Raw genomic sequence first — 57671 nt, forward strand, 5'->3', positions numbered from 1 at the left:
AAATACGCCGAAATCATCAAAAATTCCAAACTGGTCGTTTGGAACGGACCGATGGGCGTATTCGAAATCGATATTTTCGCAAACGGTACGAAAGAAGTAGCTCAAGCTTGCGCTACAACCGAAGGCTACACCATCATCGGCGGCGGGGATTCCGCGGCGGCAGCCGAGAAATTCAAACTGGCCGACAAGATGGATCACATCTCCACGGGCGGCGGCGCTTCCCTGGAATTCATGGAAGGCAAAGCGCTCCCTGGCGTTGTGGCTTTGAACGATAAATAATTTATAATAAAAGCTCAAAAGGTCAGGCTTTTAGCACCGAGAAGGTTGGATGAAGGCTCGGCTGAATTCAAGATTCGATGTCGATGATGCTGTCTGTTATCGCTTCGTGATCAAAAGATGACTTTTTGAGTTACCTCTTGAAGGGAGTGTGCTCTGATGAGAACACCTATTATTGCAGGAAACTGGAAAATGTTCAAAACGGTTTCCGAAGCAAAAGCTTTCTTCGAAGCGGTAAAAGGGAAAGCGGAGGTTGAAGGCGTAGAGAGCGTGATCTGCGCTCCGTTTACCAATCTTCCGGCTTTGGTGGAAGCCGCCAAAGGTACGTCGATCAAAATCGGCGCCCAAAACCTGCATTTCGAAGACGAAGGCGCATTTACCGGCGAAATCAGCGGGGGAATGCTGAAAGAGCTGGGCGTGGATTATGTCATTATCGGGCATTCCGAGCGCCGCGCTTATTTTGGCGAAACCGATGAAATCGTGAATAAAAAGGTTCATGCCGCATTTAAACACGGATTGACTCCGATTCCTTGCGTGGGTGAAAAGCTGGAAGAACGCGAAGCGGGACAAACGAAGGATGTCGTGAAGGTGCAAACCGAAGCGGCGCTGAAAGGATTGTCCGCGGAGCAAGCCGCACAGGTCGTCATCGCATATGAACCGATCTGGGCCATCGGCACCGGCAAATCCTCCACTTCGCAGGATGCCAACGAAGTCATCGCTTACATCCGCAGCCTGGTGAAAGACCTGTACAGCGCGGACGTGGCCGACAAGATCCGTATTCAATACGGCGGCAGCGTAAAACCTGAAAACGTGAAGGAATATATGGGCCAAAGCGACATCGACGGCGCTCTCGTGGGCGGCGCAAGTCTGCAACCGGCTTCCTATATCCAATTGGTCGAGGGGGCAAAGTAAGATGGCCACTCCAAAACCAGTAGCATTGATCATCATGGACGGCTTCGGACTTCGCAATACGGTGGAAGGGAACGCGGTCGCTCAGGCAAACAAGCCTAACTACGACCGCTACCTGAAGGAATATCCGAACACGACCCTGACCGCTTGCGGCGAAGCCGTAGGCTTGCCGGAAGGGCAAATGGGCAACTCCGAAGTGGGCCATTTGAACATCGGCGCCGGACGGATCGTGTATCAGGATTTGACCCGTATTTCCAAATCGATTCGCGAAGGCGAGTTTTTCAAAAACGAAACGCTGGTTGACGCGGTTCGCAGCGCGAAATCGAAGGGCAAGAAGCTGCACCTGTACGGACTTTTGTCCGACGGCGGCGTACACAGCCACATCGACCACTTGTTCGCGATGCTCGACCTGGCGAAGCAAGAGGATATGCAAGATGTGTATATCCATGCTTTCCTGGACGGACGCGACGTGGCTCCCGACAGCGCGAAGGGCTTTATTGAGCGCCTGATCGCCAAGATCGAGGAAGTGGGTGTGGGCAAAATCGCTACGGTACAAGGACGTTACTACGCAATGGACCGCGACAAACGCTGGGAACGCGTAGAGAAATCCTATCGTGCGATGGTGTACGGCGAAGGCCCGAGATATACCGATCCGATCACGGCCGTAACCGAGTCGTACGAGAAATCGGTATTCGACGAATTCGTCATGCCGACCGTTATCGTGGACGGACATGACCAGCCGATCGCGCTGGTGGAATCCGGCGACTCCGTCGTGTTCCTGAACTTCCGTCCGGACCGTGCGATCCAATTGTCCAACGTATTCACGAACAAGGATTTCCATGGCTTTGACCGCGGACCGAAGTTTCCGAAGGACCTGCATTTCGTCTGCTTGACTCTGTTTGCCGAAACGGTGGAAGGATATGTGGCATACAAGCCAAAAGATCTCGACAATACGTTCGGCGAAGTGCTTGTGCAGCATGGCAAAAAGCAGCTCCGCATCGCGGAGACCGAGAAATACCCGCACGTTACGTTCTTCTTCAGCGGCGGACGCGACGTTGAGCTTCCGGGCGAAACGCGCATCCTGATCAATTCGCCGAAGGTCGCGACGTATGACTTGAAGCCGGAAATGAGCGCTTATGAAGTGGCCGATGCCTGCGTGAAGGAAATCGAAGCCGACAAGCATGACGCGATCATTTTGAACTTTGCGAACCCGGACATGGTCGGACACTCCGGCATGCTGGAACCGACGAAAAAGGCGGTTGAAGTGACCGACGAATGTGTCGGCAAAGTGGTAGACGCGGTTAAGGCGAAAGGCGGCGTCGTTGTCATTATCGCCGACCACGGTAACGCGGATATGGTATTCGACGAGAATGGCCGTCCGTTCACTGCGCACACGACCAACCCGGTTCCGTTCATCGTGACCGACGAGAACGTGATTCTGCGCGAGCATGGCATTTTGGCCGATGTAGCGCCGACGCTGCTCGACCTGATGGGCTTGCCGCAGCCGCCGGAAATGACTGGGCAATCGATGATTGCCAGCCGGAAGGCGTAGGAAAGAGGCGAGCGGTTCGCCGCAGTCTTTTGCAAAACCAGCTAAGATGCTGATTCTGACGCTGGTGCCTATAGCTGATGCAGATTCTGATGCTGATGCTGATGCTGATGCAGATGCAGATACTGGTGCTAATGCCTATTGCTGATGCAGATTCTGGCACTGACGCCTACTGCTGATGCTAACGCTGATGCAGACGCTGATGCGCTAACGGTTGCCATGGGCGTTATTCAGGCGAAAATGCTGCCTATCGTTGTCTAACGGTTCCTGCAGCGCTTATTTTCCGGTTGAAGCCGGCTTTGCCGCCAAATCAGGCAAATAAGCGAATATATAACCGTTAGAATTCCGAAAAGTTGATTTTAGCTCAAATAACCGCTCTGACGGTCGTTACGATGAAGATGATTCGAACAATACAACCCAAAAAGGAGAGTTATATACAATGACTATTATTTCTGACGTATATGCTCGCGAAGTCCTTGACTCCCGCGGCAACCCAACAGTAGAAGTTGAAGTATATCTGGAGTCCGGTGCTATCGGACGCGCGATCGTACCTTCCGGTGCTTCCACAGGCGCGCACGAAGCGGTTGAGCTTCGCGACGACGACAAATCCCGTTACCTCGGCAAAGGTGTTCTGAAAGCCGTTGAGAACGTAAACGAAATCATCGCTCCGGAAATCATCGGTATGGACGCCCTGGACCAACTGGGCATCGACAAATTGATGATCGCTTTGGACGGCACGCCTAACAAAGGCAAGCTCGGCGCTAACGCCATTCTGGCCGTTTCCATGGCAGTAGCTCGCGCAGCTGCTGACGCTCTGGACCTGCCACTGTATGTTTACCTTGGCGGATTCAACGCAAAACAATTGCCAGTTCCGATGATGAACATCGTGAACGGCGGCGCTCATGCCGACAACAACGTAGACGTTCAAGAATTCATGGTTCTGCCTGTTGGCGCTCCTACATTCAAAGAAGCTCTTCGCGTTGGCGCGGAAATTTTCCACAACCTGAAATCCGTTCTGAAATCGAAAGGCCTGAACACGGCTGTTGGCGACGAAGGCGGTTTTGCTCCTAACTTCACTTCCAACGAAGACGCTTTGTCCTCGATCATGGAAGCGATCGAAAAAGCCGGTTACAAACCAGGCGTTGACGTATTCTTGGGTATGGACGTAGCTTCCACCGAGTTCTTCAAAGACGGTAAATACCATCTTGAAGGCGAAGGCAAATCCTACACGCCAGCTGAGTTCGTTGACCTGCTTGCTTCTTGGGTTGATAAATACCCGATCATCACGATCGAAGACGGCTGCTCCGAAGACGACTGGGAAGGTTGGAAATTGCTCACCGAGAAATTGGGCGGCAAAATCCAACTCGTTGGCGACGATCTGTTCGTAACCAACACCGAGCGTCTTGAAAAAGGTATCAAAGACGGCATCGGTAACTCGATCCTGATCAAAGTTAACCAAATCGGTACGCTCACCGAAACTTTCGACGCGATCGAAATGGCAAAACGCGCTGGTTACACAGCGGTTGTCTCCCACCGTTCCGGTGAGTCCGAAGACAGCACGATCGCTGACATCGCGGTTGCTACAAACGCCGGCCAAATCAAAACAGGTGCGCCTTCCCGTACGGACCGTATCGCGAAGTACAACCAATTGCTTCGCATCGAAGACCAATTGGGCGAACTGGCTCAATACAACGGCCTGAAGTCGTTCTATAACCTGAAGCGTTAAGCCGGTTGATAGTGCCTCAAGATTGAACATAAAATGGACCCGTCTGACGTTATACGGTAGGCGGGTCCTCTTTTTTACATAACAACAACGACTCAACCTAAGGATGCAGGATCTCGGGGTAGGGTCGTTTTTTGCTTACATAAACAAGTATGAGGGGAGAAGGAAAGATGAAAGTTTGGTTGTTCGATTATCATCCGGCAAATGATTCGGTGGAATTTGTGCATGACGACGATTTTACCAGAGTAAATGAACTATTGAGATGCGGAGAACCCTTGGCGGAGCAATGGAGCGGGTATGAGGTACGTGTAGAAGAAAAAAGGCCGTGCCACCGATTTATATGGCAGATATGCCGGAGCGTTAGTTATCAATCAGAAAGCGAAGTTACTTTTTGAGCAAGATCCCGACTTGAACGTTGAATTTTGCCGCTGAGGTCTGAATCAGGTGAAGTGTATTATCTCCTTCGGCCGCTTTCGGTTTTGAACTGCATCGATCAAGATCGTTCCAAAAAAACTTCTTTCGGAGTGGATGAATACACGCTGGCTCTATATGAGGTGATTGTAGGAGAACATCGCATTTTTAATATGATTCTACCTGATAATCACAGGATGTTATCGTACCCATATGTTACAGATGAGCTTAAGAATAAGATTGAGGAGCACCTTACAGGGTACCAATTGATCGAAATTTGGGATTCGGAAATGTCTTGGGAAGAAAAAGAATTGAAATTAGAGCAAATGGGCCGGGAGATTGATGAGTCGTTAGTAGAGGAGTTTGATTTTGAAAAGGCTCGTAAATATGTGAAAAGAAATAAAGGTCAATTGGCCTATTCTGGGAAATGGGCGTTGAAAGTGAACAAAGATAACAAAATAGACGGCACGTATCACTGGATGGTACCGATATACTATCCGCCGATAATTTTAGGACTACGTTGGGGAGTCATGGAAAAGAGGGAAAGCTTGTTGAACAAATGGAAGAAGAGGCTGAAGCGTTGACACAGCTGTAAAACTCAAATATATTGATAGTAAACGTTTACGTATAAAGGTGAATTCATTTGAAGAAGGTTTGGCATAATGAGCTCAACGATTAAAGATGTAGCGAAAATGGCCGGCGTATCGGTGGCCACCGTGTCCAGGGTGCTCAATAATTTGCCCGGGTATTCGGAGGACACGAGGCTTAAGGTCATGCAAGCGGTAAAGGAGCTGGAATACCAGCCCAATGCCATTGCCCGCGGGCTGGTTAATAAACGGACGGAGACGATCGGGGTGCTGTTTCCGAGCGTGTCGAGTTCGTTCTCCTCGGAGATCCTGCACGGGATCGAAGAGGTGGCGCATGAGCACAATTACAGCGTCATCGTCTGCAATACGGCGGAAGACGGCAAGCGGACGATGAAGTATTTGCAGGTGCTCAGGGAGAAGCGGGTAGACGGCATTATTTTTTCCAGCGGCGTGCTGAAGCCGGAATATTATGAAGCCGTCCAGGCGATGCGGGTGCCGCTCGTGCTCGTAGCGACACAGTCGGAGTTTGACGAGGTCCCGTACGTCAAAGTGGACGACCGGCAGGCGGCGTACGATGCCGCCGAATTTTTGATCCGCCGGGGACATCGGCGGATCGGGATGATCGGCGGCGGCGAGGCCGATCGCATTGCGGGGAAGCCGCGGTACGACGGCTTCCGCCAGGCTTTGCGGGACCATGGCATTCCGCTTGCGGATGCCATGGTCCAGGACGGCGGCTTCACGTTCGAAGGCGGCCTGCGGGCGGCGGAACGCTTGCTCGAGACTGCGCCGGAGACGACAGCGGTGTTCGCCGCGGCCGACGAGATGGCGATCGCCGTCATTTCGGCAGCGGCGAGGCGCGGCATCGCCGTACCGGAGGCGTTGTCGGTCATCGGCTACGACAACTTGAAGCTGGCGGAGATGAGCAATCCTCCGCTAACGACCGTGGCCCAGCCTCTGCAGGAGATGGGCCGGCTCGCGGCCCGGAAGCTGATTGCCCAGCTGGATTCGGGCATCCCGGCCGCGAGTGAAATCGCGCTTCACACGGTGATTGAGCGCGGGACGGTGAAGACGCTGGAGCAGCAGTAGCGTCGTGTCGGCTCGGCCCGGAAATAGCGGTAAAAAAGGTCCTTATTTGGCCGATTCGCCGGGATGACGGAAAAATAGAGGACATTTATGTCCTTATTTTCCGTCAAACGTGCTCTTGAAGGGCATTTGGGCCGAGTTTTTACGGAATAGCGGTATAAATGGGCCTTATTTTCGTGGAAAGTTGCAAAATCAGCTCAATAAGGCCGTTTTTAGTCGCTATTTTCCGAAGGCCCCCATTTTCTTTGTGAGTAAACGTTTACGTGAGGAAGGTCTGATTACGGTGGGCAGGGAGCATGCTTGCTGGATTGGACATGATTGATGGAAGGGGCAAGTTGGATCGTGTTTGATAAGATGTGAGCGGTAGAAGGGGCAAGTTGGATCGTGTTTGATAAGATGTGAGCGGTAGAAGGGGCAAGTTGGATCGTGTTTGATAAGATGTGAGCGGTAGAAGGGGCAAGTTGGATCGTGTTTGATAAGATGTGAGCGGTAGAAGGGGCAAGTTGGATCGTGTTTGATAAGATGTGAGCGGTAGAAGGGGCACGTTGGATCGTGTTTGTTAAGATGTGAGCGGTAGAAGGGGCACGTTGGATCGTGTTTGATAAGATGTGAGCGGTAGAGCGGCACGTTGGATCGTACTTGCTAGAGCGTAATCGAAGGGACAGGCCCGCCGGGTCTTGCTTGCTAAAGCGTGATCGAAGGGACAGGCCCGCCGGGTCTTGCTTGCTAGAGCGTGATCGAAGAGACAGGCCCGCCGGGTCTTACTTGCTAGAGCGTGATCGAAGAGACAGGCCCGCCGGGTCTTGCTTGATAGAGCGTGATCGAACGGACCGCCGGATCCTGCTTACTAGAACGTAATCGACAGAACGGGCTCGTCGGAACATGCTTGCCAGGACGTCAATTCGGGGACTCTGAACAATAGCAGACGATTTCCCAAATGATGCCGAATGGCGATACGAAAGCCATCCGAGCGGCAAGGCCGTGGAAAAAGGGTATTCAAGGAGATAATAAGACAAAGCACGACAAAATCGAGGAGGCAATGACAAATGGAGAAAAAATGGTGGAAAGAGAGCGTCGTTTATCAAATTTATCCGCGGAGTTTTATGGACAGCAATGGGGATGGGATCGGGGATTTGCGCGGGATCATTTCCAAGCTGGATTATTTGAAAACGCTGGGCGTCGACGTGGTATGGCTGTGTCCGGTGTATGAGTCTCCGAATGACGATAACGGGTACGATATCAGCAATTACCGGGGGATTATGCACGAGTTCGGCACGATGGCGGACTGGGAGGAGCTGCTCGCCGGGCTGCACGACCGGGGGATGAAGCTGATTATGGACCTGGTGGTCAATCACAGCTCGGACGAACATGCCTGGTTTGTGGAGTCCCGCAAGTCCAAGGACAATCCGTACCGGGATTACTACATCTGGCGGCCGGGCAAGGACGGCAAGGAGCCGAACGATTGGGGTTCTTTCTTCAGCGGCCCGGCCTGGAAGTACGATGAGCAAACGGACGAGTATTTCCTGCATATTTTCTCGGAAAAACAACCGGATCTGAACTGGGAAAACCCGAAGGTTCGCCAAGAGGTGTACGACTTGATGACCTGGTGGCTGGACAAAGGCATCGACGGCTTCCGGATGGACGTGATCAATTTGATCTCCAAAGCGCCGGGTCTGCCGGATACGACGACGAAGCTGGATGGCGACTACGGTCACTTCATCAACGGGCCGCGCGTCCATGAGTTTTTGCAGGAAATGAACCGGGAAGTGCTGTCGAAATACGACATTATGACGGTTGGCGAAACTTGCGACGTGACGCCGGAGGATGCGGAGCTGTTTACCGGAAATGACCGGAACGAGCTGAATATGGTGTTCCAGTTCGAATGGATGGGCATTGATTCGGGTCCGACGGGCAAATGGGAAGTGACGCCGTGGAAGCTGACGCAATTCAAGGAAATGGTCAGCAAATGGCAGACGAAGCTGCACGGCAAAGCGTGGAACAGCATTTATTTGAACAATCACGATCAGCCGCGCCTGTTGTCCCGATTCGGGAATGACGGCAAATATCATAATGAATCGGCCAAAATGCTCGCCACGCTGCTGCATACGCTTCAAGGGACGCCATATATATATCAAGGCGAAGAAATCGGCATGACCAATGTCCGCTTTGAGACGATCGAAGAGTACAAGGATATCGAATCGCTCAATATGTACAAGGATTATGTAAGCAAGGGCCACAAGCATGAAGAGATTATGGAATCGATCTATGCTAAAGGGCGCGATAACGCCAGAACGCCGATGCAATGGAACGCGGGGCCGCAGGCCGGATTTACGACCGGGACGCCGTGGATTGCCGTGAACCCGAATTACCGGGAAATTAACGCCGAACAGGCGCTGAACGATCCGAACTCGGTATTCCATTATTACAGAGCCCTGATTGAGCTGCGCAAAAAACACGATATTATCGTTTACGGCGACTACAAGCTGCTTCACGAAAAAGACGAACAGGTCTATGCTTATATGCGGGCTTTGGGCGATGAACGGTTGCTGGTCATTTTGAATTTTTATGAGGAGCCTGCGGAGTTCCGCCTGGAGGAGCAGATCGGCTGGGATTCGCACGAACTGCTGATCAGTAATTACGAAGTACCGGCGGCTTCAGGCAAGGCGGAGGATTTCCGTCAAATCGCTTTGCGGCCTTACGAAGCCCGGGTTTACAAACTGACAGGCGTGAAGTAAGGTACACCGGAAGCGCGGCATGCGGATAGCCGGTTGTTATTCTTGGCCCGCTATGGTAAAATGATATTGCTGTTTTTGTAACCATTTATGATTTGATAGCGAACATAGATTTTAAAGTGTTCACACTTAGGAGGTGGATTGGATGAATATCTTTTTGGAAGTGCTTCTCGTTATTTTCTCTATCGGCTTGATTGCAGTCGTATTGCTGCAGGAAGGGAAGAGCGCTGGCCTTGCCGGTTCCATCTCCGGGGGTGCTGAACATCTTTTCGGCAAGTCGAAAGCACGCGGTATGGAGCTCGTTCTTCAACGGGTTACGGTCGGATTGGCCGCAGGATTCTTTATTCTGGCCATTGTCGTCGCTGTTTTCCAAAGCTAAAGCGATCTACGGAAGCCTTCGTCTCCTTCGGGAGTCGGAGGCTTTTTTTGTTGCTAAATTACTAAATTAGGACTATTGTCTCCATCTCCAGGAAATATTACAATTTTAATGTGGGAAATATTTCCTCCCAGTAAAATGGTACATTTTGCTCAATAGAGAGAAAAGGAGACTAGAAATATGTACAAGCTGGTGAAGACGATCGAAGAAGAGATGATCTTTGACGGGATTTGGAAGGAGGCGTGGTTGGAGAAAGGATTCGAACTGGAGTGGGCCGAGGAAGTGCTGGACAGATGCCTCGTTTTTGACGAAGCGGATACGCCGGTAGCCACGGTGGAGATGAAGCCGTACTCCAGGGAATACAGCTTTTTGAACGAGATTGCTCCTTTTCACGAACATCCGGTGCTTTTGGCGGACTCGGGTCTTGTTGCAGAGGTGGACAAAGTGGCTGTACATAAAGACCATCGCGGCAAAAATCTGGACCGTCTGCTGGCAACGATCGTCATGTATGCGGAAACGAACCACATTCGGCATTACGTGACGCTGCTGGAACCCCTGCTGTTCCGGGCACTCCGAATTTCCTTCCACGTTCCGATGTCCCGGGTGGGAGAGCGGGTGTTTTATAAAGGCGGAGACGTGATTCCTACGATTATTCATGCGGCGGATTTTTATGAAAATAAGGAACGATATGATTGGTTTAAAGCTATAGTGGAAAAAGAACATTCGCCGATGGTTGCGATTCATACATAATGATAGTAAAAAGGGTGCCCTCAGGGGCACCCTTATTTTTTACGATTTCGTATCGCCTTCGCGGGTTTCCGCGGCCAATTTCGAGAGATTCAAAATCAGATTATCCAGTTCCTCATAGTGATGGACGATTTCGCGGATTTTGCCGTCCTGGGCTTCAATGCCCGCCAAAATCTCTTCCGTGGCGCTCATATTATGCTCGGTGCCTTCGGCGACGGACAGGATGTCGGCCATGATCCGCTTGTAGTTTTCCTGGAGCTGTCTCACGGACGTGTCGACCTGGCCGGATTGTTCGCTTACATCGCGGGCGCTTTCCCCGACTTTGGTGACGTATGCTTTCGCCGCTTCGGCTTCTTCCTTGCCGATATCGATCGCATCACGGCCTGCGGTGATCTGCTCGGCGACATCGTTGATCTTGCCGACCACGTCGGCCAAAATGTTATTGATCAATTCCGCCTGTTGGCGCGAGGTTTCGGCCAGTTTGCGGATTTCCGTGGAGACGACGGCAAAACCTTTGCCGTGCTCGCCGGCATGCGCCGCTTCGATCGCCGCGTTCATGGCCAGCAGGTTCGTCTGGGACGAGATGCCCTGGATCGTATCGACGATCTCGCGGATCCGCTCGTTCTGGTCGCTGAGCTGCTGCATTTGCTTCACGGTTCCCGTAATGACTTTTTGCAGATTGCCGATTAGCTCGGACAGAGAGGACATGCGCGTGCCTGCGGCATCCGTGTTTTGAAGCATTTCTTGGGAAAGCAGCTGCAGGGTGGAGGAACTGCCCGCGGTTTCGCCGACGATTTCTTCGACGGAATGCACGGATTTGGTCGTCTCCTGCAGGCCGAGCGTTTGCTGTTCCATCGTGGTGGAGACGCTGCCGAAGGTGGTCGTGATTTCTCTGGAGATCGTCCCGGTCACATTGACGTTTTCCCGCAGGTCGGTGCTGAGGCGGTTCAGAACCTCCAAAGAAGACTGCAGGCGGGAGAGAATTTCGTCGCCCCGTTGTTTGGCGGTTTCGGTATCTTTTTGTTTTTCGAGTACGGTTTTTTGGAGCTTCTCGCTGAACCGGGCGGCAAAGGCCATCGCGACCGTGGTGAAAATCAGGAACAGCAGCAGATAGCTCAGTGGTTCGCGGGCAAACATTTTGTCATGATAAAAAGGCGTGTAATAAAAGTATGTAGTAATGACCAGACCGAGTATGCCCGCAAAGACGATCGGTTTGTAGTTGGAATAGAGCGTCATAAGACCGATATTCACGTAAACGAGAAGATAGGTACCGATGATGGGCTCGGGATCCTGGTAGATCAGCAGAAAGGTGAGCACGGCGGTGATGGTTGGGATGACGAACATGACGTAGCGCGTGCCTTTGTCGGCATACGTCATATAGGTGGCGATGGAGCAGCAGACGCCGCCGACGACGATCAGGGTCACCAGCATGCCGGTTTCGACGCCGATCATCAGATCGGTCAGGACGCCCAAGGCGACCATGATCCAGATGATTTTGACGAAAAGTTTGTTCCGTCGCTGTAGGATGGTTAAGTTGTCCATATGTACTCCTTTTCTGATAGGTATGTATTCCTATCTATTTTTCGGAAAATTCGGGTGGAAAATTTAGGGGTTCACCGGGTTGCCACAATAAAAACATAAATAAAAACATAAATTGCCTTACGTGGAGGAAACGGATGCGTTCGGTTGATTTCGTGTATACTAGGGTATATACAAGTGGGTAATTCATGGAAAAAAGCATGATTGCCGCACAAATAATTTATGCCGGCGGGAGTGCCGGCCGAGGTGAGACATGATAACAGAAGCACAGCTGCTCGCTTTTATGCGGGAGACGGCGTATAAACCGATGACTTATCAGGAGCTCGAGGAGCATTTCGAAATTCGGGATGCCTCCGAGTTTAAGGAATTTTTGAAGCTGCTCAACCAGTTGGAACAGTCGGGGCAGATTATTTTGACGCGATCAAACCGGTACGGGGTGCCGGAGCGCATGGATTTGGTGCGCGGGCGTTTGCAGGCGCATGCCAAAGGGTTTGCGTTCCTGATTCCCGATGACCGGGATCATCCGGATGTGTATATTCACGCCAACGATCTGAAAAGCGCGATGAACGGGGATATCGTGCTGGTCCGGGTCAATTCCAAAAGCATCGCGGGAGGCAAGCTTGAAGGCGAAGTCGTGCGGATCGTCACCCGTGCGGTAACCCAGGTGGTCGGGGTGTTCGAGCACCACGAGACTTACGGGTTCGTCATTCCGGACGATAAGCGGATTAACCGGGATATTTTTGTGCCGTTGGAGGGATTCGGCGGGGCGGTCAGCGGGGAAAAGGTTGTGGCCCGGATCGTCAGTTATCCCGAAGGGCGATCGGCCGCGCAGGGCGAGGTCATCGAAATTCTCGGACATAAGGATGACCCGGGGGTCGATATTTTGTCGATCATCCGCAAGCATCAGCTGCCCGAAGGGTTCCCGGACGATGTCATGGCCGAGGCCCAAGCCGCACCGGACACGATCGCGGAGGAAGAAATCGCGCAGCAAGGGCGGCGGGATTTGCGGGATAAGGTGATCGTCACGATCGACGGGGAAGACGCGAAGGATCTGGATGACGCGGTCAACGTGGAGCGCCTGCCGAACGGAAATATCCGGCTCGGGGTGCATATTGCGGACGTCGGATATTATGTGCGCGAGGGCTCGAGGCTCGACCAGGAAGCGTATAACCGCGGATGCAGCGTATATCTCGTGGATCGGGTGATTCCGATGCTGCCGCACCGGTTGTCCAACGGCATTTGCTCGCTGAATCCGAAGGTGGACCGGTTTACGCTGTCCTGCGAAATGGAATTCGACGACCAGATGAAGGTCGTGAAGCATGATATTTTTACGAGCGTGATTCGGACGACGGAGCGGATGACGTATACGAATGTGCGGAAAATCCTCCAGGAGGAGGATCCGGAAGTGACGGAGCGTTACAGCGGGCTCGTGGAGACGTTCCGGCTGATGAAGGAGCTGGCGCTTGCGCTTCGCGCGAAACGGATGCGGCGCGGGGCGGTCGACTTCGATTTCGAAGAATCGAAGGTGATCGTGGACGAGAACGGCAAGCCGACCGATATCGTCAAACGGGAGCGCTCGATCGCGGAACAGATCATCGAGGAATTCATGCTGGCGGCCAACGAGACGGTCGCGGAGCATTTCCACTGGCTCAAGGTGCCGTTCATCTACCGGATTCATGAGGACCCGGATCAGGAGAAGCTGATGAACTTCATGGCTTTTGTGGCCAATTTCGGGTATGCCGTCAAGGGCGGCAAAGGCAACAAGGTGCATCCGCGCGCGCTGCAGACGCTGCTGGAGGATATTCAGGGCACGAAGGAGCAGACGGTGATCAGCACGATGATGCTGCGCTCGATGAGACAGGCGAAGTACGACGCCGAGAGCACGGGGCATTTCGGGCTGGCGGCGGAGTTCTACACGCACTTCACGTCGCCGATCCGCCGTTATCCGGACCTGGTGATCCACCGGGTGATCCGCGAGGTGATCGAGAATGGCGGGACGCTGACGGAGGCACGGCAGGAGTACCTGGCTAGCCGCATGCAGGAGATTGCGCAGCAATCGTCCGAGCGGGAGCGGGTCGCCGTGGATGCGGAGCGCGATACGGAGCAGCTGAAGAAGGCCGAGTTCATGCTGGACAAGGTCGGGGAAGAATTCCCCGGCATCATCAGCAGCGTGACGAGCTTCGGCATGTTCATCGAGCTGGAGAATACGGTGGAAGGCCTGATCCGTCTCAGCGGGATGACGGACGATTATTACCACTTCCATGAGCAGCATATGGCCTTGATCGGCGAGCGCACGTCGCGGATCTTCCGGATCGGCGACGAGGTGAAGATCCGCGTCGCCCGCGTGAACATGGACGACCATACGATCGATTTCGAGTTGGTCGACATGAAGCCGCGCCGCCGGGACGGGTGGAACGGCAGCGGAGGCGGTGGCGCCGCGTTCGAGCGCGGCGGCAAAGCGGGCCGGGGCGGCGCCGGGAAGCGCGGCGGTGGCGGCACCGGCGGCGGTAAAGGTGCCGCCGGCGGTCCGCGCCGAAGCGAGTCGGGCGGCGGCCGCGGCGCGGGCGGGCGCGGAAGCGGAGGCGCTGCTGCGGCGCCGAGCTTCGGCTTTGGCTCCGGCAAGGGCGGCTATAGCTCCGCCGGCCCGGCCGGGTACAGCCGCGACTCCGGGGGCTACGACCCCGGGAGCGGCAAGGGCTCGCGGCGGAAGAAGACGTCCGCGAGCGGGATTTTCATCGGCGGCGGGGCGAGTCCCGCCGATGGGGGCGCCGCGCCGGCCCCGCGCAAGAAGCGCGGCGGCGGCAAGGGCAAAGGCAGCGGCACGGCTGCGTTCGTGCGCAAGAAGAAGAAGTAAGCATAAGGCCAACCGGGGGGTGACCCGGTTGGCCTTTTTTGAATGTGTACGATAAATCATACAGAAATTTGTTATTCCGTAGCAAATGAGGGATTCTGTATGAATTATCATACACAAAACGCCCTTTGATCGGTTTATAGGCCGATTCTGTATGAATTTTCGTACAGAATCGGCGTTTTCGCGCCATTTTGGGCTTTTAAGGTCGAAATTTCATACACACCTCTCAATTAGCTCCTATGGAACACACTTTTTATTCGCTCATAGTGACTTTTACAGGAAAACTCCTGTTAACCCCAGCGAATTGGCTCCTTCTCCACAGTTATCATTCACTTCAAAGGAACTTTATATAGGAGAATTCATGCTAATCCCAGCAAAATCGACTCCTTCACCACACTTATCATTCACTCCGAAGTAACTTTCACAGGAAAAGCCCCTGTATATCTCGCGAATGGACTCTTTTTCAACACTTATCACTCGCCTCAATAACTTTAACAGGAAAAACTCCAGCTAATCCGACGAATTGGCTTGATGGGAGTCATTTAGCGGGAAAAAGTCCCTCTATTTCGGCGAAAATGGTGGGTTAGTGGCTCAAACGGTTAAATTAACGGGAGGATTCCCCGCTAAATGGGGCGGATGCGATCTGTGGCTGAAATTAGTGGGAGGATTTCCTGCTATTTTGGCGCGGCGTTCTGTTGGAGAGCTGACCGCATAAAAAGCAACTGAAATTGGCTGCATAAGCGGGGGAAATAGAAGTATTTTTTTCGAAATAGAGATCCGCGGAACCACAAACTTGGGGCTCAGCTTCACGATTCTCGGGGTGATCGGGCTGGTGTCGTTCGGGCTGGCGGTCGTCTTTTTCCGGAAACGGGATTTGCCCTTGTAATGGGGGCTTTCCTTGATTTTGGCCCGGAGAGTTGATACAATTAAGCTCTGGTAAAAGCTTGGGATGAGGAGGATGAACATGGCGAAGAAAGCCGACGGCAAGGTGCTTGCCCAGAATAAAAAAGCTTCCCATGATTATTTCATCGAGGATACCTACGAGGCCGGCATGGTGCTCACCGGGACCGAGATCAAATCGCTTCGGAATGGACGGGCGAACATCGGGGACGCTTTTGCGACGATCCGGAATGGGGAAATCCACATCCATAACATGCACATCAGCCCGTTCGAGCAGGGGAACCGGTTCAATCCGATCGATCCGACTCGCACGCGCAAGCTGCTGCTGCACAAAGCCCAGATCAGTAAACTGCTCGGCTTGTCCAAGCAGGAGGGCTACTCTATCGTTCCGTTGAAAATTTACATCAAGAACGGCTATGCGAAGCTTCTTCTCGGCCTCGGCAAAGGGAAAAAGCAGTACGACAAACGCGCCGACGCCGCCAAACGCGATGCCCAGCGGGATATCCAACGCGTGCTTCGGGAGAAGCAGAAGGTGGCCAGATAACAATAAAGCAAAAACCGGGATGGCCGATTCGGCTCCCGGTTTTTTTGATGCGTCATGCGATTGATTTGTGAATTACATCGAAGTCGGCGGTTTTTTATTCGGATCATTCTCCGCCTCGAATTTGGTTTGGAAACGATTGTCCACATGGTCATCCGAAGCCGGGTGGTGATCCACATTCATCGGCTGAGCGTTTTGCGCTTCAGGGCCGTTGCCGACGTTCGCATCCGCCTGTTGAGGGGCATTTTTGTTCTTTCTCTTGAACAATTTGCCGATCCAGATAAACGGCAGCAAAATCACGAACCAAGCCTTTTTCAAGACGAGTAAGAGGATGGCGAGCAACCCCGTTCTTTTGGCCGCAACCAGGCCGGCTCCTCCCAAAATGAGGCCCGTCAGGCCCAGAGTGGATTTTTTATCGGTGGAAGCATCGAATTCCGCGTATGTATTGCCCGAAGTTACCGTAACATAAGGGAGCAGCTCTTGCTCGAACTGGGTGCGGTCTGCCTCCAAATGTGCCGGATCGGAAACGAGAATGGCCGATATGTATCCGACGCGCGTCAGAATGCGTGTGTTGTAATTAATAATTTGCTCTCCGTTGTTATCATGCAGAAGCAATGCCCAAGTCAGGCTGCGAATGGACTCATCATAGGCAGGCTCTTTGAACCAGCCGTCCACATACAACTGATTTTGTTCGGGAAGCTCTTTGTTCGCTTCTTCCTGTCCTCTTTGGTAGCTCTTGAGCAGTTCTTTCGCATCGATATCCGACTTTTCGTTATCTTCGATGTGGCCGGATTCATCGTACTCGAAGTAAACGCTCCAATAGGCGTTCTCATCCCCAGGCTCGACATATCCGATTTCACGGTAGGATGGGATGTCCTGGATGCTTTCGAGCATCGTAATCGTATCGTCCTTATCGAGGAAATAATAATTTTGCGGCAGCGTCAATTCGGCAATGTCCGAAAGCTGCACTTGCTGTCCGGAACCCTCGACCCAATTCAGTTGGGGCTGCGGCGTGACGGCTTCCGCGGCTGCTTGGAAAGGCAGGGCGAGGACGCTTGTCAGAAGCAGACCGGATAGCAGAACCTTTTTCATTTTTGACTTGTTGTACCTGTTTTTCATGCTTACCTCCATAATTGCAGTTTTATACCAAATGTAAAATTGGAATGGTATGATCTTATCACGAAAATTCTGTAATATGAAGGAAGGAAATGACAAAACCCGATATTTTTCTTGTTTTTCTGCAAACTTGCATTTCCATTCTTACCTTGTTACAATTATTTCTACCGCTGGCACGACTGCCAGGGATTCACCAAGCAAATCGTTCGCGACTTGTGGTATACTTGTGAATGTAAACGAAAGATCAAGCATTCATGCTCGAGCCGTTTAACCGGAAACACCTTTTTAATAAGGGGGCGTTTTTGGATTCGACGGGGGTAGATCGAGCATGGGTAGCGGGTAGTGGGGACGCGTCCGCTTCATCAACGCTAAAGCCAATTAAACGGCAAACAAAACAACAACTTAGCTTTCGCAGCTTAATAACCTGTGAGCTAGCTCTACCTCTGCATCGCCCATGTGCCGAGACTAGGGCCCAACTTTAGTGGGATACGCCGATCGGTCTCCGCCTGGGGTCGACGGAAGAAGACAATCAGGCTGACCCGAAGGGAATCCGGTGACGGGGAGTCTCTAGGGTGACATCAAAACTGTCACTACACCCGTAGAAGCCTATGTGGCGTTGCCTTCGGACAGGGGTTCGACTCCCCTCGCCTCCATACTTAAAATCCACAACCGATTGAGGTTGTGGATTTTGCATTTCAGGGAGATGTGGCTTTACGATAAGCCTGATGCGTTCTTTGTGCATAATTACTTTTTCTACGTAAAACCAACACGGCAGATTGTGGTTTTGAAAAGCTACTGTTCTCCTTCCCGCCATTACCATCCTCATATGGATGTTTTTTTGTTATTTAAATAACGGCAAAGAGGCGCCTTTCTTGCTAGCGGATAGATGAATTAACAGAACTAGACTTCCTTTCCAAGTTTCAGTTGTCAATTTTCCTGATATGGTAAAACGTAAATATTTTACATTGAAAACCTAATAGTAACTACGGGAGTGACTGAATTTTCCGTAAAGAGAGCAGGACAAGTAATTTTGGGCGAGGAAGAGTATAAAAAGTTTATAAGCTTCAAGAAATAGTCGGAGGAATGCTCCGCCCCAAACTCAAAAAAACTTTGGAAGCTGGTCATATGATTTAGGTTATAACGTACTGACTGTTGTTCATCGTTCTTCGTGGGAGAATTTGATGCATTTGGGAGAAAAGAAAGCAAGAACTCGTTGCAGATATAAAAGGATCAGTGTTTGATTAATGTCGCAAACAAGAATAACTTTAAACTGACTGAAAACCGTGCGTACGATTTGATTGATTGAATTGCAGAATGCATCAGGTATTTATAATATGAAATCCTTTATCGTGAAGCCCGGGTCGCGTTTAATGGTTGCACATATAAAAATGCACGCAGCAGTTTGAGGTTCCCGTAGGTGACTACCTATTTGATGCACAACCGAAAGGTCTTAAGGCATCACGAGGAATTGGCAACTTTGCAATACGAAGGGGGAATAAATCTCGCAAAGAATTCTAATGCTGAATCCTATTTTAGGTCGCTTTAGAAATGGCTTCAATCTTTTCGGAATCGGTAGCGTATTTCCATTGAGGATCAAGATATAAGTGAATTTAACCATTATAATTAGCATTATATTCAAACATTTAGAAAGTAAATTTCTTTAAGCAATTTCTAAACGATACTTTGATTGTTGTAAGGATAAGGATATAGTTATCAACGAAATATAAAGACCTATTGTTGAAAGGGATTAGAAATAGAGAGGTCTTTTTAAATAGAACTATTTGAATACAAAATGTGGTATACTCTTTCTGGAAGATAGTCTCCAGCAGAAAGGGTTTTGGGTATGGGATATGGTCAGCACCAAAGTTTTTATTTGAGGATTAATTGGCTGAGGAAAGCTATCAAAAATATCGAAAATGATAATAGATTTCTTTACAGAGAGGAAGCAGCAGAGAAGATTGGACTTGGTAAAAATATGGTTCAGTCATTGCGGCATTGGGTGGTCGCAACCGGGATTGCCGAGGTCAATAACAAGGCTGAACAGGAAATATCAGAATTTGGGAAATTAATGAACAACTATGATCCTTATGTCGAATTAATTGATACAGCTAGCATTATACATTTTCACTTGGTTGATGCCGTGGAACCATGTACGGCATGGTATTGGTATTTTAATCATTATGCTAAGAAGTTGTCGACGAAAGAAGAAATTATCGATGATTTCTTGTTTTGGTTAGATAAAAATGAGCCAAAAAAACCATCAGTAAACTCAATTAAACGGGATATTGACTGTTTGGTTCGACTTTATTGTGACAAGGGGAAGAATGAAGATCCTGAAGAAGTGATCCAAAGCCCTTTAAGTGGCATAGGTCTGTTAATAGAAGAAAAGTCGGTTATTACGAAAAAAAATCTAAAGTATTCCGATATAGGACTTGGCGCACTTATGTACACATTATTAGATTACCAAATTAAAACCGGTATAAATCAGATATCGGTTGAGGATATTCAGAAACAAGACTTTCTTTGGGGCAAAGTATTTCATCTCCCTAGAAATGAAATCATTAAAGCCCTCGACTTGTTAACTCACCATCCATACAGCCCTATCAGATTTGATCGTACAAACAGACTAGATACTATATTATTACCAAAAATTAATCCACTTGAATTTTTGGAAGAAGAATATAAGCGTTATGTGAGGGAACGGATATGATTAAGGAGAAGGTATTCTTTCAGCCAAGTATAAACATTCGGTTCGATTATGGTCGACAGATTTTGTATGAGAGATATTTGCCAACTCCTTCACATGCGGATGCTTTGAAGGGGCTCCTTAAAGGATTTTTAGGAGAAGGAACTCGGGCACATATCATTGTAGGTCCATATGGATCGGGTAAGTCGTTGGTAGGAACTATTTTGGCCGGTATTGTTTCTAGGAATGTCAGTGACGAGTTGTTTCATCAAATTTTGAAAAAATTTCAGTCTGTAGATGATCAAATACATAGTCTGTTACTTGATGTTAAGCAGACAAACAAAACGTTTATTCCCGTTTTTTTAAATGGTAACGAAGGTAACTTCAGAAGGAGTCTTTTATCAGCTTTATATAATACATTGCGGGAGCAAGATCTAAATTTTTCAGAACCAATTATAGTTGCGGATATCTTAAAGATCGTTGACACTTGGAAAGATAAGTATGAATCAACCTACAATCAATTTATCGTTTTATTGGAGGAAATGAAGTGGACTGTTGACACATGGCGCAAAGACATAGAGAAAGTAAATTTTAGTGCCATTGAATGGTTCAAAAAAATCTACCCGGTACTTACGTCGGGGTCTCATTTAAGCATCAACTTTGATAAAGATATTATTAGCCAATTAAAATATATTCTTAGTGAATTACGGGCGAGAAACCTTGGTTTGTTTATTATTTATGATGAGTTTGGCCGATTCTTACAAACATTACCGCCTACTGAAGTGCATGAAACAATGCAGGAATTACAGGATATAGCCGAATTTTCAAACTCAGATCAAGGCAACAATTTAAACATGTTGCTTATTACTCATCGTAATTTAGGACAGTATGCTTTACGTTATAATGAAGAATTACAAAAAGAATTTCAAAGAATTGAAAAACGTTATAATAATTATTATACAAAAGCAGATCCCTCGACATTTATTCGTTTATCAAGCTTGTTAACACAAGACTATAGAAGCGATATAACTGAAGTTGATTACTTTGTCCAAGAACTTCGGTACTTCAATTTGTTTCCTGATTTAAATGTATTTGAGATTGATTCGCTCGTAATAAAGGAATCATATCCTTTACACCCCGTTTCGTTATTTGTACTTCCGCAATTAGCGAATCTTGTTGCTCAAAATGAGAGAACGTTATTTACCTTTCTAGAAAGTGATGAACGTGGAGGCTTAAAGTCTTATTACGAACGAAAAAAAGACTGGTATAGAATTGATAGTGTTTTTGACTATTTTGAACCATCATTTGGTGAATTCGAGTTGGATTCCCTAATCGGTCAGGCCTATTCATTGTACCAGCGATTGCAAAAGAGATTGCCTGAATCACCAACTTATTCTGATCAGATAAAGCTTCTTAAATTACTTGCAATTTGGAATATTTCGGGCTTATATTATCAGCAAGAACCAAATGAGGAGTTTATTTCATTTGCTTTTTCATGGGAGACTTCGTGGACAAGGCTCATACTAGAACAGTTGCATTCCAAAAAAGTAATTCGTTTTAACAGTGCATATGATTATTGGGAATTATTTGAGGGTAGTAGTGTTGATATCGAAGCTGCAATCGACGAAAGATTTCAGTCATACCCTTTAAATAAACGAGATAGAATGGGTCTGCTGCGATCGGTACTTAACCATAAATATGTCCTTCCAAAACAGTATAACGATGAAAAAAGTATCACTAGATTTGCGCCTATAGTTCCGATTTATCAATCGGAACTAAGTGATGAAGGCTCTTTCCAATCAATATTTGCTGACTACGATAACGTTGATGCAGCGATAATTTACGTATTCAATGACACGAATACAGATAACGAATCTTTAAGAAAATTCATTAAAGAGTGGAGTGTAAAAAAGGAAAAAACACTATTTGTCACTGCGAATGAGAGTATCTCAATTGATAGAGATATAGAAAGGCTAGCGATGTTGTATTTGTTGCGTGATGATAAATATTTCATTAGCCAAGACAAATATCTTTTGGACGAAATTGAAACAATCATTAGCCAAACTGTTTTTAAATTAAACCAGGCACTTGAACCTATTACAAAATTTCAACATTGTTCTTGGATTTATAAGGGACAGCACCATACCGTAAAAAGTGGTATGGCATTGAGTCAATTCTTATCAGACGTTATGGATAAAATTTATTCTGACACGCCCGAAATTCGTAACGAAGCCTTTAACAGGAATTCAATAACAAAGGTACAAAGAAAGGCTGCAATTCAAGTATTGAATAAAATCTTACAACTTCATAAAACAAAAAAATTAGAGATTCAAGGGTATGGACCGGATTATTTAATTTTTGCTACTGTAATTAAAAACAATCGTATCAATTTTGATCATCCGGAAATTACCGAAAACAAAAGTTTGAAGAAGCTAAGAAATGAGTTGCTGGACATTATTGAGCAAGGTAGTGGGAAGGTTTCTGATTTAATTAAAATCTTTTTGAATCCACCATATGGCGTCAGGAAACCAGTAGTCCCCATACTGTTAGCGGCACTGTTACATCACGAATGGAATTATTTAATGATTTATCACAACGGCATGTTCAATGCTAAAGTCGATGGTGATTTACTTTACTATATAGTAGACAACCCGGAGCAATATACATTTAAGTATCTGCCATTCGATTCAAAATACAATGATTTATTACAAGTAACTAAGGGTTTGTTTGAAGATTTTATTCGAATTGAAGATGGTTACCTGCACCCTGCTGTATTTGTTAATCAGGTGTTATTAAGATGGCTGCGGTCACTACCGCGAATTACGCAAAACACAGACCAATTATCAGAACTTACGAACCAAATAAAAGAATGTATTCGCCAAGGCGAGGTTCAACCGGAGACTTCTATAGAGCAGATTTATCAATTATGCAAAAGTCTTAATAAGATGGAGATTTTAAGGAGAGTACGCTCCGAGTGCGAGGGTTATAATGAATCACATAAAAACCATATCGGAAAGTGCATTCTTCAAGCAGCAAATGTATTATCGTTTGATGAGTTAAAGGGATGGGCTAAAAAACAAAAAGCAATAGTGAAGGCTAGTAATCCTTTCGTACAGTCGATTCTAACAGCTGAAGTATCGAACTGGGTCGATCACTTGTGCGAAAAGGTAGTAGGAGTAAAAAGAGAAAACTGGTCCGATACAACTGACCAACTTTTTATTTCTCAAGTAAATACCTATCTAGAAAATCTAAAGAGTGAAATAAACGTAGAATCGTATATTGAAATAAAAGTTGGTAATAGTGCGATTGCAATCCCTAAAGTTACTTTGTCGGAGAAATCACAAGCTATATTTAATTCAACTAGGGCAAATATGGTACAAATGAAGAGGAAGGTCCCTAAAGCTGAGATACAGATTTTACTATTGGAATTATTGAGAGAGATCTCAAATGATTAATTAATAGGAGTTGCTAACATGAAAAGGAAAATAAAGCATGTCGCAATGTTTAGCGGGGGGGCCGCAAGTGCATATGTTGCATACTTAATGGTGCAAAAGCATGGAAAAGAGAACAGCTTGCTGTTTTTTACTGACACTCTGTGGGAACACCCTGATAATTATCGGTTTATGTATGATGTGGCTGATTATATTGGCATAGATTTCAAACACGTACAAGATGAGGATTTAAGGACGCCGGAAGATGTCTTTATTGAAACAAGGTTTTTAGGTAATTCTCGGCTTGCTAAATGTTCCTCGGAATTAAAAGTAAAGCAGACAGTTATTTTTATTGAAAAGCTACGTGATGAGGGGTACGAACCCATCCTATATTTTGGTATCGGACCACACGAAAAACAACGGCAACAAAACTTAACTGAACTATATGCTCATCACGCCCTTGAGCCAGTAGAAACAAGATTTCCACTCATTGATGCCAACATTAAAGATATTAACTTAAAAGAGGTTATCGAGAAAGAGTGGAAAATCAGACTGCCGGAAATGTATTATTTAGGTTTTTCACATGCGAACTGTGGTGGACGCTGTGTTCGCGGTGGTTTAAATCATTACGAACATTTGTTTAAAACATGGCCCGAGGTTTATAAAAAGCAGGAGGGGATGGAAGAAAGGCTTCGGGAAATGCTAGGCAATGTTACTATACTGAAACGGAATAGCCAACCATTGACTTTAAAAGAGTTCAGAGAAGAAATTGAGTCTGGTCAACGATTAAGAAGTAGTGATATAACAGAAGAAGATGATGTCCCTTGTGTTTGTGTGTTTAGCTAATGAAGCTGAAAGCCCTGAATTAGGGCTTTTTTTATTTTGGATTTCCTGAAAATAAAAGGATAAGCGCAGTTTAAGTAGAAATCTATAATAGTAGGATTTAACTTTTTCCGAAAACGGATACACGGTGAGGTGAAGTTTAAATGACCACGGCAACTCCAAATTCATCATGGGTTAATTTTTTGCGGCAATATGGTCCTATTCCTCGAAACGACAATATGTATGATGAGACTATTCAACGTATTGTTAAGAGAAAGAGAATTGAACCAATTCTTATAGATACTCCATATTTAGCTGAGTTAATTGAGAACTTTAAATCAGAGAACCCCAAATCGATTATACTTACGGGAACAGCGGGCGATGGGAAAACGTATCATAGTCGGGAAACATGGTATGAACTTGGCGGTACATTTGAACAATGGGAAGAACCGGGTAATATAAAAAAGTTAACAATTCACTACGGAAAAACATTATACGTTATAAAAGATTTAAGTGAGCTAGCACCTGAAGAACGAGATATCCTTATATTATTTGGACAATGTATTAAGGGCAAGAGAGCAGATGTGTTGTTCCTGATCGCCGCGAATGATGGCCAACTTTTGGAAGCTTTAAAACAAGTAGATGAAGATGATGATGCTAAGGGAATTCTTAATATCATCGAAGATATGTTGGTTACGGACCTTCCGGAGCACCCCCGGTTTGATTTGCGCCTGTATAATTTAAGCCGTATTAGTGCTGCTTGGGCATTACCACGGGTGATTGAAGCAGTGACGGCACATGATGGATGGAGAGAATGTGACCATTGCGTTTTTCGTGATCACCATGATTTAGAACTTCGTTGCCCGATTTGGGAAAATAAGAAAAGGCTTGAAGGGGATCAGGCTAATAGCGTTCTCCGAACAAGATTGATTGATTTATTGGAGTTATGCGAAATCAACGGAGTTCATCTACCAATTCGTCAATTATTATTGCTTGTTTCCAATATGATCTTAGGTCATCCCGAAGCCAGAGATAAATTACTTAGGTGCCAGGAGATTCCTAATATCATCGAAAAAAGAACAACTGCAAAAGCAAGCATCTACCGAAATATATTCGGTGAAAATCTGCCGGAGCGTCGACGCGAATCAACTGCAGTGTTTGAAACGTTAGGTCGATTTGGAATCGGCAACGAAACGAGTAATAAAATCGATAATATTTTGATTTTTGGCGAAGACGATCCGGAATTGAAAAATAACTACCAGGACATAATGCTTTCAGATACGTATTATGGAGCCGATCATACATATAAAATTCATCAGAAAGAGTACTTAGAGGGCATATCAGAAGATGAGGGGGCGAATTTCCTTCAGCTAGTCCGTTCTCAACGACAACGGCTGTTTTTTAGCATACCAGAAGGAAGGGTGGATGAATTTAAACTCTGGGAACTCACAACATTCCATTATGCTGGAGAGTTTTTAACGAAAGTATATCGAACAATTCAGCAAGGGGGAAGAGCCTCTTCACAAGTTATTTCCCGTTTAGTAAAAGGGCTTAATCGGATATCGACTGGTTTGCTTACAAAAACACAGGATAAATTGATTTTAGCTACTTCGGGAAGTCACTCACAAGCAAGGTTAAGCAAAATATTCGAAAGCTCAATATCAGTCATGAGAGATCGTGGCGAAAGCGTTCAGATAAAAGCCGATAGCAATGGTAGGATCAATATAGAAGTTAGTCTATCGTCGAGTCCTTCCATCCCAGCTGTGAAGTTGTATTTACATCTTATACGTTATGAGTTTTTGTCTCGTGTTGCTGAAGGAGCTCTCCCAGGTAGCTTTTCACGAGAATGCTATGAAGACATTTTGGCGTTTAAGAGCCGGTTGTTAAAGCAACTTGAGCGAAGAAAATTGGAAGATGGAGAAAACGAATATTTTGACGATAGTATGTCGTTAAACATTTTGAAGCTCAACGCAGAAGGTAATATAGATAAAAAGACAGTGGAGGTGCTTTACTAATGCGTGCTGTCTTGGAACGTCCAGCAAAAATTGATTCAGATATGTGGGTAGACGAAGCTATATGGGGACATCGACTTTACGATGAGCAAACCCCCTGGCTTTGTTTCATGGAGTTTTTAAATGTGCTAAATGCAGAAATGCATGCCGCTAGAGCGTTAAAGGAAACATCTCCAAATACTTTATCATATTCTCCTCAGCAGAGACTATATCTTCGAAATATACTTTTCAATAATCCTCGTATGAGGGTTATTGAACGAGAATTTAGAAATGACAATCATGCCCAGTGGGAAAAGTGGATAGAGACAATGGCGGCCGACAGCGCAGGTATCCAAACCCCTAATTTTTCTTATCTACAATCCAGATTTTCCTCATTCGAAGATTTTATTGATGTCGTGGAATTTTTGTCTTCATCCACGATTGAAGGTGAAAATAATAAGCGATGGAGTTCTTTATTCATATTTCCATTTGGACCCGACTGTCTTTATGAAGATTTGAATGTGAAAGGAACTAATATTTCGCAGGATAGGAGATTTTTTGCGAGAACTGGTGAGTTATTATATTTAATGTTGGCCCGAAGTGGGAAAGGTGAGGAACTTCTCAAACATTTTGAAGATCGAATTCTGAACAATGATTCCAAGTTTAACCGCTTAGTGTCAGCTATACAACCTGACGAAGAGTTGTCACATTCCTCATCGATAAAAAGGGAAGGGGCCTATCTTCCTTATTTAGATTTGCCTGAATATAAAGCTATAGCGGAAGATTGGATAAGATTATTTAAATGTAACATTCCTACTTATGACGTGATTCCACATTTAATTAATGTTATGGGAATTCATATGCTCATATATAGTTTAAACCGTGCAAAAGAAGTATTAGGGCAGTCCGATAAAGCGACATTTCTATTAGAAATTGTATCGCCTAAGAAAACGATAGTTCGCGAACTTTCTGCAGATTCGTTTTATGAAAATAATCTTTTGTCTCGTTCCGCTGTTGAACGATATATACGCCAGGTAAGTGAAACTAATGAATGGCAATCTGCAATAAATTCTAATGAGCTATTGGAATGTCGGGATATTTTAAAGAAGAAATTTGAATGGCCGAAGAAAAGTAAAGAAGATGATTACGATTTTGATTCTCCGCAGGAACTATTAAACGCATTGCTTGAAAATGCAATCAATCGACATAATCAACACTTAAATAAATTCCATAATGTTTGGAGCAGGGAAATTGGCCTTTCATCTCGTAGAGGTAGCCGACGTTATAGGTATGCACCGCAGGATCTATTAATCAAGTCATTAGTTTTATGCGTAGTGCCATCCAGAATGGAGTTTCAAGACTTTTTGGAGGAGTTATTCTTGAAGTACGGATTTATTATTGGGGATAAGCAGGCCTCGTCTTATATAAATTCAGGTCGAGCTGATCAGGAGGCATTCTCCGAAAATGCATCGAGACTTGAGCAACGGTTGGCAAGCATGGGGCTTCTAAAAAGACTTTCAGATGGCTGCGCCTATGTGGAAAATCCTTTTGCATCTCGGGAGGAATTAAACAATGAATGATGAAATTCAACTCATAGGCCAGGTGGCGAAAGAGTTTTTTAGAAGGCAACTCCAAAATGAGTCATCGGACAACCCTGATGGAGTGGCAAGGTTCCTTCTTGATCGATTAACCGGCGAAGTTGTTTCGGCTATTTGTATGAACATTCTTCAGGACACGCGGTTGAACCCTAGAGTAGAAATCAAAGTTCCCAAATCTCTAGTTGAGGGAATGGGGTTACCAGATGACGTAGTGACAAATCTCAGAACAACTCAATGGAGACATGCTGCGTGTAACAAGGATGCGCTTATTCTTGCTAATACAAACGACGATCAAGGTACTTCTTTGCGGGACATTTGGACGATAGGTGCAGGGGATCTAAAAGCTGTTCCGGATATTTGGGTTGAAACTGCAGGTAGAGAATTATTAATTTCTGAAGAGCAAAAGGAACATTGGAAGCAAGCACTGAAGGGATTACAAGAGGCATATGAGTGTAGCTTAGAGCAATTTAGTAACTACGTGGTATTGACACGTGATGTTATGGCCAGAGAAGATATACCGCTTATTAATGCTCTTGGCTGGGCTTTACCTGCACTTCGGATCCCAAGAGACTCCGTTTATTTCGAAGCGATCCCTGACAAGGCTCTTAATCATGTTTCAAAATGGAAGAAGTTATTTCAGGATGCTATTAATAAGAGGGCCTGCTATTTAGTTAAGCAAAACCCATCGCGTCAAACATACGAAAATGAGCATCTAAATGCATTCTATTTAGAAAAAAGAGATCAAATCCCATCAGAACATCATCCAATGATTGAGGCATTTATCGAGGCTGCACCAGGGTGGACTGAGGCTTCTGAGGCATTAGCCAACATCGAATGGGAACGGGACAAGATTCATTTGTTGTTTCTAGATATTAAAGTTTTAAAGCCACATCTTGCAATAAGAACGCTTCAATTTTTCGATGACGAATATCCTGATGTGCTGACTGACGAAGAGAAAAGCTACCTAACGGCATTGGAAAAACGTAAAGACAAAACAGCGAACGAAGAAGATAAGGATTTTTATGAACGACACCGTCAAGAGTTAGAAACAGAACGTCCACTAAAATCAGATTGGGATAAATTTGTATTTGGGAAGCCCATTGAATGCGATGACTTTTATGTGGGTTTATTAGAGGCTGTAGAACGTTTGTTTTCCCAATGCGAAAATATGCATGGGGCAAAAACTCTAAAGATTAGAACTATCCGGGGAAATGGCAAAAAAAGATGGTTAGAGTTAAATGAAGACATAGGTATGTATTTCTGCATGACTTACCGTGGAATTGAAAAGTTAACGAATCGCCTTGTTGAGTGGGAAACCCAAAAATTATTTGAATATGATGAGTTAATTGAAAATAAAACAGATCCTAAAAAGAACACATCGACATCTAAAGCGGCAACACAAATTATATTCGACATTGAGTTGACATATTCAGATTTTACAGGGAGTAGAAAAAAGAATTCAATTCGGCTTGTCTGGCAAGGGAAGCCTCTTGCAATTGGAATGGAGCTTTCTGATGATTTAAAACGCCTCTCGGAACGTCCATTTTCATATTCTACAGTCAGCAAAAATCCTATTAGTAAAAAGGGAAAACTACAAAGTCTATCCTTGAATGACGTAGGGACGTTCCAAGCAGTTTACGGGCAAGATCGTGGCTCATTAATTGGTCCGTCTTCAAGATCGGAAGACCTAAGCAAAATTTATGTGAAAAACTTGAAAAAAGCATTGTCTGAAGAACGAATTTCTTCAGATGGATTTCAAGTTATCTTATCGAGATGGGAAGTTTTTTCGGCACGTTATACCAAAGCAATAGAAGATTGGAGGTCGAAAGGTGTTTCAGCCGATTCTTTACTGGATCAGTGTGATGCCTACAATGAGTTATTGAAAAGCCTTCAGCTTTATGCTCAAGGTGACCTTAATCGGATTGAACTCTGGCATCCAATAATGAAAATCGGAAATGTACAAGTGGAAGGAAGGACTCCCGCCGCTATTATTGCGCCATGGCATCCAATGAGGATGGCAGCGAAAGCAATTAAAGCAAGGCAAGTAACCGGAATTATTAATTATATTTTAGAATCCAATCAAGTAGATTTTGGTGATCCAGGGCTATTTTTTTCTGATCATCGAGAAGAAATCAGACACCCTTATTATCCAGAAGTAGCTGTCGGTTATAAGGGTAAGCAAACTCAATTGTTAACAACTTCCGATTCTGTCAATGATTACAGTTTAATGGAATCACCCGTGAAAGAAGAAGAGAATCAGGATACGAATGAAGACCCGCGTGATGCAAGTGCAAAGGTACTTTCGGTAATTAAAAAGTATTTAAATTTGCAACCGCATGAACGGACCAATTTCAGTGTAGTGTTGTTTAACTGCGATTCAAAACGATTGCCCGAGACTATTGTAGGGGCTTTAACTTCTCTTCATGAAAATGAAGAAGAGGTAAGGTGCCAAGTCATTTTAAGACATCGGGATTCGGAAAAGCTAAACGATTTATATATGAAAATGGTTGAGGGCGACGACAATGATCCCGATACGTTTGTTGCAAGCGAAATCTCGCGGGATTTTATGGCAAGGCTTCGCGTTGAAGTTATGGCAGACGCGGCACCTATATCGGCAACAAAGGACGATAAACCGGCTGATATTGTTTTTTTACAAGATGTCATCTCACGTCAAGCAAGATTGGTTTGGGTACAGGAACCTGTTGTGAACACTCCTAACATCTTAATACACTACCCGCCTAGGTGGGCTAGAAGACGTTCTACAGCTAGGGATGATCTGAAATCAACCGTTTATCTAACCTGCCCTAGCCAACCTGATATTGGCGTGACTTACTTAAGTTCGTTATATTCGATGATAAATGCAGTAGAATCTAATGATGCAACACTTTATCTACCAGCAAGACAAATAACATTCCAAAATGAAGATGTCCGAGGAATCTTTGATGAGGCTCATACCCTTGGTGAATGGGTTGTTAACTATGACGATCTCCTAGATAGGAGGCAATTGAAAAATCAGGGTGTTAATGTAATTAAATATCAACATGGCCGAACCCAAGGACCTAATCTTATTGTTTCATCAAAATCTAAGTTAAATTTACTGCAAGTTCTTGTCAAGAGAAGGCTGGAATCACTAAATTTGGGTTTGGATGATCAGGAGTTATTTAATTTAACCCAAAAGTTCATTGAAGAAGCGAATGGGATTTCTGGTGATATTGTCTTACGTGCCGCTAAGCGTGGGGTTTTTGCAGGTGAATTAATCGGGGTAGTTTTAAGTAAACTTCTTATTCTTTCAGAATTAAAATCTTCTTTAGTAGGTTGGTACTTCCTAGATGATTATGCTTCATGGTTAGGGCAAAAAGAAGAGCAGATCGCCGATATTTTAGCACTCTGTCCAAAAGAAAAAGATGGACAACCTTACTTGCAAGTATTGATTACAGAAGCGAAATATGTGGATGTTAAAGGTGCGGCCGAAGCTAAGAAAAATTCACAGAAACAATTGCGAGACACTATCTCTCGAATGAATAACGCCATCTTTGGAAGTCCTGGTAGACTGGATAGAGATCTATGGTTATCTCGCTTGGGAGATATGTTTAATGACGGATTAGAATTTACCCAAAACTCTTCATTATCAATTGAACAGTGGCGTGAGGGGATTCGAAACGGATCGGTCCCAATAGAATTAAAGGGTTATTCTCATGTGTTCTTATCTACAACTGTAGACATGCAAATGGAGAGTGAGCAAATACCGATTACTAATACTGAGCATTGTTACCAAGAAATATATCCAAGGGAGATGGTAAAAGAGCTTGTTTTAGCCTTTCATCGTGGTGAATCGGTCATAAATATTCGGGAACAAATCGGGGATTTACGTCCATGGGAAGCTTATCATGCTCATCTACCAGCAAAAAGAGTGAACTTATTTGGCCTTGATGATGAAACCGAATCTGACCTTCCACATGATACTCATGAAGCTGAAATGGACTCCAATGAACAGGGACAATCAACAGATGAAGTCGGTTCTGGAAGTGAGCACGAAGATGATGTAATGGAGCAAACCGTCGAGGTAAACGAGCGTTTAGATATCCCTTGGGCAAATCCATTATTGAGTGCGTGGATTTATAATCATTTGTCTGCGGAGGATGATAATACAGCAGCGGATGAATGGGTTAATCATACCGTTACTGTATTAAAGGGAGCATTAATTAGCTACAATTTACAAGCAAAGGTTCTGGATTATCGATTAACTCCGAACGCAGTAGTCATTAAGTTGAAAGGCTCTGATCAGCTACGTGTTGAGGATATTGAGAAGAAAAAATCGCAATTGTTGACTACACATGCCCTCGATATTATTAACATCATTGCACAACCGGGTGAAATCGTGGTTTCGATAGCGCGGCCACAACGACAAACTATTTCACTCGGGGATGTTTGGAGGACACGCAATATTCAATCCAATCGTTCCGGAATGAATATGAGTTTTGTTATTGGAGTAAAAGAGGTTGATGGAGAGATTTTATATTTAAATCTTGGCGGGCCTTTTGAAGGATTAGAACAACACTCGCCACACTCATTGATCGCTGGAGCGACAGGGAGCGGAAAGTCAGTGCTTTTGCAAAATTTAATTTTAGATATTTGTGTTACTAATTCACCAAAATTAGCAACAATTTATTTGATTGATCCTAAGTTTGGGGTTGATTATCAGCAGCTCGAAGACCTGCCCCATTTAACGGAAGGTATTATTATTGATCAACAACGAGCAGTAAATATACTAGAGTTCTTGGCTGAGGAAATGGATAGAAGGTATCTGGCATTTCGGGAACAACGGGTAAACAACTTGAAGGATTATAATGAGAAGGTTTCAGAAGAAGAAAAACTTCCGTTATTGTTTCTCGTACATGACGAATTTGCAGAATGGATGTTAATCGATACTTATAGAAACTCGGTTTCGTCTATCGTTCAACGTCTTGGAGTAAAGGCAAGGGCTGCGGGTATTCATTTAATTTTCGCCGCACAGCGTCCTGACGCTAACGTGTTACCCGTCCAACTACGTGATAACCTTGGTAACCGGTTGATCCTACGCGTAGAAAGTGTGGGGACATCTGAGATCGCCCTTGGTGAAAAGGGTGCTGAGAGATTGCTGGGAAAAGGACATCTGGCAGCACGCCTGCAAGGAGAATCGGGTTTAATTTTTGGTCAAGTGCCTTTTATCTCAAATGATGAAATTGCAGAGATAACCGAGATAATTAAAAGAATATGGCAATAAGTAAAAAAGTAGCGGGTTACTTTTGTAATTTCGCTACTTTTAGATTGTAAAGAGCTTGAGCGTCATCTCTAGGATGAAAATTCTGAATAGGGGGTTAATGAGCACCGACTGTTATCGAGCAAGTATAACATTACTACTGTCATTACAACAGTAGAAGTCAATGTGGCGTTGCCTTCGGACAGGGAGGGCACCCCCTTGCCAACATAACAATTTTCAAAAGAACACCTGAATGGTGTTCTCCTTCTTTTTTAAAGGAGGAAAAGCTTCCACCTTTGACAACATTGTGGTGAAATTTGATATATACCATGCTTATTTAGTAACTTTGTCTAGCTTTTTTACAGGATAATAAATACACTATTTTGAAAACTATAATAACACAATTCACTTGAAACGAGGGTCAACATGATTACTCAAGTTAGAAGTTGGACACATGACGATTCAATCCCAAATTTGATTGGTAGAAAAAAAGTAGACTGGTCTATTTTTGAATATGGATCAACGATACCTAAAGATTTTATTAGTTTCTTTGAACAAGCTAATCAAGGAGAAGTTATTGAAATTGGCAACCCGAAAAGGGTCACGATACTTTGGAAAGATAGTCAGTATCAAGCCGTGTTGAGAATCGCTGATCAAAGTAGCGTAGGGAGAGAAACGCTGCAAGTTAATTACCGTGCAAATGAGTTAAAAGAATTAATGCAGACGGTATTTAAGTCTACCTATGAGTACCTATCTAAACATAAAGTTAAGGATTCCAGAAGTAGGAAACAAACACCCATTCCAGACGAATTATGCGAATATATCGAATTTTACTCAACAGGTGAACCATTCGTTTATGAAATGAAGCTAATACCCCTAACGATTCCTAAAACCCCAAACATATGGTGGGTCAACCAGGGCTCGACTCTCAATGCAGAAAAAGAAGAGGGGATCCTGTGGGCTCCTTTGTCCGGAAAAGGTGGACGCTCGCAATACCATTGGGACACAATGGATGAAGTGAGAAAAGGGGATATTATTTTACATTATGCCAATGGATCATTGCGTTTTGTAAGTAGGGTAATTGAAGACCCTGTTAATGCTCCGAAGCCAAGCTCGATGGCAAGTTCGAGTTGGGGGGAGCAGGGCCGGCTTATTCGTGCGGAGTACTTCGCAATTGAGCCCAATATCCTCTTGAGTAGCTTTTCTCAGGAAATCTTAAAGTTAAATATTCAACAAGGACCTATTCATTCAGGTGGTGGGGTGAAGCAAGGTTATTTATTCCGGTTCTCCATCCAGGGGTTAAAAGCTATTCAAAATCAATCCCCTCAAGTAGAGTGGCCAGAGTTTACGCAGTTTAAGGGAGAAGACGATATGAATGAGATAGAAGATATGCCAACCTTCATCGAGGATGCAGAGATAACAGAAGTTCTAGGCAGGATCAAAGCTTATATAAATAAGAAGGGTTTTAATTATTCACCCCATCTCATCAAAAACTTCTACCTCTCCCTCAAAACCAAACCCTTTGTCATCCTAGCAGGCGTATCGGGAACCGGAAAAACCAAGCTGATTAAGCTTTTTGCCGAGGCGATGGGAGCTACTGCGCAGAACGGCCAATTCACATTAATTCCCGTTCGACCCGATTGGAGTGATCCCTCGGATCTGATTGGTTATAGTGATTTGTCGGGCAAATTCCGTCCAGGTCGCGTTACCGAGGTTCTATTAGAGGCATCTCAAAACCCGAGAAAACCTTATTTCATTTGTCTCGATGAGATGAACTTAGCTAGAGTGGAGCACTATTTCAGCGATATGCTCAGCATTCTGGAAACCCAGGAATGGCGGGATGGAGGCATTGTCACTGATCCCATTATTCACGGCAGTTCGCTTGTACAGGATGAGGATCAAGAGGTGTATGGCAACCTGTCGATTCCTGAGAACGTGTACTTGATCGGAACGGTCAATATGGACGAGACGACGCATCCTTTTAGTAAAAAGGTGCTTGACCGGGCGAATACGATCGAGTTCAATGATATCTTTTTAGCTCAGTTCCCTGATGAGGAATCAGGGGCGGAGCAACGTCCGGAAGCCACACCAAATCAGTTCCTAAGAAGTGACTATCTGCAGCTAGTGGATGCCTATAATGCGGAGTCAAAATCACTTATCACGAAGACAACCGGTACTCTGGTGCAGATCAACAGCATTTTAGAGGAGATCCATGCGCATGTAGGGTTCCGAATTCGTGATGCGGTGTGCTTCTATATGCTCTATAATCAACGGTTCGGGTTGTTTGCCGAGGATGAGGCTTTTGATCATCAATTGCTCCAAAAAATATTGCCACGCATTCAAGGCAGCTGCGCATCTGTCCGAAGGGTTCTTTTGAAATTAATGCGGGAGTGTGTGGGTTCCTCTTTTGTCATCAATGACTATTTGGAGGATGCAGGTCTGTTGTTCGAGGGGGCCAAACTGAATGGCCTGATCAGTCAGGCCAAGTATCCGCTTAGTGCCAAGAAAATCGCTTCGATGTTACGGAGGCTTGAAGAAGATGGATTCACCTCTTACTGGTTATCGTAATGCGCCGATTGAGTTACTACGCATAGAGACCAATCTATTTGATCTATATATCAAAGGGAAGCCATTTCATCCGACCGTCGAAACGATGCAGCTTCATCGACAAGAGGGGGATGTGTGGGCGGATGCCCATTTTCAAGTAGAAGTCCCCTCGCCGAAAGTGGAGATGAACTCGGTTCAAGTCTTTTCACATGAATCCTTGGGTCTTCAAACTTGGAATTCTGGCGATCCGGCAGAGCTCTTGTTTTATGAAACACAAGCTTATGAATTCGTGGTGGAGAAGAAGCAGGATCTACCGATCGTCTTCTTCCATGAAAATCTTCACTTACGGCAAGCTGTTAAACCATTAGGTAGTCGTAGCCGTATCTTGTCAGGTGTACTTAACTTTCAGAATGAGGTGGGCCTTTCGGAGCTGGAGCTTCGCCTGCATGGCGAGGTCATTTTCAAGCTGCAACTCGAAGTGTTTCCGTCAAAAATGGATTACAAGCGCGATTATGAAGTGATTTTGCAGGAGGTGAATGAGCAGATTTATAATCTGTCTTTTGACTTTCTGCGCAAGACCTTTCACCTCACAGGGTTGAGGGAGACGCGACATCAGAGTGTGACGGAATTTTTTACGATCTTACATCAGGTTTTTGGGCAGCTTACCCAAGGCATCGATCGCATCAAAAACGCACCCCATTACAAAATGCGCCGTGAATCTCATCTGGTGGAGGCGTCGAGGGCGAAGAGGGTGGGGAAGGAGAATATTGCTTTTTTACGCAAAAGACCGGAGCTTTTTGTTCAGGGGCAGTTGCGGCCTACCCATGTACTTGAAACCCGGCGGTATATGGACTTTGATACGGCAGAAAATCGGTTCATCCGCTGGGCATTGCTTCGCATCGCCTCGAAGTTAAAGGAACTCAGAACGCATGCAGCGAAAAAAGGATCCGCGGATCCCGTATTGCTGAAGAAAATAGACCTGATGAGTTCGCAGTTACAGCGACTGTTGAAGCAGGACTTTTTACAAGTGGGGGATATGAGGCAGGTCTCGTTGACGCTCGTCTTGCAGATGGCTCCGGGGTATCGAGAGGTATACCGGATTTATCTTTTGCTGATGAAGGGTCTCTCGATCCAAGGGGACCTGTTCCGGTTATCGATGAAGGATCTAGCGCAGTTGTATGAGTACTGGTGTTTCCTGAAAATCCATGATTTGATGCGGCGGAAATATGAGCTGGTGAGCCAGGACTTGATTAAGGTGAATCGGAACGGTCTTTTTGTGACGCTGGATCGCGGGCAGAAGGCGAAGATGGTGTATCGGAATCCGCGAAACGGCGAGATTTTTACCCTTTACTACAATTCCCTGCCTAAGGGAGACGGCACTTCGACGTTGGCGCAGAGACCGGATAATGTTCTGACATTGAAAAAGAACGACGCGGCGATTGAGTATAAGTATATTTTTGATGCGAAATACCGCTTGAACCCAGCCTATGAGGGATCGCCTTACTGGACGAAGTATAAGCAGCCTGGTCCCGAGGAGGACGACATCAACACGATGCACCGTTATCGGGATGCGATTGTGTACCAGGATCAACGGAACGGCGAGTATGAACGGAGCATGTTTGGGGCGTATGTGCTTTTTCCATATCCGGATGAGGAGAAGTTTAAGGAGCATCCTTTTTATAAAAGCATTCAGCTTGTCAACATCGGGGGGATCCCGTTTCTTCCGAATGCCACAGATTTGATGGATAAGCTTCTGGAGGAGATCATCCAAGACAGCCCGGAAAAAGCTTACGAGCGCTCCACCCGCCCCCGCGGGACAAAGGAATATTACTTCAATAAGTTTGCGGGCAAGAATGTCCTTGTCGGTTCCTTAAGAGAGCCTTCCCAACTGGATATGGCGTTGAAGCATCATTTTTATCATATGCCGCTTAAAAATATCGCCGACCACAAACTTCTCACCCAGATCGAATATATCGCGATGTGCCAATCCCGCAAAAAGTTTCAGGGTCCAGGGAATACAGGTATCCATTGGTTTGGCCGTGTCCTGGATTGGAAAGTGGTTCGGAGACGTGAGATCACGGAGCGGCCCGCTCGGCCGGGAACAGAAGAGGAACTCTACGTGAAATTTACAATTGAACGCTGGGTACGGCGGGACAAGCCCATTGCATTAGGAGGACAAGGGATTTATACCTGTCTGTATACGAGCAAGTATATGTTTGATCGCGCCAGTGAGATTGCGGAGCTGAAGCTGGAGAATGAAGAAGACTTAAGAAAGTGGCGTGAAGCTAGAAGAGTCGGGAAGGTTAAAGTGCAGTTGGATCATGAGCATGTGGATTTGGCGAGGTCCGTTGTGGGGATTCGGGTGGAGGAGTAGGTCATACAAGTTTTATAGGGGGGATATTATGAATCAGGAAATAATTGACCGATTCAAATACTATATGAACCAAGAGAGCCCAGTTTTCAACTCATATGTCATGAAAAAAGCGAGAGGTGAAATACTAGATTTCGATATACTTCCACCAGAGGATTTAAAGGATATGTTCATTGACGAAAATATTATTGATAACATTTTAGCAGACCTATTTGATACTGATAGAAATAATGTTAGAAAAAAGAGATACAAATACGATATCAAACTGGGGCAAACTTTATCACGAAAATCGGAACAGAAACTTCAAGAACTAATTGATGGTTATTTCCAAGTATCAGAGAAATCTCAAGGTATAGGGCATGTTCACAAACCTATAAAGATTATATTTAATCCAGAGGATGATCTGATCTTTGCACCTTACAGCGTACTTGAGAATGATGGAAGGCCATATCCATTCTACGATCAAGAAGGCTTGCGAGAGATCGATACTGAAGCTTTTTGCATAAGAATAAGTAAAATAAAGAAAGAAATTCGTAAACTTCTAAGTGATATTACCACTTTTCTAGAGGAGTATGAATGGGAAGATGAGGTTTATTTTGAATGGAAGGATGAGAAAGTAACTATTTCTGCAATTCTCTATACGGAAGAAGATACAAAATTTGATAAAATCTCATTAGCTGTATCCTTAAAAATTTCTGGACTTCATCCACCAGGTGATCTGATTTTTGATTCAGAATACGACTTAAAGAAAAATACTCTTAATATAGTTACTGAAAATTGTGACTTTGAAACAGATGCGGAAGAAATCTACGAGATTTTTATGGATAGCTGGGATGATGTACGAAGGTTTGTTGAAATCCAAAAAGAGACTGAATCAGAATTTGAAGAAGAGCCTTAATATGAGAACTAACTAGGAGGAAAGGGTTATGTTGTCAGAATTGTACCAAACGATTGATTCTCCTGAAAAACTTGGAAAGGATATCTTGCTTCCAGATTATTCGTCCAACGCAATGTATATTTCGCGAAGTGGGGAATTCTTTTGTTATTCAGGTATATATTTGAAAGATAACGATAAAACTTCCTTTAACAGTTGGCCATACTATTTAAGAGGTAAGCATTCCACTAATCATGAAAAGCTTATCAAGGGGCTTTTTCGAATTAAAAATGGTTGCATTTTATTAACTGGTTTTGTCGATCATGAATTTTATAGCCATTCAAGTTATAAACAACTTAAGGATTATGTGATTAGTTTACCAACGGTGAATACCTCTTACTATGGTATTGAAAAAGAACTATCTGGTCGAAGTATATGCGAAGACCCTAGGCACCTATAATTCTTATTTCAAGTATCCTCGAATAACCCGATCACTGAAAAATGATAATTTTTGTGATATTACAGGACTGTGGATTCCTGCTGGGTTTCCTTATATCGCATTTAATGAAAGTGGTTATGACTTCGGACATGTCTCACATTTTGGTATGCAGTGAGTTAACTAGCCGAATTGCTCAAATTGACAACTATTTTCCCTCTGAGATTATGGTAACTCGTGAATGTATAATTCCCACAATGTATGTGAAGTAAACTTATGAAAATATGCAAAGTACCGGCCCCGATTTTTTTATGCCAATGGAAATGGGGCTTTATTTATTGGGATTTTCCTATGTAACAAACTATGGTTTATAATTAGCCAGAGTTTCTCAAGGAAATCAATGATTTTATTGTTTTTGAGAATATGATAATAAATATTTATAGACAGAGAAAAAACAAGGTATGGAGTCTTTCCGTTGAATTCAGGCGATTTAATTGATCAAGAAGGCACTGCCACAGGGCATATCTGAGCAAATTAGGTTGGGCAACTCCCCTCATTCGGCGATACACCCTAGCAAATTCTTCATCCAATTTGGAAACATTACGAGTATGAGTAACTAGTCGGAGGGCGGTAGTATTGGGGTGAATATTAGACTCTGTACCATTTATACGGACGCAGTTTTCTCCTTTAATCATCCTATTCAATGGTTTGAGAATGTCTGATGATTTTAGATTCGCCGTCCGAAAATTTAGGCGGTCGCATTGAAACTGAAGTACTTGAGTTGTTTCCGGGATCATGCAATGTTTTGGTAATCCTTTACGCGAAGGCTTGAATTCACTTGTAGAAGTTTCAATGATAGTTGCTTGTGGCGTAATTTCTTGAATAAGATGCATATTTTTTTCAATATATCGAAGAACAGCTTGCCGCCATGAGTTAATAGTAGTCGGGCTCACCCCGAGATCGGTTGCTGTTTTTCTAATAGTTTCGCCGTTAAGCATCCTTTCGAGGAAGGGAAGGATATGACTGCGGAGTTTCTTACAGTGAAACAGGGTGCCTGTGTGTTCATTAAAATGGCGTCCACATTTTTTACAGTGGAAGCGGTGGCGGATTTTATCAGGATCTGTGTAACCGTAGGCAACAATATTCCTCTTATTATCGAGAAGATTATCTTGAGCATGGCAATGCGGACAAGTTAGGCACGAGGGATGCTTTTTATCTCTGGTCGTATCCGCATCCGGACTAAAAAGGCGAGAGAATTCCTCGATAAGTCCCCTCTTTCTTTCCCTTGAAGAGTTAACAAGCATTATAATCATCTGATTTTGCATTGTACCACCCATAATTATCCTCCTAACCCATGTTATAGTGTGGTGAATAAAGTTAAGAAGATTATAATTAATCCAAATCAGTAGATCAACGATTATTTGTAACATTTGATAGTAATATTCCCTCACTGCCTGTCGTGTCTTGTCACATGATGCCCTGCATTTTATGATGGGAGTAATCGTTAATAGATATGAACGGAGGGACAACATGGAGCCTCGACGGCCGGAATTATCGGCGCAATCCTTACGAACGATACCGGAACTGAAATATGTCAACATGGACAATACTGTTCGGTATCGGGCAATTATGCGTTTTTTCTACCAGGAATATAAAAGATTAAGATATTGGCTGAAGCCGGAGGACGTATATGAGACAGTCCAGGCTTGGAATGTTTGGCCGAATTATACGCTTGAGCAGTGTCAGGGTGACCTGGACCAACTGGTGGAGTGGCAGAACTTGACGGCACGTCATGATGGAGGCCGTTCTTCTACGTTGGAGGAGTATCTAAAAAAGAAAATGCAGTATTTGATGCGTCCTTATTCTATCGAAATCGAGCGGCTTCTCGAAACCTTGGAGAAGGTGACCGGGTACGGGGGATCCCTGGAAGCGTCCTTGTTTGATACCATTGCAGAAAAGTTATTCTCCATCCGAAGCGAAGTTGGGGAGCTGCAACCGGAGACTGCTTTGGAACTTTGGAATGTGCTTTATCGTTCGTTTGTCACGCTGCATGAGAATGCGGCGGATTACATCGCCAGCCTGCATACGGCCCGAGCGGAAGAGATGATGGTAACGGAATCATTTTTGATTTTCAAGGACAAGTTGACGGATTACCTGCAAAATTTTGTCCAGGCATTGCAGCGCAGCGCCTACAAAATCGAAGGTAATTTGCTGCGGATCAACGACACGGTACGCGACATGTTTTTGGAACAGGTCGTTGAGGGGGAACTGAAGAAGCCTCGCCTTGAGGAGGGGCCTGATCGTGAGGAATTATTGGACGAGTTGCGCCAGGGATGGACGAATATCCGTCGCTGGTTTGTGGGAGAGGGAAATTCTCCAAGTGAGCTTACTTTGCTGGAGCGGGCGACTAAGGATGCCATTGCCCGTATTGTAAGAAGCGCGATTCGCATTCAGGAACGGAAGCGTTCAGGGCTCAGTCGAAAAAAAGAACTGGAGCATTTGGCGGGCTGGTTTGCATCACTGGAAACGGTAGAGGAGGCGCATCAATTGTCGGCCTTTGCCTTTGGATTATTCCCAACCCGGCATCTGCAAGGCGAAGACCTGCGGGACTCTGACCGGGCGGATTTGTCAACATGGGATGAGCGCCCGATGGTGCGGATGCTTCGCTCCCGCAGTCGTAAACGCAGTGAACGCCAGCAGGCAGATTCGGTTCCCGATAATGAACGTCGGAAGCAAAGGGAGCGTGAAGCTTTCAAGTTGCGGCAAGCGGAAGAATGGCTAATGATCGCGGCGCTGGTTGAACGGGGAGCGGTTCATATTTCAGAATTTGGCCCAGTGACGGCGAAAGAGCGAATGAGGCTGTTGCAGTGGATCGGCAGGTGCATGAACGCAGGAAACAGCCATGCGTTCGTTACGCCGGAAGGGGTACGCATTCAGATGAGCAATCCGAAAACGACCGAACGGACCATTCTGTTTGCCGAAGACGGTGAACTGGAGATGGCCAATTATAAGCTTCATTTTACGTTGACAGAAGCGGCGACAACGGATGTAGAAAGGCGGGAGCGATAGATGGCCGGCGGAGCGCTGCGAAGACTGAATCAAAGAAAAAGAAATCAGGAGCAGGCGGCTGAACGCAAACGTGAGTGTATCCATGCGTTATTAAACCGTCCCTGGGTTGCTAAGGATGAGGACCCGGATCTTTATTTTGCGATTCGGGATCATTATGAGGAACTGCGGGACTGGTTTATGGACAAGGCAGGTTTTCCGCTGATCGTGACCCGTTTGATTGCGAAGCTGGATAAAGCGCCTGTAAAGGCACATTCCTGGATGGGATTCCCCGAATTTCGCGAAAAAAAGGATTATATCTTTTTCACCTATGGACTTTGGTATTTGGAAGGAAAAACGGAGCTGGACCAGTTTCTGCTCTCCGATACTGTAGAAGAAATCCGCGAACAGATGATCAGTGCAGAACTGGAGGTGGATTGGCGAAATTATTATGATCGCTTGTCCATGGCCAGAGCGCTGAAGAAGCTTCGGTCCTTGGGTGTACTGCATAATGTGGATGGAGATGAAAGCCATTGGGCCCAGGATGCGGAGCGGAATGCATTATATGAATGCTCGCCGTTGGCCCGATATGTGCTCAGGCGGTTCCCGCGGGATTTGACCAGTTGCTCGCACCTGGAGGATTTGGAGGACCCTATTCCCTATGCGGACACACAGGATGGGCAAGCGATGCGACAGCGTCATCGGGTATTCCGGCGTCTGTTGCTTGAACCGGCCATTGTAGACAAAAATTGGGGTGAGGAAGATTTAAACTATGTGTTGTGGCAGCGGCGGGCCATTATCAATCAACTTGATCAGATGCTTGGCTGGGTCGGCAGACGTTATCGGGAGGGGCTGCTTTTTTTTCATCCCGAGCTGACAAGTGAGTGCGAGCTATTTCCAACGGTATCGGCGGCTTCTGACCTGGTAATGCTGCTGGCTGGTGAAATCCGAAAAATGTTGTCGAATCAGGATGGGCTGTATGTTGAAGACAACGGTACCGTTCGCGTGACGAAGGCGGAACTGGAGACGCTTCTGTACAGATTACAGGTGAAACATAAAGATTTCTGGAGCAAGGAACTCAGGGAATCCTCTTCTCAGGAATTGGCGGAGTTGTGCATGAACCACCTGGCCGAATGGGGGCTGGGTGAACGAGAAGGCGAGGCGGTCTTTTTGCTTTCGCCCGTACTAGCCAGATGGAACTCGGAATATGCGAATACCGATTTTGAAGGTTAGAGCAGCTCGAACGAAGGAGGGCGTATGATGGAGCAGCAGATCATGGAGATGGAGAGCGAGCAACAAATTCAAGGAAAATCAACCGCAAGATGGAAGATGAACCGGGTCGGCATTATGAATTTCTGGTACTACGACGATGAGGAATTCCAGCTTGAGGAAGGGAGACTGATCCTCCGGGGGGCCAATGGTTCCGGGAAATCGGTAACTATGCAGAGCTTTCTGCCACTTGTGCTGGATGGAGATAAGCGGGCGCATCGCCTGGACCCGTTTGGTTCGCGCGACCGGCGCATCGAGTATTATCTGCTGGGTGAAGAGGACAGCGGAAAAGTGGATTCGACGGCTTATTTATGGATGGAATTCAAGCATACGGGAACGGGGGCATACAAGACCGTCGGCATTGGCCTCCGGGCTAGAAGAAATGCAGCTCAGGTGCAATTTTGGGGATTTTTGCTGGAAGACGGACGGCGAATCAATCATGATTTTTGGCTGTATGATCGAAACCGCTGGCTTGAAGACGGCATACGGCAGCCGCTGGACCGCAAAGAATTGGAGTCGAAGGTGGGAGCGGGCGGGCAAGTCGTGTTTGATCAGAAATCGTATCAAGATATGGTGAATAAGCATATTTTCGGATTTGCCGATACGGATGCTTATCAGGATTTGCTTCAATTAATGATCCAGCTCCGCAGTCCGAAGCTGTCCAAGGATTTTAAACCGTCGGCGATTTATGAAATTCTTCATCAGGCCTTGCCGCCGCTGATGGAGGAGGAGCTTCGCCCATTGTCGGAAGTGCTGGAGGATATGGATCAAATGACCGACAGACTGGATGAAATCCGACGGCATCGCGCTGAAATGACGAAGCTCCAGGAGAGATATGATTTTTACAACAAACATGTCCTGTACACCAAATCAGATCAAATGCTAGAGGCCAAATCGGCTTTTGATGAAATAGAATCCAGGGTGAAAGTGGCGGAATCTTCGCTGGCTCAGGCCGAAGCGGAGAAGACTGACGCACTGGCGGCACGAAATATCATCCAGGGTAGACTCCAGGAAATTTCTGTGGAGCGAGGCTTGCTCGAAAAGCATGAAGCGATCGGGAAACAACGGGAATATGAAACTGCCGTAAGAGCCCTCGAGGATATCGAAAAGCAGTTGGAACGTTCGCGGGACAAGATGAACAAAGGGCATCAACGTCAAGAGCAACTTAAAAGCGGGCTGGAGGATGCTGAAGCGAAGCGTAAGGCTGCCGAACGGGAGCAGCAAGAATTGCTGCAGGAGCTTGAGGATCTCGCTGGCGATATGGAATTTTCAGGGCACGCGCTATATCACCGGTTTTGGGCAACGGGAGTACCTGTGGACGATCGGTGGAAAGAGACCTGGAAAAGGGATCTTCGCGAGCATCGCGTGACTGTTGAGCAGGCGCTAGCCAAGGCCGGAGAAGAGAAGACGGCTGCATCGCTCGCCAAGGAAAGCGAAATTGAACTTGGCGATGCCAGCCAGGCCCGGGATGAAGCCGAGAGAGTACGGGGGGAACGAGACAAGAGGTTCGACAAGCAGAGGGAAGGGTTCAAGGACGAGATCGTTTCCTGGCAAGGCGGGCTCCATCAACTGAATTTTGATGAGGAAGCCATTCGGGAGACATTCGGGGCACTTCGCCAGTATGGTTTGGACCAAACCTCGCTGGAACCCGTGCGTCAAGCATTACTTCAACGTTACGATGAGGCCCGGGAAACACTTGTCGGACAGCGGCTTGATCTGGAGAATCAGAGGAAGGACCTGCTGGATGAGAAAAAAAAGCTGCAAGAGGAGAAACATACCTGGGAACAGAGTCGGGAACCGGAACCGGTTCGAAGCACCGCACGCGACAAGTTCCGTCAGGCTCATGCGGACCGCGGTGGTGCGCCATTATTTGCCGTATGCGACTTTAAGCCGCATATAACCGATGAAGCGAAAGCGCGAATTGAGGAGGCGCTGGAGCGCGCCGGATTGCTGGATGCCTGGCTATCCCCGGATGGGCGGATTCAGGACTTAGGCCATGAAGTGGAAGAAGCCTGGATTTTGCCGACACCAATTGAATTCGGGTATACCCTTGCGGATGTTTTGGCAGCGGATCCACCAGAAGGAAGCGGATTGACAGTTTCGAACATTGATGCGGTACTGCGGAGCTTTTTATGGGATGAAGAAAGCAGCTTTTTGGACGAGACGGAGTGGAACGGGGTTATATCCGCGAATGGTTCTTACCGGCTGGGGTCGCTCTTTGGCAAGGCTGCGGTAAAGGAGCGGGCCGAGTTAATAGGTAAGGAAACACGCCGTCGCACTCGCATGCTGGAAATTGCCAGACTGAATGAGAAAATTGCTACTCTGGACACCGCGCTTGCGAAGGTGGATGAACAATTGGCCGGGCAAGCGGAAGCGGAGCGGGTTCTGGTAATGGAACGAGGAGCGTTTCCATCAGGAGAACAGCTGGTGGAAGCGCTGCGCGAATTGCAAGCGGCTGATACCCGCATGCAGGCTGCTGTCCGGCATGAAGAGTTGGCAAATGAACGCTATAAAGCCAAATCGGCCAAGTGGCGGGAGCTTCAGCGAGAGTTGGTTGAAATCACGGCAAGGTGGACCCGATTGAAGCGAGAACCGGAAATTTCTGCAGCCATCCGATCCATCCGTGCTTATGAAGAGGCACTTTCGGAATTGCATTCCGCCTGGAGACAATACAAGGATGCTCACCAAGCTTGGGAAAGGTTTACCGATGAACTTTCTTCTGTCGTGCTGGAGATAGAGGACGAAGAAGCGCTGGCGGATGAGCTTGACGTACGCAGGCGGGATCGGCGGGCTGAGGTGGATACTTTGAAGCGGCTGATCGAAGAGCTGGGATTGGCCGATGTAGCCAGGAGAATGGAGGAGCTGCGCAGCGAGCAATCTACACTGCTCACCCGTAATAAGGAACATGAACAACGGCTTGATACTGCCAAGGATCAGGCTTCTCGGGCGGAAGAGAAGCTTTCATTGCTGAGTGAGCAACTGGAGGCGCAGCAAATTCGGCTGGATGAAGCGTTGGAGCAAATGAGAGTGGAGCTTAACCGCAATTTGGTGGCGGATTGGCGGGGTAAAGCAGATGCTGTGGAAGAAGATATTTCAAAGGGTATAGCTGCAATGCGAAACACCGCCAAAGATATTATCCGCCAATATGAGCCGTTGTTTACTGGGCGTAATGTGGAGAATATTGTAAACAAATTGTTGGAGCAGTTTAACGCTGCGCGTATGCTGCTGACCGAGTATGTTATGGAGACGACCACGGACGAAACAAGCGGAAGATTGTTGCTGCTATCGATGCGGAATCCCCAACACCCTCTGCCTCCACATCGGCTTCTTGAGGAACTTGAGCAGCAGGAGGCCGAGCAAAGCGCCTTGTTAAGCGAAAAGGACCGCGAGCTGTTCGAGGAGATTATCTTGCGGAGTGTGGGAAAAGCGATTCGGCAAAGGATTCATCGGGCGGAAGAATGGGTTCGGGAAATGAACAAACTGATGGAGGCGCGGGATACCTCCAGTGGCTTGCGACTAAAACTGGAGTGGGATCCGAAACCCGCGGCAGGAGAGCAGCAACTGGATGTTTCCATCCTGGTCGAATTGCTGAAACGCGACTCGCATCGATTGCGCGAGGATGAAATCGATGCGATGATCGAGCATTTTCGGGGACAAATTTCGAGCGCCAAGCAGACGGCTCAAGAAGAGCAGGAATCCCTCCGCCTGCATCTGTACCGAGTGCTCGATTACCGCAATTGGTTCCAGTTTGAACTGAAATATAACAAGGGCGAGCAGACCGGCTACCGTCCGTTGACTGACGCGCGCTTCAACGTGCTTAGCGGAGGGGAAAAAGCAATGGCCATGTACATTCCTTTATTTGCGGCCACCTGGTCCAGATATTCCGACGCCCGTCCCGACGCCCCGCGGCTTATTTCTTTGGACGAGGCATTCGCAGGTGTGGATGAAGAGAACATGCGCGATATGTTCAAACTGCTGACGGATATGGAGTTTGATTACATGATGACTTCCCAGGTGTTGTGGGGGTGCTTTGATACGGTTCCGAAACTGGCTATATATGAAATCTATCGTCCCAAAGACGTTGATTTTGTAACTCTCTTCCGCTATCGCTGGAATGGCAAACGCAAGGAATACGTTGAGGATGGTGCGGATGAATGAACTCTGGAAATCAGGACAACCGCGATTTTAGAACACAGTCAGTTGAGGGAAACTACAAGCGGGCAGATCGGGCCAGGGACTATTTCTCGCAGCCTGGATTTCAACGAATGCTTCAAGCTGTCTGGAACCGTTACGCTAGTTTGGAGAAGGTAGGGGGACACGCAGTTGTTAATAAAGCAAGTCCTGAAGAGTGCGAGTCGCTTAATTTATTCTTTGGCTGGAATAAAAAGCCGGGGGAGAAGATCAGCATTCCCCTCACGCTTTTTGAACAGGAGTTATTACAGTCGCCTTTCCCTTTTAAAATTACTGAACTTCATGAAGTGTTAACCGGAGTACCGCTGATGACCAAGTCGGACAAGCAATTGTTGGCGATGCAGGAATGGCAAGCATTGTTTAGTAGGGTAGAAAATGAACTTATGGAATGCGGGGTACCGCTTCAGCCAAAAGTCTCGGCATGGTTGGCAGCTTTGAAAGACGGGAAAGCGGCAGGCTACCGGACATTGCGTGACCTGTGGCGTACTGATGATGAGATTGCAAAGTTCGAACTGACTGATGCCGTACGAGCTTGGAGCTTACTTCTGGCAGGAGGGACTGACGTTTTTCGGGAAGGGACGGGAACTCGTCTCTCTACCATCCGTCTGCCGGTCCTTGCTGCTCTGGCCACTGGAAATCCTCATGCTCTAGATCGAAACACTCCCGCGGGCCGGTTGTTTTTTCAGGTTTTACGCTCAGCTAATACGCATGAGAGGTCATCGGGAATGGATTTAGAAGAAGATTCCGAGAAGGGATCATCCTACTCTTTCAGCGGCGATACTCTGGAGACCAGGGAAGTTTACCGGTGCGCCGGAATTCTCGATGATGATATCTCTTCGCTTGTTTATGTATATCAGCCCTTTGGAATGATAAGAGGCCCCTTTGTTTTGACACTTCGGCAAGTCGAGTCTTCTGAAGTCCTTCTTCCTGTAACAGATATCTATGTTGTTGAGAATCCGGCCATATTTTCCACTCTGGCTGATTGGACTGACAAAGTGTCAATGAATGGGACAACCCTCCATACTCCGGCTCCCTTACTTCTGTGTACCAGCGGACCAGCGAGTGCTGCTGCATTAAGACTGATTGATAGATATATGGGAGAAGGACTCGTCTCGGGAAGCCTCTATTATTCAGGGGATTTTGACATTAAAGGAATTGAAATTGGCAATGTGTTAGCGGCACGATACAACGAAAGATTTACCCCATGGTGTTTTGGCTGGGATAGCTATTTGGAAGGACAAGAACAATTTCTCAAGAAAAGCGTAACCTTTACCAAAGAAGAACGGCTTCGTTTGGAGCGAATGAAGTCAGTCTGGGACGAGTCATTATGCAGAACTATGGGTGAAATGGGAACTAAATTGTTTCAAGAGCAAATGATTTTACGATTGCTTGAGGACTGGAAAAAAGCTGTGAGAGGAGGGGAGAACGATGTTGGCATTTATTGACGAAAGTGGATTTCCGCATCCCAATGATGAAACTTTAAATCCGGTTTTGGCGGCAGTCTGCATCCCCAAGGATGAAGTTCGTAATATTATGCAGCGAATGTATAACATCAAAATGGATATCTATGGACGCTATGATGTTGAATTAAAGGCCGTAAATGTATTAAAGCCTAAATCCATTACTAAACATTTTTTGAATAAGGAGTTTGCTGATCGAGTTGTCGATGAGGTTCTGAGTAATGTATTTAACCTTAAGATTTTCGCAATCGTCATGGACCATCCACAACTTCCCTTACCTACGGAGCCGGTGAACTTTCCGAATCACTATAGGTTTTTATTACAGCGAATAAATGGATATTCATTAATAAGAGGAAAAAAGTGTATAGTGTGTTTTGATTCACAGGATGAGGGGAACGATATGATTATCTCGCATAAAATGAAAAACTATTTGTTTCGTTCATCTGAAGGAAATCAGTGCAATTTTATAGTAGAGTCAGCATTTTTTGTTAGCTCTAAGGTGGAGGAAGGGATTCAGCTTGCTGATTTAACTGCCGGTATTATACGGAAATATTTTGAGCTGTGCTTGAATAAAGTAGAATTAGATCCTTTTTCACTTTGGATTAAAGAATTGTTTACAAAAGTTCAATCACGTTCGTGCATAGTTCCATCACCAAGTGGCGAACAACAGTTACACGGTATTTATAAGCTCCCCGTGAGGCTGATGCTCTGAACTCCCTCCATAAGGACGATAATTGACTTTCAATCGAATTATTGTATAATTTTATTTAAGACTGGTGTTGTGGCTCTGTCCAGGAGCCGCCTCGTGCTGGTCTTATTTTTGTGGAAATTTTTGCTTATAAATTGAAGGGCCCTCATTATTCTTCCGAGGTTCCTTTATTTTTTTTCTTACGAGGGGGTTCTATAACTTGGGCTAATTAACTGAATTTAGCTATACGCATCCACGTACCACACCCCAATCCTGCCTTTGTTACTATAAAAAATAAAACGGAGGCGCTCCATGCCAACCTTTCTTGAATTATTATACTACGGCAAGTTAATCCCGCACGAAACAGCCATCCTCCAAGACCCCCAATATCGACAACTAAGCAGACAACTATCCGAATCCATGGATTCGTGGAAAAGAAAGCTCTCCAAGGAAGATTTCACGGAACTCGAGGCTTTGCTCGACTTACATCAGCAGGTTCACAGTATGGAGCTGGCGGCCTCTTTTACACAGGGATATAGGTTGGGGGCGGCGATGGTTTTTGAGGTGTATGCGGAGAGGATCGATAAATAACGTTGGCGTCGTCACGGACGCTGGAGTCCGAGTTGAGGCGGAGAGTTCGATATAAGAGCGGATGGAGGACACGGTTTATTGTCTAAAATCTATTTTTCTAGTAGAATCCAAGATAATTATGAATATTTGTAATAATTTGTGATGTTCGGTAGAGGTGATGTGGAGTGCAAGTTGACCCGGATCGACTTGATGAATTAGCCAGGCTGCTGAAACGCATGAACATGAACATGGAGGACAGCATTCCGGGCTTGGTTGAAGAGGTCAGGCGTAAGATCGATGATATCAGGTATAATTATCCTGAAAGCTCGGTCCGGTCCGCCCTGTATGTGGTTGAGGAGCAGTTGAATGATATTTTTGCGCGATCCTTGTCGATTTACGAGCGTTTGAATGCCAAGGAGAAATTGCTTCGGGATGCCGCGAATCAGTACCGGGAGACGGAACGAAAGTCCGTTGCGCTGCTTCAAAAAGCAGCCCAGTATACGCTGAACGGCTTATTTCCTTTCCTGGCGACCTCAAAAGGAACCGGCACGAGTTCGCCTTCATCTAGGGGGTATCCGGTGATGATGGGATGGCAGGATCTTTTGAAGAATGCGGTCCAGACGGCGACGGCGATCTTTTCGGAAATGACGCTGGATCAGAGGCTCGCTCATGTTAAGGAAGACGCGCGCATCTCCGGGCTTTTTCAACAGTTGGACTCCGGAAGCTGGGATGAGCAGGTCTGTGCCCGGGAAGAGTTGGAGAACATTGCGGCAGCGTTTGACAAGATTGCCCGAATCCAGCATGAGTATGCAGTGTATAAAGCGTACGACAACAAAAACTACATGGCCTTGGCGCATCAGGAGGCTCAGCAGCAGAGGAATATTTTGAACGGACTTGGCGTATCCGGAACTATGGTACGGGCCGGAAGTCAACCTCAGTACATACTATAAAGGCTCTCCTTTGGATGCTTGCAGATATAACCCGTTGAAAAGCGACTATTCCCCTATGCCGAAGGAAGACGAGCTCCGCATGGCCATAGCCATCGGTTGGGTGAATCCGCTGCAGCGGGAATGGGCCAAGCGCATTTATGCCCAGACAGAAGCAGCCCTGCTGAAAAGAGCGAGCTTGAGCGGGAGACGGATCGGTTGCTGCTGGATGCGATTGATTTTTACAATGAGAAGCGAAAAGGTAATGAAGACGATTTTCATACATACAACGTAGCTGTGAAAATGGCGATTGGGGTCGAACATGATCCTGACGAAATCGGAGACCCTGCCTATTGGCAGCAACAGAACTTAACGGATGAGCGAAAAAAAGAACTTGCTTACATCATTCTTAACTCGGGTACCGATGAGGCGATAGCCGGCAGTTTTGCGTCCCTTTACACCAACTATGCGGAGCATCAAGCGGAAATGAATGGCGGGTACGGAGATGGCGTGGGATTCCCGGTATTTGGCCAGCGCAGAAGCCCTTTGGAGATGCCGGGGGCGCAAAAATTTACGGAGCCGCAGGAGCCGAAGAGGCCGCTGACTCCAGGTAAACAGGGGGAGTTGGATAGGCAGAAGGCGCAGGGCGAGGCGTCTGTGAATGAGGGGACTTTTGATAGAGAAGAATTGTCGGAAATTCAGCGATTACAGGAAGCCTTACGGTCTAGAATATTAGGATATAACCACGAGCAAGGTAAGTTTAGTTATAATGAAACTTTAGGGACTTCTAGAGCTGAGAAAGCATTAAATAAAAGATTTCAACCATCTGATACCTTGGGAGTAGATATGAAAGATCCAGGCGGATTGGGGAATATCTCTTTAAAGGGTCCGTTCCTGAATAACAATCGCCAACCATTAACAACAGCTCAACAAGAAGCTGTAATAAAAAATTTAACAAAGCACGTTAATAATAACACCGCTGTTGATGTCCATATTATCGACACCTTAGGATTAGAATCAAATGTTATCATTGCGTTGAAGGAAGCATTAAAGAACTCAAGGGTAAAAATTATTTATTTAGAGTAGAAGGTGACTTTTAGTGGCTCATAGTGCAATACGTTACAAAAACAATACGCAGTATATTCAAGATGCATTACTAGGAGGGGCTTTAAGGAGCATTTTTATTGCAATTGATAGTAAAGTGTCGGAGAATCCAAGTAAATATGGTTGGTTACTGCAAGCAATGAATAAATGGTGGGGCGATTTCGAGGATTTGCCTCCCGGATTAAAAGATGTCGAACTAGACGAATGGTTAGTTGATTCAGAAAGAAAGGCAGAGTTTGAGGAGATTTTGAATCTCTCTCTTGCAGATGGAAGTAACGAGCTCGCTATTGAAGTCATGAAATTCAAACATGTTTTGGAATCTGATTCTGAGCTTGCATAATTATAATGAGACACTTGTGTCATACTAAAAAACCCGCTCTGAGAGCGGTTTTTTGCCATCATAGAAGTCTTTATTTTCAGGAAACTGTAGATCGCTTACTCATCGCTCGCCTCATTATGCTCAATCTCTTTCAATGTTCTACCCTCCGACGATTTCCACTCGATGAGTCCGTTGGCATGTCCGCCGATGACAAACGCCGCAGCGTATGAAGGACTACTAAAAAGAACGTCCTCTTGTAACACTCCATTATTATCAAGCTTCGCCTTCGCACGCCTTTCTTTGATGCCGGGAGGGATGCTCTCGGAATCCATCGTTTCGATTTGGCTGCCTTTTAACACGACAAATCCCTCGGAAGTTCTTTTGCAGCTTGCCTCAGCTACGAGCCCGCTTCTTTTGACTTTACGTTTTAGATGTAACAAGAGTTCGTTATCTTCCGAAGTCACATTCGAATGATGATTATGTATGCTGGTGTCGGTCAGCTTTTCGAATACCTTATGGCCTAACGTCCCCATAACAATTTTGGCATAGTCGATGAACTCTTCCAGTTCGCTCTCTTTTTCCTCCGTAATGTTGCCAGGGGTGGGGTCGTTCCCGTTTTTGACGGTGTAGCGATTTGTTTCCGCAGCCAGAGAGTAGAAGCGGTTTTCAAGGTAGCTTATCTCGGTGGGACCAAAAGAATTATTCGAAGTCGTGAATACGACCGCTTCTGTCCAGTAATCTTTGTCCGGGTTGCGTTTATGTTCCTGTAAACGGTAGAGGATGCCCTCGCCGTTTTTTCTCACGCCTGCCTGTCCGATATAAACGACGTTCTCCCCGGTTTGATCCGAGGTTCCGAACAGAAAATAGACGCCGCTCTGCGAAAGGTCTTTTCGGCCCTTGCATTTTTCCAGTTCGGTGCGGGGGATTTTGTAAGCCACTCCCGTCCAGTTGGCAAGCGTGCATTTGACGAGTCCGTTGGGATGCCCATCTACTAGAAACAGGTTTATACTTTTGCCGCGATTAGCCATATGACACTCTCCCGTTTTTTTCCTTCCTCTTATATTAACATATACATTCAAACCCCAGCATTGGGCTCTTCCGGTTGCGATGGATGGGTAATCCTTATTGGAGAGTTTGATCCTGGCTCAGGACGAACGCTGGCGGCGTGCCTAGGGGTTAACGCACCGGATTGTGGATCCGGCATTCGTGGGTTCAAGTCCCATCGATCACCCCTTTTTTAACTTTGTACCGGAATATGGCCTGATACGGAAAAGGCGGCTGTGGGTGGATAGATACCTCTTCGTCCTGAGAAAGCTAAGTTTCTCTCTCCGTGCTTTTTAGCGGTTTATTAGATGACCTTAATCGAAAATAATGCTTGGAGGATTTTTCTTTGGGCACCTTGGCAAGTATGACTACCGTCAACAGTATTATTGAAAATCCCAACACATCCCACCATTCAAACGATTCATTAAGCCACACAATCGAAAGAACGGTAGCTACTACAGGTTCGATTGAAGAGAGAAGACTCCCTTGCGTTGCGCCGATTCTCTTAACTCCTTCCAGGTAGAATGCATACGATAATATAGTTCCAAATAGAATGATTACCCCGGTTGCAATATATCCCTGCATATTATTCACTCCATTAAGGCGCCAAGGCTGAAAAATTATAGAGAGCATCGCCCCCCCTACTACCATCCCCCATCCCGAAATCAAGAGGACATCGAATTTCTTCATTAATCGTTGTGGTTGAACACTATACACCCCGAACGCTGCCGCACTTAAAATACCCCAAAATAATGATTTCCAAGATAGATGTAAAGAGTGAACATCTCCGTGAGTAGCAATTATAAAAACTCCAGTTATCACCAAGCACACTGACAGCAGCTCATGTTTCGTCGGCCTTTTTTTACTCGCCATTATTGTGTAAAAGATGATAAAAACCGGGCTGGTATAACTAATAAATGTTGCAGTAGCAGCATCGGAGTATGCGACTGCTGAAAAATAAGCATACTGACACAATGCGGTTCCGAAAATCGCAAAGAGGATCATATCCCTAATATCTTTCTTATTTCTCCACGGGGCAGAGAGGTCAAGTCCTCTTAGCTTGCAAAGTACAATCAATAACATACCTGCCCAGATCAGCCTTGTCGGCACCAGCCACTCGGAGGTAATCTGATGATATTGAAAAAGATATTGCCCACACACACCGGATAAAGCCCAGAACGTTCCGCCTATCAAAGCAAAAGTGTACCCTATCTTTCTGTCCTCCACATTTTAACACTCCCCGTTTGATACTAGTTATCATATTCTCTGAAAGAGTAACACAACGGATATATAAAAATTGTAACTTGTGCTACAATTTATGATATTCATTTTTAGGGGGATGTAATGGTAACGATCAAGGTTTCGGAGGAATTGTATACTTATTTTGAACAGGTTGGTAACCGCATGCATGTGCCTTCAGGTAAATCGATTTATATGCAGGGAGACCAAGCGGCAAACCGGTTATATTTGATCACCAGAGGACGTGTAAGAGTATATTGCATTTCCAATGATGGAAAAGAATTAACCCTCGAGATTGTGGAAAAAGGACGGATTTTCGGGGAATATTCATTTTCACATCAAGCGGTAAGACAGACGAATGTGGACGCCGTAAATGATGTGGAGATAATATCCTTTTCTTTGGAAGAAATCTACCCTTACCTCAGCCAATCTAAAGAAATTACGTTGATCCTTTTTCAGTTGCTGTCCGATACATGCAATCATTTGCATCGTCAGTTAAAACGCTTTTCTTTTTATGATCGTTATCAGAGAGTAGCTAGCTTTTTATTGGATGAAACGGCTTTTCCCAGCAAGGAAAAAGACATTACCGATAGCTGCATCCCATATTCGCACGAGGAACTGGCCGTCTGTCTTGGAATGAATCGAGTGACAATAACGAAAGTGTTAAATGAATTTAAGCGTAGAGGATGGATTGATTTGGGGCATAAGAAAGTTATTATATCCGATCGAGCGGCATTATCCGAGTTTTTTTCTCGTTGATATCAAGGATCGTTCCTTGACGTTAGCCAGGCCGCGCAACCGGTAATAGGGAAACCCATGGAACTCTTTGGCATCCGCGAAGCTTCGCTTGATCGTTTCTTTTCGTTTACGGTACAGCTAATTTCATCCCGGCTCAGCCGGTTGCTTCGCACCCATTCTTTGCTGTCCTCCCGGACATGCCGGTTTGGGACTCAGAGCTTGTCCTACTAAAAAAGCATCGGCCTGTGACCTGTAGTTCCATGATGGAACATACAAATTCACAGGCCAGGACAGTTTCATTGATGGTGGTGGCCGTCAGCCCATGTTAGCTTGGGACAGGCCCACTTTCACGTATGGTTCAGATCTTGATTTACTGCATGCTATCCTGTAAGTCCCGATAAAGAAATGGTCGCGATTCATTGAAGATGAACGCACAAAGTTCCTGATATGTCGTCAACTCGTTACTCATTACTCCACGAACTTCACTTAACAAATTGGTAAATTCGTTAAAAGCAGATATATCTGCTGTCACCTTATCCAGCCGTTTTATAGCGGCAGACAGTGCTTTACGTGCAATCGCCGCTTGCTTATTCGCCGTCTGCACATCCCAATATACCTCTGGCGTTCCGGAGCTTATCCGTGCCAACAGAGCAAGCATCGTTGCATGTGGAGGCGGCGCAAGAGAAGTTAGCTTCGTAATATCTATGTTGAGATTGACGAGAGCCAATCCGAAGGCAAGGATACTAGCATGAGTTAGAGCCTGCATGGCCGCAACCAACTGGTCATGTTCTTCAGCATCCAATTGTACCACGCGCGCTCCTCTCTTCGAGAGATTCCCGAGAAGTTCAGCTACACGCGGACCGTTATTCCGAATAATCGCAGCGATTGGACGACTTTCCATGCCGAGACGGGGTGCAAACATCGGGTTGAGTCCCACCACTTCGAACGGAAGATCTAACGCATAGATTTGCTCTGAAATCGGCGCCTGCACCGAAAGAGTGTGCGTAAGCAGAGATTGACTCTTCATCCGCTTGCTAACAATGGAAACAGCATGAATTGCCACCTGTTCAGGCAAGGCTAATATAACCAGATCCGCTTGTTGTAAGGCCGTCTCAACCTCCGCAGTTGGTACCATGATATCGCATACTAAACATTTGAAAGGTGAGTTTGAATGGTTCCTGTCAATCAGACATACTTCTACATCTAAACCTAACAAAAACTCTGCGAACATGAGACCAACTTCGCCAGTTCCTCCAACAATTACACAGCGACGAATCAATCGATTCATAGAGGGACTTCCATAACATCAGCATTCGACTGTTGTTCATTCGCTGTTGCGATTGCCGAGATCATGGCTCTCGCCTTAATCATGATCTCTTCATACTCTTTAATCGGATCCGACATCGCGGTAATGGCTCCGCCAACGCCGAATGTTACTTTATCTTTGTAGACAACGAGTGTTCGAATGATAATATTGAGGTCTGCGGCACCATTTAATCCAAACCAGCCAAGGCTGCCTGAGTAGATACCCCGAGCCCCCTTTTCCAAACGATCAATGATTTCCATTGTGCGAATTTTGGGAGCACCCGTCATTGAACCTCCTGGGAATGCCGCTTGCACACAGTCAACTGTTGATTTGCCCGGACGAAGAGTTCCCCGGATTGTCGAAATTAATTGATGGACGGTGCTATATGTTTCCACATAAAACAGGTGAGGGACGTGAACCGTATCCACTTGGCAAAC

General features: G+C 46.0%; 39 protein-coding genes, 1 tRNA gene, 1 other RNA gene and 1 pseudogene (2 of these 42 running past the window's edge). 34 read left to right on the forward strand and 8 right to left on the reverse strand.

Translation table 11 applies throughout. From position 1 onward, the window contains the following. The 9 genes from ACSFXJ_RS01040 to ACSFXJ_RS01080 form a co-directional block, all read left to right on the forward strand. A protein-coding gene (locus ACSFXJ_RS01040; protein WP_435923386.1) for a phosphoglycerate kinase crosses the window boundary here: on the forward strand, positions 1-279 show its final stretch. 903 nt of this gene lie to the left of the window's left edge; the window shows 279 of its 1182 coding nt (coding positions 904-1182); its start codon lies beyond the left edge, outside the window; it ends in the stop codon at positions 277-279. A 156-nt stretch (positions 280-435) separates the two neighbouring features. Then, positions 436-1188, forward strand: a complete 753-nt coding sequence (gene tpiA / locus ACSFXJ_RS01045; RefSeq protein ID WP_435923387.1) for a triose-phosphate isomerase — start codon at positions 436-438, stop codon at positions 1186-1188. A gap of 1 nt (position 1189) precedes the next feature. Further along, positions 1190-2737 carry a 2,3-bisphosphoglycerate-independent phosphoglycerate mutase gene (gene gpmI, locus ACSFXJ_RS01050; RefSeq protein ID WP_435923388.1) on the forward strand — a complete coding sequence of 516 codons (1548 nt, stop codon included), beginning with the start codon at positions 1190-1192 and terminating at the stop codon, positions 2735-2737. Between the two features lie 436 nt (positions 2738-3173). Beyond that, positions 3174-4460, forward strand: coding sequence for a phosphopyruvate hydratase (eno, locus tag ACSFXJ_RS01055; RefSeq protein WP_435923389.1), 1287 nt, complete (start codon positions 3174-3176; stop codon positions 4458-4460). A gap of 476 nt (positions 4461-4936) precedes the next feature. Beyond that, positions 4937-5452 carry a hypothetical protein gene (locus tag ACSFXJ_RS01060; protein ID WP_435923390.1) on the forward strand — a complete coding sequence of 172 codons (516 nt, stop codon included), beginning with the start codon at positions 4937-4939 and terminating at the stop codon, positions 5450-5452. Positions 5453-5530: 78 nt separating this feature from the next. After that, positions 5531-6541, forward strand: coding sequence for a LacI family DNA-binding transcriptional regulator (locus ACSFXJ_RS01065; RefSeq protein WP_435923391.1), 1011 nt, complete (start codon positions 5531-5533; stop codon positions 6539-6541). 1043 nt (positions 6542-7584) lie between these two features. Then, the gene (locus ACSFXJ_RS01070; RefSeq protein WP_435923392.1) at positions 7585-9273 is read left to right on the forward strand and encodes a glycoside hydrolase family 13 protein; all 1689 of its coding nucleotides are present in this window, start codon (positions 7585-7587) and stop codon (positions 9271-9273) included. Positions 9274-9415: 142 nt separating this feature from the next. Further along, positions 9416-9649 (forward strand): preprotein translocase subunit SecG, encoded by a 234-nt coding sequence (secG, locus tag ACSFXJ_RS01075; protein WP_435923393.1) that lies wholly within the window; start codon positions 9416-9418, stop codon positions 9647-9649. A 177-nt stretch (positions 9650-9826) separates the two neighbouring features. After that, positions 9827-10396 (forward strand): hypothetical protein, encoded by a 570-nt coding sequence (locus ACSFXJ_RS01080; protein WP_435923394.1) that lies wholly within the window; start codon positions 9827-9829, stop codon positions 10394-10396. Between the two features lie 39 nt (positions 10397-10435). Here the strand turns inward: ACSFXJ_RS01080 and ACSFXJ_RS01085 are convergent, their stop codons facing one another. Continuing rightward, a complete protein-coding gene (locus ACSFXJ_RS01085; protein WP_435923395.1) occupies positions 10436-11935 on the reverse strand; it encodes a methyl-accepting chemotaxis protein in 1500 nt (499 codons plus the stop codon). A gap of 250 nt (positions 11936-12185) precedes the next feature. Between ACSFXJ_RS01085 and rnr the strand changes: the two genes are divergently transcribed. The 3 genes from rnr to smpB all read left to right on the forward strand — a co-directional run bounded on the left by rnr (position 12186) and on the right by smpB (position 16227). Next, positions 12186-14786 carry a ribonuclease R gene (rnr, locus tag ACSFXJ_RS01090; protein ID WP_435923396.1) on the forward strand — a complete coding sequence of 867 codons (2601 nt, stop codon included), beginning with the start codon at positions 12186-12188 and terminating at the stop codon, positions 14784-14786. A gap of 790 nt (positions 14787-15576) precedes the next feature. Further along, the gene (locus ACSFXJ_RS01095; protein WP_435923397.1) at positions 15577-15669 is read left to right on the forward strand and encodes an LPXTG cell wall anchor domain-containing protein; all 93 of its coding nucleotides are present in this window, start codon (positions 15577-15579) and stop codon (positions 15667-15669) included. 78 nt (positions 15670-15747) lie between these two features. Further along, a complete protein-coding gene (gene smpB / locus ACSFXJ_RS01100) occupies positions 15748-16227 on the forward strand; it encodes an SsrA-binding protein SmpB (RefSeq protein WP_435923398.1) in 480 nt (159 codons plus the stop codon). Between the two features lie 72 nt (positions 16228-16299). Here the strand turns inward: smpB and ACSFXJ_RS01105 are convergent, their stop codons facing one another. Beyond that, positions 16300-17343, reverse strand: coding sequence for a DUF2167 domain-containing protein (locus ACSFXJ_RS01105; protein ID WP_435923399.1), 1044 nt, complete (start codon positions 17341-17343; stop codon positions 16300-16302). Positions 17344-17632: 289 nt separating this feature from the next. On the opposite strand from ACSFXJ_RS01105, the gene ssrA reads away from it, so the two are divergent. The 11 genes from ssrA (at position 17633) to ACSFXJ_RS01160 (ending at position 39359) form a co-directional block, all read left to right on the forward strand. Beyond that, positions 17633-17996, forward strand: a transfer-messenger RNA (tmRNA) gene (gene ssrA, locus ACSFXJ_RS01110). Between the two features lie 1187 nt (positions 17997-19183). Continuing rightward, the gene (locus tag ACSFXJ_RS01115; protein WP_435923400.1) at positions 19184-20050 is read left to right on the forward strand and encodes a DUF4007 family protein; all 867 of its coding nucleotides are present in this window, start codon (positions 19184-19186) and stop codon (positions 20048-20050) included. Beyond that, a complete protein-coding gene (locus tag ACSFXJ_RS01120) occupies positions 20047-23481 on the forward strand; it encodes a hypothetical protein (protein ID WP_435923401.1) in 3435 nt (1144 codons plus the stop codon). Before ACSFXJ_RS01115 ends, ACSFXJ_RS01120 begins: the two co-directional genes overlap by 4 nt. Before the next feature lie 18 nt (positions 23482-23499). Then, positions 23500-24303 (forward strand): phosphoadenosine phosphosulfate reductase domain-containing protein, encoded by an 804-nt coding sequence (locus tag ACSFXJ_RS01125; protein ID WP_435923402.1) that lies wholly within the window; start codon positions 23500-23502, stop codon positions 24301-24303. Positions 24304-24443: 140 nt separating this feature from the next. After that, the gene (locus ACSFXJ_RS01130; RefSeq protein WP_435923403.1) at positions 24444-26294 is read left to right on the forward strand and encodes a hypothetical protein; all 1851 of its coding nucleotides are present in this window, start codon (positions 24444-24446) and stop codon (positions 26292-26294) included. Continuing rightward, entirely contained in the window at positions 26294-27850 is a 1557-nt protein-coding gene (locus ACSFXJ_RS01135) for a hypothetical protein (protein ID WP_435923404.1), read from the forward strand. The genes ACSFXJ_RS01130 and ACSFXJ_RS01135 overlap by 1 nt, the downstream gene beginning before the upstream one ends. Next, a complete protein-coding gene (locus ACSFXJ_RS01140; protein ID WP_435923405.1) occupies positions 27843-33131 on the forward strand; it encodes an FtsK/SpoIIIE domain-containing protein in 5289 nt (1762 codons plus the stop codon). Before ACSFXJ_RS01135 ends, ACSFXJ_RS01140 begins: the two co-directional genes overlap by 8 nt. Positions 33132-33533: 402 nt before the next feature. After that, positions 33534-35675 (forward strand): McrB family protein, encoded by a 2142-nt coding sequence (locus ACSFXJ_RS01145; protein ID WP_435923406.1) that lies wholly within the window; start codon positions 33534-33536, stop codon positions 35673-35675. Continuing rightward, positions 35647-38028 (forward strand): DUF2357 domain-containing protein, encoded by a 2382-nt coding sequence (locus ACSFXJ_RS01150; protein WP_435923407.1) that lies wholly within the window; start codon positions 35647-35649, stop codon positions 38026-38028. The genes ACSFXJ_RS01145 and ACSFXJ_RS01150 overlap by 29 nt, the downstream gene beginning before the upstream one ends. 28 nt (positions 38029-38056) lie before the next feature. Next, the gene (locus tag ACSFXJ_RS01155) at positions 38057-38923 is read left to right on the forward strand and encodes a hypothetical protein (RefSeq protein ID WP_435923408.1); all 867 of its coding nucleotides are present in this window, start codon (positions 38057-38059) and stop codon (positions 38921-38923) included. A gap of 28 nt (positions 38924-38951) precedes the next feature. After that, positions 38952-39359, forward strand: a complete 408-nt coding sequence (locus ACSFXJ_RS01160; protein ID WP_435923409.1) for a hypothetical protein — start codon at positions 38952-38954, stop codon at positions 39357-39359. Positions 39360-39772: 413 nt separating this feature from the next. Here the strand turns inward: ACSFXJ_RS01160 and ACSFXJ_RS01165 are convergent, their stop codons facing one another. Then, entirely contained in the window at positions 39773-40672 is a 900-nt protein-coding gene (locus tag ACSFXJ_RS01165) for a transposase (protein ID WP_435923410.1), read from the reverse strand. Positions 40673-40865: 193 nt separating this feature from the next. Between ACSFXJ_RS01165 and ACSFXJ_RS01170 the strand changes: the two genes are divergently transcribed. The 9 genes from ACSFXJ_RS01170 to ACSFXJ_RS01210 all read left to right on the forward strand — a co-directional run bounded on the left by ACSFXJ_RS01170 (position 40866) and on the right by ACSFXJ_RS01210 (position 52928). Further along, the gene (locus ACSFXJ_RS01170; protein ID WP_435923411.1) at positions 40866-42404 is read left to right on the forward strand and encodes a TIGR02677 family protein; all 1539 of its coding nucleotides are present in this window, start codon (positions 40866-40868) and stop codon (positions 42402-42404) included. Continuing rightward, positions 42405-43613, forward strand: a complete 1209-nt coding sequence (locus tag ACSFXJ_RS01175) for a TIGR02678 family protein (protein WP_435923412.1) — start codon at positions 42405-42407, stop codon at positions 43611-43613. Between the two features lie 24 nt (positions 43614-43637). Next, positions 43638-47807 carry a TIGR02680 family protein gene (locus ACSFXJ_RS01180; protein ID WP_435923413.1) on the forward strand — a complete coding sequence of 1390 codons (4170 nt, stop codon included), beginning with the start codon at positions 43638-43640 and terminating at the stop codon, positions 47805-47807. Beyond that, positions 47804-49285, forward strand: a complete 1482-nt coding sequence (locus tag ACSFXJ_RS01185) for a TIGR02679 domain-containing protein (RefSeq protein WP_435923414.1) — start codon at positions 47804-47806, stop codon at positions 49283-49285. Before ACSFXJ_RS01180 ends, ACSFXJ_RS01185 begins: the two co-directional genes overlap by 4 nt. Then, positions 49269-50012, forward strand: a complete 744-nt coding sequence (locus ACSFXJ_RS01190) for a DUF3800 domain-containing protein (RefSeq protein WP_435923415.1) — start codon at positions 49269-49271, stop codon at positions 50010-50012. Before ACSFXJ_RS01185 ends, ACSFXJ_RS01190 begins: the two co-directional genes overlap by 17 nt. A 288-nt stretch (positions 50013-50300) precedes the next feature. After that, entirely contained in the window at positions 50301-50579 is a 279-nt protein-coding gene (locus tag ACSFXJ_RS01195) for a DUF6809 family protein (RefSeq protein WP_435923416.1), read from the forward strand. Positions 50580-50743: 164 nt separating this feature from the next. Then, the gene (locus ACSFXJ_RS01200; protein ID WP_435923417.1) at positions 50744-51508 is read left to right on the forward strand and encodes a hypothetical protein; all 765 of its coding nucleotides are present in this window, start codon (positions 50744-50746) and stop codon (positions 51506-51508) included. Between the two features lie 195 nt (positions 51509-51703). Further along, positions 51704-52570: a hypothetical protein gene (locus ACSFXJ_RS01205; protein WP_435923418.1), complete on the forward strand. Its 867-nt coding sequence runs from the start codon at positions 51704-51706 to the stop codon at positions 52568-52570. A 13-nt stretch (positions 52571-52583) separates the two neighbouring features. Next, positions 52584-52928: a hypothetical protein gene (locus tag ACSFXJ_RS01210; RefSeq protein WP_435923419.1), complete on the forward strand. Its 345-nt coding sequence runs from the start codon at positions 52584-52586 to the stop codon at positions 52926-52928. Between the two features lie 95 nt (positions 52929-53023). Here ACSFXJ_RS01210 and ACSFXJ_RS01215 read toward each other — a convergent pair whose 3' ends face one another. Then, positions 53024-53935: a GIY-YIG nuclease family protein gene (locus ACSFXJ_RS01215; RefSeq protein ID WP_435923420.1), complete on the reverse strand. Its 912-nt coding sequence runs from the start codon at positions 53933-53935 to the stop codon at positions 53024-53026. 136 nt (positions 53936-54071) lie between these two features. Between ACSFXJ_RS01215 and ACSFXJ_RS01220 the strand changes: the two genes are divergently transcribed. Further along, a tRNA-His gene (locus ACSFXJ_RS01220) sits at positions 54072-54136 on the forward strand. An 85-nt stretch (positions 54137-54221) separates the two neighbouring features. Here the strand turns inward: ACSFXJ_RS01220 and ACSFXJ_RS01225 are convergent. Next, positions 54222-55178 carry a DMT family transporter gene (locus ACSFXJ_RS01225; RefSeq protein ID WP_435923421.1) on the reverse strand — a complete coding sequence of 319 codons (957 nt, stop codon included), beginning with the start codon at positions 55176-55178 and terminating at the stop codon, positions 54222-54224. Between the two features lie 117 nt (positions 55179-55295). Here ACSFXJ_RS01225 and ACSFXJ_RS01230 point away from each other — a divergent pair, with 117 nt between their 5' ends. Continuing rightward, complete coding sequence (locus tag ACSFXJ_RS01230; protein WP_435923422.1) at positions 55296-55949, forward strand: Crp/Fnr family transcriptional regulator; 654 nt, start codon at positions 55296-55298, stop codon at positions 55947-55949. Here the strand turns inward: ACSFXJ_RS01230 and ACSFXJ_RS01235 are convergent. The 3 genes and pseudogenes from ACSFXJ_RS01235 to pabB form a co-directional block, all read right to left on the reverse strand. Continuing rightward, a pseudogene (locus ACSFXJ_RS01235) lies at positions 55926-56140 on the reverse strand (transposase); the annotation flags it as partial. The gene ACSFXJ_RS01230 and the pseudogene ACSFXJ_RS01235 sit on opposite strands and share 24 nt — an antisense overlap. Before the next feature lie 158 nt (positions 56141-56298). Then, entirely contained in the window at positions 56299-57216 is a 918-nt protein-coding gene (locus ACSFXJ_RS01240; protein ID WP_435923423.1) for a prephenate dehydrogenase dimerization domain-containing protein, read from the reverse strand. Next, positions 57213-57671: the end of an aminodeoxychorismate synthase component I gene (gene pabB / locus ACSFXJ_RS01245; protein WP_435923424.1), read on the reverse strand. It continues 1626 nt past the right edge of the window; only the last 459 of its 2085 coding nucleotides appear in the window; its start codon lies beyond the right edge, outside the window; its stop codon occupies positions 57213-57215. Before pabB ends, ACSFXJ_RS01240 begins: the two co-directional genes overlap by 4 nt.

Origin of the sequence: Paenibacillus salivarius (assembly GCF_051307165.1) — a bacterium.
In the GTDB taxonomy this organism is placed as follows: domain Bacteria; phylum Bacillota; class Bacilli; order Paenibacillales; family Paenibacillaceae; genus Fontibacillus.

Excerpts from the sequence above, each read along its gene's own strand:
- ACSFXJ_RS01135 (WP_435923404.1), top strand. The coding sequence starts at position 26,294 with ATGCGTGCTGTCTTGGAACGTCCAGCAAAAATTGATTCAGATATGTGG.
- ACSFXJ_RS01065 (WP_435923391.1), top strand. The coding sequence starts at position 5,531 with ATGAGCTCAACGATTAAAGATGTAGCGAAAATGGCCGGCGTATCGGTG.
- secG (WP_435923393.1), top strand. The coding sequence starts at position 9,416 with ATGAATATCTTTTTGGAAGTGCTTCTCGTTATTTTCTCTATCGGCTTG.
- ACSFXJ_RS01120 (WP_435923401.1), top strand. The coding sequence starts at position 20,047 with ATGATTAAGGAGAAGGTATTCTTTCAGCCAAGTATAAACATTCGGTTC.
- ACSFXJ_RS01160 (WP_435923409.1), top strand. The coding sequence starts at position 38,952 with ATGTTGTCAGAATTGTACCAAACGATTGATTCTCCTGAAAAACTTGGA.
- rnr (WP_435923396.1), top strand. The coding sequence starts at position 12,186 with ATGATAACAGAAGCACAGCTGCTCGCTTTTATGCGGGAGACGGCGTAT.
- ACSFXJ_RS01215 (WP_435923420.1), bottom strand. The coding sequence starts at position 53,935 with ATGGCTAATCGCGGCAAAAGTATAAACCTGTTTCTAGTAGATGGGCAT.
- ACSFXJ_RS01190 (WP_435923415.1), top strand. The coding sequence starts at position 49,269 with ATGTTGGCATTTATTGACGAAAGTGGATTTCCGCATCCCAATGATGAA.
- ACSFXJ_RS01170 (WP_435923411.1), top strand. The coding sequence starts at position 40,866 with ATGGAGCCTCGACGGCCGGAATTATCGGCGCAATCCTTACGAACGATA.
- ACSFXJ_RS01175 (WP_435923412.1), top strand. The coding sequence starts at position 42,405 with ATGGCCGGCGGAGCGCTGCGAAGACTGAATCAAAGAAAAAGAAATCAG.
- ACSFXJ_RS01125 (WP_435923402.1), top strand. The coding sequence starts at position 23,500 with ATGAAAAGGAAAATAAAGCATGTCGCAATGTTTAGCGGGGGGGCCGCA.
- ACSFXJ_RS01070 (WP_435923392.1), top strand. The coding sequence starts at position 7,585 with ATGGAGAAAAAATGGTGGAAAGAGAGCGTCGTTTATCAAATTTATCCG.
- ACSFXJ_RS01155 (WP_435923408.1), top strand. The coding sequence starts at position 38,057 with ATGAATCAGGAAATAATTGACCGATTCAAATACTATATGAACCAAGAG.
- ACSFXJ_RS01130 (WP_435923403.1), top strand. The coding sequence starts at position 24,444 with ATGACCACGGCAACTCCAAATTCATCATGGGTTAATTTTTTGCGGCAA.
- ACSFXJ_RS01230 (WP_435923422.1), top strand. The coding sequence starts at position 55,296 with ATGGTAACGATCAAGGTTTCGGAGGAATTGTATACTTATTTTGAACAG.
- smpB (WP_435923398.1), top strand. The coding sequence starts at position 15,748 with ATGGCGAAGAAAGCCGACGGCAAGGTGCTTGCCCAGAATAAAAAAGCT.
- gpmI (WP_435923388.1), top strand. The coding sequence starts at position 1,190 with ATGGCCACTCCAAAACCAGTAGCATTGATCATCATGGACGGCTTCGGA.
- ACSFXJ_RS01145 (WP_435923406.1), top strand. The coding sequence starts at position 33,534 with ATGATTACTCAAGTTAGAAGTTGGACACATGACGATTCAATCCCAAAT.
- ACSFXJ_RS01240 (WP_435923423.1), bottom strand. The coding sequence starts at position 57,216 with ATGAATCGATTGATTCGTCGCTGTGTAATTGTTGGAGGAACTGGCGAA.
- ACSFXJ_RS01115 (WP_435923400.1), top strand. The coding sequence starts at position 19,184 with ATGGGATATGGTCAGCACCAAAGTTTTTATTTGAGGATTAATTGGCTG.
- ACSFXJ_RS01195 (WP_435923416.1), top strand. The coding sequence starts at position 50,301 with ATGCCAACCTTTCTTGAATTATTATACTACGGCAAGTTAATCCCGCAC.
- ACSFXJ_RS01150 (WP_435923407.1), top strand. The coding sequence starts at position 35,647 with ATGGATTCACCTCTTACTGGTTATCGTAATGCGCCGATTGAGTTACTA.
- ACSFXJ_RS01085 (WP_435923395.1), bottom strand. The coding sequence starts at position 11,935 with ATGGACAACTTAACCATCCTACAGCGACGGAACAAACTTTTCGTCAAA.
- ACSFXJ_RS01080 (WP_435923394.1), top strand. The coding sequence starts at position 9,827 with ATGTACAAGCTGGTGAAGACGATCGAAGAAGAGATGATCTTTGACGGG.
- ACSFXJ_RS01185 (WP_435923414.1), top strand. The coding sequence starts at position 47,804 with ATGAACTCTGGAAATCAGGACAACCGCGATTTTAGAACACAGTCAGTT.
- ACSFXJ_RS01105 (WP_435923399.1), bottom strand. The coding sequence starts at position 17,343 with ATGAAAAACAGGTACAACAAGTCAAAAATGAAAAAGGTTCTGCTATCC.
- ACSFXJ_RS01180 (WP_435923413.1), top strand. The coding sequence starts at position 43,638 with ATGATGGAGCAGCAGATCATGGAGATGGAGAGCGAGCAACAAATTCAA.
- eno (WP_435923389.1), top strand. The coding sequence starts at position 3,174 with ATGACTATTATTTCTGACGTATATGCTCGCGAAGTCCTTGACTCCCGC.
- ACSFXJ_RS01140 (WP_435923405.1), top strand. The coding sequence starts at position 27,843 with ATGAATGATGAAATTCAACTCATAGGCCAGGTGGCGAAAGAGTTTTTT.
- tpiA (WP_435923387.1), top strand. The coding sequence starts at position 436 with ATGAGAACACCTATTATTGCAGGAAACTGGAAAATGTTCAAAACGGTT.
- ACSFXJ_RS01165 (WP_435923410.1), bottom strand. The coding sequence starts at position 40,672 with ATGGGTGGTACAATGCAAAATCAGATGATTATAATGCTTGTTAACTCT.